At 73.4% G+C, this 57,671-nt stretch carries 43 protein-coding genes and 2 pseudogenes (1 of these 45 running past the window's edge); 25 read left to right on the top strand and 20 right to left on the bottom strand.

Annotation, left to right across the window (positions count from 1 at the left end; translation table 11 throughout):
- The 3 genes from WN71_RS34580 to WN71_RS42090 all read left to right on the top strand — a co-directional run.
- Positions 1-379, top strand: partial view of an RICIN domain-containing protein gene (locus WN71_RS34580; protein ID WP_046589196.1) — the 3' portion only. The gene continues 1,031 nt to the left of window position 1, outside the view; only the last 379 of its 1,410 coding nucleotides appear in the window; its start codon lies beyond the left edge, outside the window; the stop codon is at positions 377-379.
- A 148-nt stretch (positions 380-527) separates the two neighbouring features.
- A complete protein-coding gene (locus WN71_RS34575) occupies positions 528-2,255 on the top strand; it encodes a DUF2264 domain-containing protein (protein ID WP_046589194.1) in 1,728 nt (575 codons plus the stop codon).
- On the top strand, positions 2,252-2,620 hold the full coding sequence (locus WN71_RS42090; RefSeq protein WP_046589192.1) for a VOC family protein: 369 nt from the start codon (positions 2,252-2,254) through the stop codon (positions 2,618-2,620). The genes WN71_RS34575 and WN71_RS42090 overlap by 4 nt, the downstream gene beginning before the upstream one ends.
- A 65-nt stretch (positions 2,621-2,685) precedes the next feature.
- On the opposite strand, the gene WN71_RS34565 is transcribed toward WN71_RS42090, so the two are convergent.
- Positions 2,686-3,252, bottom strand: coding sequence for a TetR-like C-terminal domain-containing protein (locus WN71_RS34565; protein ID WP_046589190.1), 567 nt, complete (start codon positions 3,250-3,252; stop codon positions 2,686-2,688).
- A 113-nt stretch (positions 3,253-3,365) separates the two neighbouring features.
- On the opposite strand from WN71_RS34565, the gene WN71_RS34560 reads away from it, so the two are divergent.
- From WN71_RS34560 to WN71_RS34550, 3 genes are all read left to right on the top strand, one after another.
- Positions 3,366-4,679, top strand: a complete 1,314-nt coding sequence (locus WN71_RS34560; protein WP_046589188.1) for a YhgE/Pip domain-containing protein — start codon at positions 3,366-3,368, stop codon at positions 4,677-4,679.
- Positions 4,680-4,740: 61 nt separating this feature from the next.
- Positions 4,741-5,406: an ArsR/SmtB family transcription factor gene (locus WN71_RS34555; RefSeq protein WP_046589187.1), complete on the top strand. Its 666-nt coding sequence runs from the start codon at positions 4,741-4,743 to the stop codon at positions 5,404-5,406.
- Complete coding sequence (locus WN71_RS34550) at positions 5,403-6,749, top strand: MFS transporter (protein WP_079178346.1); 1,347 nt, start codon at positions 5,403-5,405, stop codon at positions 6,747-6,749. Before WN71_RS34555 ends, WN71_RS34550 begins: the two co-directional genes overlap by 4 nt.
- 31 nt (positions 6,750-6,780) lie before the next feature.
- On the opposite strand, the gene WN71_RS34545 is transcribed toward WN71_RS34550, so the two are convergent.
- The 6 genes from WN71_RS34545 to WN71_RS34520 form a co-directional block, all read right to left on the bottom strand.
- Complete coding sequence (locus tag WN71_RS34545) at positions 6,781-9,681, bottom strand: glycoside hydrolase family 2 TIM barrel-domain containing protein (protein WP_046589185.1); 2,901 nt, start codon at positions 9,679-9,681, stop codon at positions 6,781-6,783.
- A 53-nt stretch (positions 9,682-9,734) separates the two neighbouring features.
- Positions 9,735-10,607 carry a carbohydrate ABC transporter permease gene (locus WN71_RS34540; protein WP_046589183.1) on the bottom strand — a complete coding sequence of 291 codons (873 nt, stop codon included), beginning with the start codon at positions 10,605-10,607 and terminating at the stop codon, positions 9,735-9,737.
- Entirely contained in the window at positions 10,604-11,566 is a 963-nt protein-coding gene (locus tag WN71_RS34535; protein ID WP_046589181.1) for a carbohydrate ABC transporter permease, read from the bottom strand. Before WN71_RS34535 ends, WN71_RS34540 begins: the two co-directional genes overlap by 4 nt.
- Before the next feature lie 16 nt (positions 11,567-11,582).
- Entirely contained in the window at positions 11,583-12,842 is a 1,260-nt protein-coding gene (locus tag WN71_RS34530) for an ABC transporter substrate-binding protein (protein ID WP_046589179.1), read from the bottom strand.
- Between the two features lie 248 nt (positions 12,843-13,090).
- Positions 13,091-14,254 (bottom strand): ROK family transcriptional regulator, encoded by a 1,164-nt coding sequence (locus WN71_RS34525; RefSeq protein ID WP_240529871.1) that lies wholly within the window; start codon positions 14,252-14,254, stop codon positions 13,091-13,093.
- Between the two features lie 183 nt (positions 14,255-14,437).
- Complete coding sequence (locus WN71_RS34520) at positions 14,438-15,688, bottom strand: D-arabinono-1,4-lactone oxidase (protein ID WP_046589177.1); 1,251 nt, start codon at positions 15,686-15,688, stop codon at positions 14,438-14,440.
- Positions 15,689-15,809: 121 nt separating this feature from the next.
- Here WN71_RS34520 and WN71_RS34515 point away from each other — a divergent pair, with 121 nt between their 5' ends.
- From WN71_RS34515 to WN71_RS34500, 4 genes and pseudogenes are all read left to right on the top strand, one after another.
- Positions 15,810-16,817, top strand: coding sequence for a hydroxyacid dehydrogenase (locus WN71_RS34515; RefSeq protein ID WP_046589228.1), 1,008 nt, complete (start codon positions 15,810-15,812; stop codon positions 16,815-16,817).
- A gap of 371 nt (positions 16,818-17,188) precedes the next feature.
- Positions 17,189-17,852: pseudogene (locus WN71_RS40445) on the top strand (pyridoxamine 5'-phosphate oxidase family protein).
- A gap of 58 nt (positions 17,853-17,910) precedes the next feature.
- The gene (locus tag WN71_RS34505) at positions 17,911-19,236 is read left to right on the top strand and encodes a radical SAM protein (RefSeq protein ID WP_046589172.1); all 1,326 of its coding nucleotides are present in this window, start codon (positions 17,911-17,913) and stop codon (positions 19,234-19,236) included.
- Positions 19,237-19,505: 269 nt separating this feature from the next.
- Positions 19,506-21,005 carry a cellulose-binding domain-containing protein gene (locus WN71_RS34500; RefSeq protein WP_046589170.1) on the top strand — a complete coding sequence of 500 codons (1,500 nt, stop codon included), beginning with the start codon at positions 19,506-19,508 and terminating at the stop codon, positions 21,003-21,005.
- Positions 21,006-21,097: 92 nt separating this feature from the next.
- On the opposite strand, the gene WN71_RS34495 is transcribed toward WN71_RS34500, so the two are convergent.
- From WN71_RS34495 to WN71_RS34485, 3 genes are read right to left on the bottom strand one after another with little or no spacing between them, the layout of a single operon-like run.
- On the bottom strand, positions 21,098-22,117 hold the full coding sequence (locus WN71_RS34495) for an ABC transporter substrate-binding protein (RefSeq protein WP_240529870.1): 1,020 nt from the start codon (positions 22,115-22,117) through the stop codon (positions 21,098-21,100).
- The gene (locus tag WN71_RS34490; protein WP_046589166.1) at positions 22,114-23,178 is read right to left on the bottom strand and encodes an ABC transporter permease; all 1,065 of its coding nucleotides are present in this window, start codon (positions 23,176-23,178) and stop codon (positions 22,114-22,116) included. Before WN71_RS34490 ends, WN71_RS34495 begins: the two co-directional genes overlap by 4 nt.
- Positions 23,175-23,996, bottom strand: coding sequence for an ATP-binding cassette domain-containing protein (locus WN71_RS34485; RefSeq protein WP_046589163.1), 822 nt, complete (start codon positions 23,994-23,996; stop codon positions 23,175-23,177). Before WN71_RS34485 ends, WN71_RS34490 begins: the two co-directional genes overlap by 4 nt.
- Before the next feature lie 141 nt (positions 23,997-24,137).
- Here WN71_RS34485 and WN71_RS34480 point away from each other — a divergent pair, with 141 nt between their 5' ends.
- On the top strand, positions 24,138-25,151 hold the full coding sequence (locus WN71_RS34480; RefSeq protein WP_046589225.1) for a LacI family DNA-binding transcriptional regulator: 1,014 nt from the start codon (positions 24,138-24,140) through the stop codon (positions 25,149-25,151).
- A gap of 243 nt (positions 25,152-25,394) precedes the next feature.
- Here WN71_RS34480 and WN71_RS34475 read toward each other — a convergent pair whose 3' ends face one another.
- From WN71_RS34475 to WN71_RS34465, 3 genes are all read right to left on the bottom strand, one after another.
- Positions 25,395-27,218, bottom strand: a complete 1,824-nt coding sequence (locus WN71_RS34475; RefSeq protein WP_046589161.1) for a DEAD/DEAH box helicase — start codon at positions 27,216-27,218, stop codon at positions 25,395-25,397.
- 87 nt (positions 27,219-27,305) lie between these two features.
- Entirely contained in the window at positions 27,306-27,509 is a 204-nt protein-coding gene (locus tag WN71_RS34470; RefSeq protein WP_016578941.1) for a cold-shock protein, read from the bottom strand.
- A gap of 180 nt (positions 27,510-27,689) precedes the next feature.
- Positions 27,690-29,024 (bottom strand): acyltransferase family protein, encoded by a 1,335-nt coding sequence (locus WN71_RS34465; RefSeq protein ID WP_079178349.1) that lies wholly within the window; start codon positions 29,022-29,024, stop codon positions 27,690-27,692.
- A 387-nt stretch (positions 29,025-29,411) separates the two neighbouring features.
- Between WN71_RS34465 and rsgA the strand changes: the two genes are divergently transcribed.
- The 3 genes from rsgA to WN71_RS34450 all read left to right on the top strand — a co-directional run bounded on the left by rsgA (position 29,412) and on the right by WN71_RS34450 (position 32,985).
- Positions 29,412-30,503 (top strand): ribosome small subunit-dependent GTPase A, encoded by a 1,092-nt coding sequence (gene rsgA, locus WN71_RS34460; protein ID WP_046589155.1) that lies wholly within the window; start codon positions 29,412-29,414, stop codon positions 30,501-30,503.
- Between the two features lie 334 nt (positions 30,504-30,837).
- Positions 30,838-32,307: a DNA-3-methyladenine glycosylase 2 family protein gene (locus tag WN71_RS34455; RefSeq protein WP_206300224.1), complete on the top strand. Its 1,470-nt coding sequence runs from the start codon at positions 30,838-30,840 to the stop codon at positions 32,305-32,307.
- Positions 32,308-32,346: 39 nt separating this feature from the next.
- Positions 32,347-32,985 (top strand): LysE family translocator, encoded by a 639-nt coding sequence (locus WN71_RS34450; protein WP_046592756.1) that lies wholly within the window; start codon positions 32,347-32,349, stop codon positions 32,983-32,985.
- A gap of 210 nt (positions 32,986-33,195) precedes the next feature.
- On the opposite strand, the gene WN71_RS34445 is transcribed toward WN71_RS34450, so the two are convergent.
- Entirely contained in the window at positions 33,196-33,567 is a 372-nt protein-coding gene (locus WN71_RS34445) for a PPOX class F420-dependent oxidoreductase (protein WP_046592755.1), read from the bottom strand.
- 300 nt (positions 33,568-33,867) lie between these two features.
- Between WN71_RS34445 and WN71_RS34440 the strand changes: the two are divergent.
- Positions 33,868-35,007 (top strand): annotated as a pseudogene (locus WN71_RS34440) (SGNH/GDSL hydrolase family protein); the annotation flags it as partial.
- A gap of 224 nt (positions 35,008-35,231) precedes the next feature.
- Here the strand turns inward: WN71_RS34440 and WN71_RS40440 are convergent.
- Both WN71_RS40440 and WN71_RS34435 read right to left on the bottom strand, forming a co-directional pair.
- A complete protein-coding gene (locus tag WN71_RS40440; protein ID WP_079178344.1) occupies positions 35,232-35,714 on the bottom strand; it encodes a DUF456 domain-containing protein in 483 nt (160 codons plus the stop codon).
- A 228-nt stretch (positions 35,715-35,942) separates the two neighbouring features.
- On the bottom strand, positions 35,943-36,932 hold the full coding sequence (locus WN71_RS34435) for a helix-turn-helix transcriptional regulator (protein ID WP_046592753.1): 990 nt from the start codon (positions 36,930-36,932) through the stop codon (positions 35,943-35,945).
- A gap of 2,408 nt (positions 36,933-39,340) precedes the next feature.
- Here WN71_RS34435 and WN71_RS34430 point away from each other — a divergent pair.
- From WN71_RS34430 to WN71_RS34420, 3 genes are all read left to right on the top strand, one after another.
- The gene (locus WN71_RS34430; protein WP_052743251.1) at positions 39,341-40,345 is read left to right on the top strand and encodes a protein phosphatase 2C domain-containing protein; all 1,005 of its coding nucleotides are present in this window, start codon (positions 39,341-39,343) and stop codon (positions 40,343-40,345) included.
- A gap of 54 nt (positions 40,346-40,399) precedes the next feature.
- Entirely contained in the window at positions 40,400-42,142 is a 1,743-nt protein-coding gene (locus tag WN71_RS34425) for a pyruvate dehydrogenase (RefSeq protein WP_046592752.1), read from the top strand.
- Positions 42,143-42,375: 233 nt separating this feature from the next.
- Complete coding sequence (locus tag WN71_RS34420) at positions 42,376-42,852, top strand: ATP-binding protein (RefSeq protein ID WP_046592757.1); 477 nt, start codon at positions 42,376-42,378, stop codon at positions 42,850-42,852.
- A 95-nt stretch (positions 42,853-42,947) separates the two neighbouring features.
- Here the strand turns inward: WN71_RS34420 and WN71_RS34415 are convergent, their stop codons facing one another.
- The gene (locus WN71_RS34415; protein WP_046592861.1) at positions 42,948-43,979 is read right to left on the bottom strand and encodes a DUF2637 domain-containing protein; all 1,032 of its coding nucleotides are present in this window, start codon (positions 43,977-43,979) and stop codon (positions 42,948-42,950) included.
- 629 nt (positions 43,980-44,608) lie between these two features.
- Here WN71_RS34415 and WN71_RS34410 point away from each other — a divergent pair.
- Entirely contained in the window at positions 44,609-45,538 is a 930-nt protein-coding gene (locus WN71_RS34410; protein WP_046592860.1) for a GntR family transcriptional regulator, read from the top strand.
- A gap of 230 nt (positions 45,539-45,768) precedes the next feature.
- Here the strand turns inward: WN71_RS34410 and WN71_RS34405 are convergent, their stop codons facing one another.
- Both WN71_RS34405 and WN71_RS34400 read right to left on the bottom strand, forming a co-directional pair.
- Complete coding sequence (locus tag WN71_RS34405) at positions 45,769-46,551, bottom strand: hypothetical protein (RefSeq protein ID WP_079178347.1); 783 nt, start codon at positions 46,549-46,551, stop codon at positions 45,769-45,771.
- Positions 46,552-46,756: 205 nt separating this feature from the next.
- A complete protein-coding gene (locus tag WN71_RS34400; protein WP_046592739.1) occupies positions 46,757-48,430 on the bottom strand; it encodes a PucR family transcriptional regulator in 1,674 nt (557 codons plus the stop codon).
- A gap of 388 nt (positions 48,431-48,818) precedes the next feature.
- Between WN71_RS34400 and WN71_RS34395 the strand changes: the two genes are divergently transcribed.
- The 5 genes from WN71_RS34395 (at position 48,819) to WN71_RS34375 (ending at position 55,610) form a co-directional block, all read left to right on the top strand.
- Positions 48,819-49,709 carry an FAD binding domain-containing protein gene (locus WN71_RS34395; protein WP_046592738.1) on the top strand — a complete coding sequence of 297 codons (891 nt, stop codon included), beginning with the start codon at positions 48,819-48,821 and terminating at the stop codon, positions 49,707-49,709.
- The gene (locus WN71_RS34390; protein WP_046592737.1) at positions 49,709-50,269 is read left to right on the top strand and encodes a (2Fe-2S)-binding protein; all 561 of its coding nucleotides are present in this window, start codon (positions 49,709-49,711) and stop codon (positions 50,267-50,269) included. Before WN71_RS34395 ends, WN71_RS34390 begins: the two co-directional genes overlap by 1 nt.
- 1 nt (position 50,270) lies before the next feature.
- Positions 50,271-52,721 carry a xanthine dehydrogenase family protein molybdopterin-binding subunit gene (locus WN71_RS34385; RefSeq protein ID WP_240529869.1) on the top strand — a complete coding sequence of 817 codons (2,451 nt, stop codon included), beginning with the start codon at positions 50,271-50,273 and terminating at the stop codon, positions 52,719-52,721.
- A 228-nt stretch (positions 52,722-52,949) separates the two neighbouring features.
- Complete coding sequence (locus WN71_RS34380; RefSeq protein WP_046592735.1) at positions 52,950-54,407, top strand: NCS2 family permease; 1,458 nt, start codon at positions 52,950-52,952, stop codon at positions 54,405-54,407.
- 51 nt (positions 54,408-54,458) lie between these two features.
- The gene (locus WN71_RS34375; RefSeq protein ID WP_046592734.1) at positions 54,459-55,610 is read left to right on the top strand and encodes an XdhC family protein; all 1,152 of its coding nucleotides are present in this window, start codon (positions 54,459-54,461) and stop codon (positions 55,608-55,610) included.
- Between the two features lie 45 nt (positions 55,611-55,655).
- Here the strand turns inward: WN71_RS34375 and WN71_RS34370 are convergent, their stop codons facing one another.
- The gene (locus WN71_RS34370) at positions 55,656-56,096 is read right to left on the bottom strand and encodes an SRPBCC family protein (RefSeq protein WP_046592733.1); all 441 of its coding nucleotides are present in this window, start codon (positions 56,094-56,096) and stop codon (positions 55,656-55,658) included.
- Between the two features lie 248 nt (positions 56,097-56,344).
- Between WN71_RS34370 and WN71_RS34365 the strand changes: the two genes are divergently transcribed.
- Positions 56,345-57,367 carry a DUF2278 family protein gene (locus tag WN71_RS34365; RefSeq protein ID WP_046592732.1) on the top strand — a complete coding sequence of 341 codons (1,023 nt, stop codon included), beginning with the start codon at positions 56,345-56,347 and terminating at the stop codon, positions 57,365-57,367.
- The last annotated feature ends 304 nt before the right edge of the window (positions 57,368-57,671 follow it).

Here is a 57,671-nt window from a genome sequence, read left to right as displayed (position 1 = left end):
CGCGCGCAACAGTTCGAAGTGCGCCGACGTGCCGAACCAGTCGCTCTGGGAGGGCGTCGCGATCAGTCAGTACACCTGCAACGGCGGCGGCAACCAGAAGTGGTGGTTCAAGGACCTCGGCTCCGGATACGCCGAACTGATGGGCCGTGGAAGCTCGTTGTGCCTGCAGGAGAACGCCACGAACGTCACCCAGGAGGACTGCACCGGGGCCACCACCCAGCAGTGGTCGGTCACCACCTCCGGGTCCTACGTGACCGTCAAGTCCCGGGCGAGCGGCAAGTGCCTGGACGTCTCCGGCGCGTCCACCGCCAACTCCGCGGCCATCATCACCTACACCTGCAGCGGCGCCACCAACCAGCAGTGGACCCGCGGCACCTGAGCCCGTCTCCACCCCCACCGCCCGACCGCCCGCCGACTGCCTCTGGCGCACGGGTGCGGGAAGCAGGTGGGATAGGACCCTGGGGCGTCCCGACCGGAACCGGGGCGCCCCAGGCCCCGCCGGACGGACGGAAGGACCCGACCACCCGATGCACCTGCCGCCCGACGACCGCACCCTGAGCCCGTTCACCGGCTTCACCCGCGCCCACTGGGAGGCCGCGGCCGACGCCCTGCTCGCCGCGGTGGCGCCGTACGCCACCCCCGACCAGGCCCTCTACCATCTGCCCGGCGGCCGCCCGAGCCGCTCGGGGCGGCTGTCCGACGGGCTCGAGGGCTACGCGCGCACCCTGCTCCTCGCGGCCTTCCGCCGCGACGAGGACGTCCTCGCCCGCTACGCCGACGGCCTCGCCGCCGGGACCGCGGGCGTATGGCCGCGCGTCGAGGACCGCGGCCAGCCGCTCGTCGAGGCCGCCTCCGTCGCCCTCGCCCTGCGGCTGACCCGTCCGCTGCTGTGGGACCGGCTCGACGACGCCGTACGGCAGCGCGCCGCGGCCTGGCTCGCCGACGCCCTGACCGCCGAACCCTGGCCCTGCAACTGGGAGTTGTTCCCGGTGACGGTCGGCGGCTTCCTCGCCGAGGCCGGCCACGAGCCCGACGCCGCCCGCGCCGCCGTCGACCGGGGCCTGGAACGGATCGAGAAGTGGTACCTCGGCGGCGGCTGGTACACCGACGGCGACGGGCGCAAGTTCGACTACTACAACGGCTGGGCCCTGCACCTCTACCCGGTGCTGCACGCCTGGCTCGACGGCGACGCGCCCCTGCTCGACCGCTACGCCGGCCGCCTGGAGGCCCATCTCGCCGACTACGCAAGGCTGTTCGGCGGCGACGGCGCCCCGCTGCACCAGGGCCGTTCGCTGACGTACCGGTTCGCGACCGCGGCCCCGCTCTTTCTCGGCGCGCTGACCGGGCGCACCCCGCTGGCCCCGGGCGAGACCCGCCGGCTCGCGTCCGGCGCGCTCCGCTACTTCCTGGACCGGGGCGCCACCGACGAGCACGGCGTGCTCACCCTCGGCTGGCACGGCCCCGACGAGACGGTCCTCCAGGAGTATTCGGGCCCCGGCTCCCCGTACTGGGCGAGCAAGGGCTTCCTCGGCCTGCTGCTCCCGGCTGACCACCCGGTGTGGACGGCGCCGGAGGAGGCCGGACCGAGCGGGCGCGAGGACGCGGTCACCGCGATCTCGCAGCCCAACTGGCTGCTCCAGTCGACCCGTTCGGACGGGCTCGTCCGGCTGCACAACCACGGCAGCGAGGACGTCCGCTACGACCCCCACTACACCCGGCTCGCCTACTCCACCGCGACCCGGCCCACGCCGTCGTACGACAACAGCGTCTTCGTCGGCGGCGACCCGGGCCGCACCGGCATCGAGCCGCTCGGCACCGGGGACGGCTGGGCGGCGTCCCGGCACACGGCGGGCGGGGGCGCCCGGGTGACCAGCGTGGTGCTGGCGCACGGCGCGGTGGAGGTGCGTACGCACGTGGTGTCCCGCGCCGCACCCGGCACGGAGGTGCGGGTGACCGGATGGTCGGCGGACGGCGAGGGCCTGCGGGCCGAACTCCTGCCCGTGCTGGGCCTGTCCGACGCCCTCACCGGCACGACGGGCGAAGGCGACACCCTGTTCGTCGTGCTGGCCCGGCTCACCGCCGACCCGGACCCCGCGCCCCTGGCCGCCTCGGTGACCGTACAGCCCCACGGGAACGGCGAGTTGACCGTCCGGTTCGCCGGCGGACCGGCCCTGCGGGTGCACCCGGGCGACGGGACCGTGCGGAACAACTCCGTTGCCCCGCCCCGGGCCGCCGAAGCAGAATCCCCGGCATGACCTCAGCCATCCGTCACATCACCGTGGACTGCGCCGACGCCTACACGCTCGGCAGCTTCTGGTCCCAGGCCCTTGGACAGCCCCTGCACGAGGACGACCGGCCCGGCGATCCGGAGGCGCTGATCGCCGGCGCCGGGCTGCTCTTCGTCACCGTGCCGGAGGCCAAGTCGGCCAAGAACCGGCTCCATCTCGACCTTCAGCCGCAGGACCGCACCCGGGACGCGGAGGTCGAACGGCTGCTCGCGCTCGGCGCCGCCCTGGTCGACGACCGCCGCAAGCCGGACGGCACGGGCTGGGCCGTGCTCGCCGACCCGGAGGGCAACGAGTTCTGCGTCGAACGCTCCGCGGCCGAACGGGCCGCCTGACCGGGCGAACGGCTCGACCGGGCGAACCGCCCGACCGGGTGGCCCACCGGCGACCCGGGGCCGTGTCACCGCGGCCAGTGCTCCAGCGCCACATGCAGCGCGTCGACCGCCTTGTCCCAGGACGCCTGCACCTCGCGGGGCGCGCCGAAGCCGCCGGCCGCCTCCAGGGCGCAGTACCCGTGGAAGGCGCTGCGCAACAGGCGTACGGCGTCCGTGAGATCGGGTTCCTCCAGGCCGTACGCACGCAACATGCCGTAGGTGATCTCGGCGGTGCGGCGCAGGGCGGGGGAGTCGGCGACCAGGGCCTGGTCGACGCGGATCTGCGTGGCCGCGTACCGGCCCGGCCGCTCCAGCGCGTACCGCCGGTAGGCGCCCGCGAACGCGACGAGCGCGTCCTTCCCGGCCCGCCCCGCCACCGCCGCCGCGATCCGGTCGATCAGCTCGCCGCCCGCGAGCAGCGCGACCCGCGTGCGCAGGTCCTGAAGGCCCCGCACATGCGAGTACAGGCTCGCGTCCTTCACGCCGAAGCGGCGGGCCAGCGCGGACAGGGTGACGTTCTCGAAGCCGGACTCGTCGGCGAGATCGGCGGCGGCCGCGACGACGAGCTCGGTCGTGAGGCCGGCGCGGGCCATGACCAGTCCCTTTCCTCGAGGGTCGGAGCATCGGAAGCCGCCCCAGCATATGAGGCGGCGGCCCGGCGTGTTTGTGCACCGTCCGGCCCCGGGTCCGGCGTCAGACTGCCCCCATGGACGACCACCTGCCCGCCGAGGACGACGCCGCATCCGGCGGCCCCGGCACCGACCGACCCCGCAGCCCGGCCGGAGCCCGTGCGGCCGCGCTGCTGCGCCGCCCCCGGCTGTGGCTGATGCCGACCGTCCTGACCGGCCTGCTCGCGCTGCTGCTCTCCCTGCTCTACATGGGCGGCATCGTCCACCCCGACGAGGACCTGCACCACCTGCCCATCGCCCTGGTGAACGGCGACCGGAGCGCCCCGCTGCCCGGCGCCCGGACGAATCTGGGCACCCAGATCACCCGGGCGGTGGTCACCTCCGGCGGCGGTACGGCCGACTGGCGCACCCTGACCCGCGCCGAGGCCCAGGACCAGCTGGACAGCGGCAGGGTGTACGGCGCCCTCGTCGTCCCGCCGCGCTTCACCGACTCCGTGGCCGCGCTGACCACGACCGGCGCGACCACGCGGCCCACGCTCACCGTGCTCACCAACCCCGGCAAGGGCAGCCTGGGTTCGTCGCTCGCCTCGAAGATCACCACGGCGGCCGCGCAGCAGGCGTCGGCGACCATCGGAAAGCAGCTGACCGCGCACACGGCCGCGGACGCGACGACCCGGCTGCTCCTCGCGGACCCGGTCGACGTCGTCACCGCCGTCGGGCACCCCATCGGCCGGCACAGCGGGCTCGGCCTGTCCGCCTTCTACTACACCCTGCTGCTCGTGCTGACCGGGTTCATCGGCGGCAACATCATCCACACCGGCGTGGACGGCGCCCTCGGCTACGCCGACATCGAGCTCGGCCCCTGGCACACCCGCCGCCCCACGGTCCCGGTGGACCGCACCCAGACCCTGCTGCTGAAGATGCTGATGACGGCGGGCATCACCGTCCTCACCGTCTCCCTGGTCATGGCGGCCACCGTCGGCATCCTCGGCATGGACGCCTCCCATCTGCCGCTGCTGTGGATCTACTCCTACTGCGCCGCCCTCGCCGTGGGCCTCGGCGTGCAGGCCATCAACGCCGCGTTCGGCGGCATCGGCCAGCTGGTCTCCATGTTCGTCTTCATCGTCCTCGGCCTGCCCTCCTCGGGCGCGACCGTCCCGCTCCAGGCCGTCCCCGGCTTCTACCGCTTCCTCTCCGTCTTCGAACCGATGCGCCAGCTCAGCGACGGGGTCCGCGCGATCCTCTACTTCTCCGCGCGAGCCGACGCCGGACTCGCCCGAGCCTGGCTGATGATCGCCATCGGCACGCTCCTGGCCCTGGTCTTCGGTTTCGCGATGACGGCGTACTACGACCGCAGGGGCCACAAACGCCTTACACCACAGGCTTCCTGACGGGTCGCCGGGCAGACGTGAGACTTGACTCTCACGAATTCCGAGAGAACACTCTCACGTCATGGACTCCGGTCAGGGAAATCGATACGGCGACATAGAGATAACCGACCCGAGGGCGATGCGGGCCCTCGCCCATCCGGTGCGGCTCGCGATCCTCGAACGCCTGCAACGGTACGGACCGGCCACCGCCACCCGGCTCTCCCCGCATGTCGGCGCCACGCCCTCGGTGACCAGCTGGCACCTGCGCCATCTGGCGGGCTTCGGCCTGGTCCGTGACGCGCGGGGCGGCTCCGACCGGCGCGAGCGGCGCTGGGCCGCGGTGGCACGCGGGTTCCGGTTCGAGGTTCCCGAGGACACGGAGGGGCGGTCGGCGGCCCGGGTGCTGTCCGGCGAACTCTTCGCCCGCAGCGCCGAGTTGCCGCTGCGCTGGCTGACCGAGACCGAACCGGGCCTGGAGCCGGAGTGGACCCGGCGCGCGGGCGGGGCCAACACGCGGATTGTCGTCACCTCCGACGAACTGGCCGCGCTCCAGGACGAGATGGAGGAACTGGTCGCGCGGTACGTCACCCGTGACGCGGCCGACCGGCCCACCGGCAGCAGGGGTGTACGCCTGCTCCTGTACGCCCTGCCGGAGGCTCCGGAAGGGCCGGAAGGCCCGGACGATCTGGAGGGCTCGGAAGCGGCGGCCGGCCCGCGGGGCGCGGACGGTGGAGCGGGGCCGGCGTGAGCGCTCCGGACGCCGTCGACGCCGTTGCCCCACGGCCCGGCCCGCTCTGGCGCGACGGGCGCTTCGCGCGCTTCTGGGCCGGGCAGACCGTCTCCCAGTTCGGCGACCGGATCTCCGAACTCGCCCTGCCCCTGGTCGCGGTGGGCACCCTGCACGCGGGCGCCGCCCAGGTGTCCCGGCTCACCGCGCTGGCCTGGGCGCCCAGCCTGCTGGGGCTGGTCCTGGGCGCCTGGGTCGACCGGAGCCCGAGCAAGCGCCGGCTCATGGTCGCCGCCGACCTGCTCAGCGCGTGCACCCTGCTCAGCCTGCCGGTGGCCGCCCTGTGCGGCGCGGTCACCCTCGGCCAGCTCTACGTCATGGCCCTGCTGACCGGCACGGCGGGCGTGGTCTTCGGCACGGCCTGTTCCTCCTACTTCGTGCGCCTCGTCCCGCCGTCGGCCTACGTCGACGCCAACAGCAAGCTCAGCGCCGGCCGTTCGGCGTCCTTCGTGGCCGGTCCCGCGATCGGCGGCTGGCTCGTCCAGGTGCTGACCGCGCCCGTGGCGGTGCTCGCCGACGCGCTGTCGTTCCTCGCCTCGGCGTTCCTGGTCGGGCGCACCCGGGTGATCGAACCGGCGCCGGAGGCCGCGGGCCCCTCCCTGCTGCGGCGTGCCCGGGAGGGGCTGGTCCTCGTCGTGCGCGATCCGGTGCTGCGGGCGTGCCTCGGCTGCACGACGACGGTCAACTTCTTCACGCTCCTCGCCGGCAACGGCCTGCTGGTGCTGTTCGCCACCCGGACGCTCGGCCTCACACCCGGCGTGATCGGGCTGGCCCTGGGCGGCGGCGCGGTCGGCGGACTGTGCGGCGCCCTGGCCGCGCCCGCGATCGCCCGGCTGATCGGAGTGGGCCGCAGCGGCGCGGTGGGGGCCGTGCTGTTCCCGGCGCCCCTCGCCCTGATCTGCGCGGCCACGGGCCCGCTCGGGGCGCGGGCCGGGATGCTGGGCGCTGTCGAGTTCCTGTCCGCGTTCGGCGTGATGCTGCTCGACGTCAACCTCAACTCCGTGATCGCCTCGGCCGTCCCGGACGCCCTGCGCAGCCGCGTCACCGGCGCCTACGTCACGGTCAACTACGGCATACGCCCCCTGGGCGCGCTGACCGGCGGCGCCCTCGCGGGGACGCTCGGCCTGCGCGGGGTGTTCACCGTGGCGGCGGTCGGCGGCGCCCTGTCCGTGCTGTGGCTGCTGCCCTCCCCGGTCCCCGGCCTGCGCACGGCGGCGCAGGCCGCACCGCCGTCGGCCGTGCCCGCGCAGGGGCGGCCGGACGGCGGCGGTGTCGCGGAGCCGGGGGCCGTGCGGGCGCCGTAGCGCGACCCGGACCCGTCGGCTCAGGACGGCGTCAGGTCGTGGACCTCACGGACTTCACGGATGCCGTGGACTGCGTGAAGACGAAGGAGAACTCGGCCGGTTCGGCGTGCAGGTGGTGGGCGGGCAGCGGGCCGGGGCCGCAGGACTGGGTGCCGATGCCCATCTGGGCGTGGTCGAGGTTGACCCAGACCGTGTCGCCCGGGACGAGGTCGGTGAGATGGGCGGCCGCGTCGAGCTGTTCCGTGGTCCAGCGGCGGGCCGTGAGGCAGAAGGCCGGGTCGCCCTCGATCCGCAGGCCGCCGATCTCCGCCCAGCGGACGTCGGCGCGGGCGCCGTTCTCCTGGGGGCGGACGTAGGGGGTCTGGAGGGCGTCGACCGTCGACTCCCAGCGGGCCAGCAGCGCCGCCGCCCGGGTGTCCGGGTACGCCTCGCCGGGGCCGCCGCCGTACCAGGTCACCCGGTGCGCCGGTCCGGGCAGGCCGAGGCGGACACCCAGCCGGGGCAGCGGCAGGCGCCAGTCGCCCTCGGGGGTCACCGCGACGGTCAGCCGCAGCCGGGTGCCGTCGGAGGTCCAGCGGTACACCGTGCGCAGACCCAGGTCCGAGGCGGCGGGCGCCACCCGGGTACGGACCGTCAGCGCGTCGGCGCCGACCTCCACCGCGTCCAGGCGATGGTGCATCCGGTGCAGGCCCAGGGTGCGCCACAGCAGGCCGTGGCGCGGTTCGCGCTGCCAGCCGGCGCCGTTGTCGTTGTCGGTGGGGGCGCGCCACACGTCCAGGCGCAGGTCGCGCACCTCGACGCCGCCGATCGAGGTCGGCGCCCCAGTGCGGGCGTCGAAGGCGGCGGGGCCGAGTGTGAGGGTGCCGGGGCCGCGGACCGGGGCCGTCGTGGGGTGGACGGGGGCAGGCACCGGCCGTGTCCCGGCCCGCAGTTGGCCCCAGGCGACCACATGGCCGCGCGGCGCCCAGGCGGTGTCCCTGGCGAGCAGCGCGCGGACGATCCAGTGGGTCTCGGCTCCGGCAGGCACCGCGCCGGGGGGCTCCGGCAGTTCGACCTCCGCGCTCTCGCCGGGAGAGAGCGACGGCGGTACGGGCAGCGTGCCTGTCGCCAGTGTCTCGCCGTCCGCCTGGTAGGCCCACTCGAAGGCGAGGGCGGACAGGTCGGCGAAGTCGTGGCGGTTGGTGACGCGGACCGTGCCGTCCGCGGGGTCGCCGGCGATCCGGACCGGTTCGATCACCTTCGCGTACTCGACGAGGCCGGGGGAGGGGGTGCGGTCGGGGAAGAGCAGTCCGTCGCAGACGAAGTTGGCGTCGTGCAGCTCCTCGCCGAAGTCGCCGCCGTACGCGTAGCCGAAACGCTCGTCCTTGATGCCGTGGTCGATCCACTCCCAGACGAACCCGCCCTGGAGGCGCTCGTGCGACTCGAACAGCTCCTGGTACTCGCTGAGTCCGCCGGGACCGTTGCCCATCGCGTGGGCGTATTCGCACTGGATGAAGGGGAGTTCGCGCCGGCGCTGCGGCCCGCCGTCGAGGCCGAGGCCGATCCGCTCGACCTCCTCGTGGTAGGCGTACATCCGCGAATGGACGTCGGTGTCACGGCAGTTCGCGTCGCCCTCGTAGTGCACGAGCCGGGAGGGGTCGCGGCCGTGGATCCATTCGGCCATGGCGGTCAGGCCGCGGCCGGTGCCGGCCTCGTTGCCGAGCGACCACAGCACGACCGAGGGGTGGTTCTTGTCGCGTTCGACCATGCGGGCCGCGCGGTCGAGCAGGGCCGGGGTCCAGCGGTCGTCGTCGACGGGGTTGTCCCGCCAGTTCTGTTCGGTGAAGCCGTGGGTCTCCAGGTCGCATTCGTCGATCACCCACAGGCCGTACTCGTCGCACAGGTCGAGGAAGGCCGGGTGCGGCGGATAGTGGGAGGTGCGTACGGCGTTGATGTTGTGCCGCTTCATCAGCAGCACGTCCGCCCGCATGGTGTCCGGGTCGAGCGCGCGGCCCCGCTCCGGGTGCCACTCGTGCCGGTTGACGCCCTTGAACAGGATCGGGCGGCCGTTGACCTTGATCAGCCCGTCCGCGAGGGTCACCGTGCGAAAGCCGATCCGCAGCGGGACCCGTTCGCCCTCGGTGGCGAGGACGCCGTCGTACAGCCGCGGCGTCTCCGCCGTCCACGGCGTGACCGGCACGGTCACCGGCTCGCCGGTGGCGACATCGATGTCCAGTGCGGGCACCGACACCCGCCCGTCGACGTCGGAGTCGACGCGCAGGGTGCCCTTGCCGGTGAGGTGGTCGTAGGCGGCGTGCACGAAGAAGTCGGCGACGCAGCCCGGCGGCCGGTGCAGCAGCGTGACGTCGCGGAAGATGCCGGGCAGCCACCACTGGTCCTGGTCCTCCAGGTACGACCCCGCCGACCACTGGTGGACGCGGACGGCGAGGACGTTGCCGCGCGGCCGCAGCAGATGCCCGACGGCGAACTCGTGCGGCAGCCGGGACCCCTTGAACTCGCCGATGTCCGTGCCGTTCAGCCAGACGCGGGCGCAGCTCTCGACGCCGTCGAACCGCAGCACCGCGCCGCCGTCCTCCGGCCAGCCGGACGGCAGGTCGAAGACGTGCAGATGGTCGCCGGTCGGGTTCTCGGTGGGCACGTGCGGCGGGTCCACCGGGAAGGGGTAGAGGTGGTTGGTGTAGATCGGCGTGCCGTGGCCCTGGAGGACCCAGTGCCCGGGGACCTCGATCTCGGCCCACTCCCCGGCGTCGAACCCGGGCGCGGCGAACGACTCGTCCTCGGTGTCGGCGGCGGGTGACAGCCGGAAGCGCCAACGGCCGTTCAGTGAGCGGGACATGGCGTCCGACACGGCGTACCGGGTGCGGGCGGGCAGCGCGCCGCTGCCCGGCGAGACGTCGGTCACGTAGTCGGCTGCGGTGGTGCGCAAAGACATCGGTCTCCTAGTTCAGCCCTTGATGTCGTTGGTCGTCGTCGGTTGTTGCGGGTTCAGCCCTTGATGCCGGTCTGTGCCACACCCTGCACCAGCCAGCGCTGGAGAAACAGGAACACGAGGACCAGCGGCAGGATCGAGAGGGCGGTGGCCATGAAGATCAGGTGGTAGTTGACGGTCTGGTTGGTGAGATACGACGACAACGCGACCTGGACGGTCCACGCGCTCGGGTCCTGGCCGATGACCAGGGGCCACAGGAAGGCGTTCCAGCCGCTGATGAAGGTGATGGTGGCCATCGCCGCGAAGAAGTTCAGCGAGTTGGGCACGACGACCCGCCAGTACGCGCTCCAGTACGTGAGCCCGTCCACGCGCGCCGCCTCCTCCAGCTCCTTGGGGAACCCGAGGAAGTACTGCCGGAAGAGGAAGCACGTGAAACCGCTGAACAGGCCCGGGACGATCAGGCCCCGGTAGGTGTCCACCCAGCCCAGCGAGGACACCAGCACGAAGCCGGGCACGAAGGTGACGGCCGTGGGGACCATCAGCGTGACCAGGACGGCGTAGAACACCTTGTTCGCGTGCCGGTAGGGGATGCGGGCGAGGCCGTAGCCGGCGAGCGAGCACACCAGCAGTGTCCCGACGGTGGACAGGACCGCCACGATCGCGGAGTTGACCAGCGAACGGCCGAAGTCGACGGTGAGATCGTGGAACGGCTCGGTGACGTTGGACAGGCGGATGTGGGAGGGCCACCACTTCCAGTCCTCGCCGGTGATCTCCTGGTCCTGCATCAGGGCGTTGCGGACGATCAGGTAGAACGGCAGCAGGAAGAGCAGCGCGGCGACGGCGACCGCGAGGTACAGTCCGGCGCCGCCCAGCGGGCCGCCGTGCCGCACCCGGCGGGAGCGGTCGGACGAGGGTGTCGTGGCGGTCACCTGGCCTCCTCCGCGCGTCCGAATCCGAGGATCCTGCCCTGGAAGAGGGTGACCACGCAGATCAGCAGCGTCAGGATGACCGCGCCCGCGCTGCCCTGGCCGTAGTCCTGGCTCTCGCCGAGGGCCACCTTGTACAGCTCGACCAGCGGCGGCTGGCCCCAGGTCGCCTTGCCCATCAGGTTGTAGAACTCGTCGAACGCCTGGTAGGCGGCGATGAGCAGCAGCAGGATCACCGCGGTGGAGGTGGCGCGCAGTTGCGGCAGCGTGATGTACCGGAAGGTCTGGAATCCGGGCCGCGCGCCGTCGATCGCGGCGGCCTCGTACAGCTCCGCCGGGATGTTCTGGAGCGCCGCGAGGAACAGGATCATGTAGAAACCGGCCTGGAGCCACAGCCGCAGTGTCACCAGCACCAGCCAGTACCAGGGCGGGTCGGGGTCGGCCAGCCAGGCGACGTTGTCGAAGCCGAACCAGCCGATGACGGTGTTGGCGAGGCCGAAGCGGACCCCGTTGAAGATCGACATCTTCCAGATCAGCGAGGCGGCGACATAGCTGCACGCGGTCGGCAGGAAGAACACGGAACGGAAGAAGGCCCGCAGGAAGCGCAGCCGGTGCACCATCAGCGCGAGGCCGAGGGAGAGTCCCCAGGTGATGGGCACGATGAAGGCGGCGAAGACCGTGAACGTCACCAGCGAGTCGGTGAAGTTCGGGTTCTCCAGGACCGTGCGGTAGTTGTCCAGGCCGATGAACGTGCTCGGGGTGACGGTGAACCGGGCGTCGAAGAAGCTGAGCCAGACGCTCCAGCCGATCGGCACGAAGACGAAGACGATCAGGCCGATCAGGAAGGGCCCGGTGAACAGCCAGAAGTTCAGGGCGTTCCGGGTCCCGAGGCTGCGGCGCCGGGAGGTGTGGGCCGCCTGGGGCGCGGGGCGGGCGGGGCCGCGTGTCGTGGTGGTCGCCATGGCGTGCTCGGCCGGCCTATCCCTGGAGCTTCTTCAGCTCGCGGTTCACTTTCTTGTCGCACGCGTCGAGCGCGGCCTCCGGCGAGCCGTTCTTGCGCACGCTGTTGGCGAGGACGTCGTTGAAGGCGGTGATCATCGCCTGCGTCCAGTGGATGTTGTCGAAGTGCCCGTAGGTGTTGAACAGCTGCACGCCCTGCTCGGGCAGTTCCGACTTGAGCTTGGTGGCGGACTGCGCGATCGAGGCGCGGGGCGGGATGTGGAAGCCGTACGACGTCGCCCAGTCCTCCTGGTACTTCTTCTGGTCGATCCACAGCCACTTGACGTACTCCTTGGCCGCGTCGACGTTCTTGCCCTTGGCGTTGACGAACATCGACCAGCCGCCGTTGTAGACCGACAGCCGGCCGGCGGAGCCGATCTTCGGGAACGGGAAGATGCCGAGGTCGTCGCCGAGCGCCTTCTGCATGACGGGCATGGACCACATGCCGCCCCACTGGATGGCGCACAGACCCTGGTCGAGCGCGGAGGGGTCCCAGTAGTCGGCGGGCGCGTCGAGCAGCAGATGCCCGCTGGTGAAGAGCGAACGCAGCGTCCTCAGACCGGATATGACACCGTCGGTGTGGTACGCGATCTGGTTCGAGGAGTCGAGCGTGTCGGCGCCCGCGGACCAGATCAGCGGGTACTGCACCGCCGTGATGTCGTTGCCGAGGAACAGGCCCTTGACCTTGCCGGTGGTCAGCTTGGCGGCCGCCTCGACGAGTTCGTCCAGCGTCTGCGGGACCCCGACGCCCGCCTTCTCCAGCAGCGACTTGCGGTAGTAGAAGAACTGCGGGTCGTCGATCATCCGGATCCCGTAGATCTTGCCGTCCACGGTGTGCGAGGTGATGTCCGCCTGGTTGAAGTCGTCCTTGACCGGGGCGATCAGCTCGGTGAGATCCGCGACCTGGCCGCTGGTGACCAGCTGGAGCTGCGGGTGGAACTCGAACACGTCGGGCGCCTGCTTGGTCAGCAGCGCCGAGAACAGCTTGGTCTCGAAGTTGTTGCCGGTGATCCACTGCGTGCGCACCGAGGCCTTGTCGTACGCCGCGGCGTACCGCTTGATGGCCTGTTCGGTGCCCGCCTCGCCGTACGCGTGGAAGTACTGCACGAGCGAGGAGCCAGAACCGCCGCCGCCTCGGCCGTTGTTGCCGCCGCAGGCGGCGAGGGCGCCGGCGGTGGCGAGGCCCGCGCCGGCGCGGAGGAGTGATCGGCGGTCCCAGGTGCTGCTCATTGCCGACATGGCGACGTCCTTGTCTCGAGTACGGCTGCGGCGATGGACGGTCGGTACCGGGTGACTCGCGTTCCTGTGCGGTCGGGAAGTTAACCTTCCGCTAAGGCTTCGGCAAGGGGTTGGACGAAGCGGGATCCGAAGTCCTGCCGGTCGTCCGGGATGTCGAACGAACCGTTCGCACTCGGGACGCGGAAAACGGTGAGGGCCGCCGGGTCAGGGGGGTGGCTCCGGCGGCCCTCGGCTTCGGGACGGGTCGGTCAGCGCCTGCCCGGCCGGTGGTGCACCGCCTGCAGGGCCCCTTCCAGCGCGAAGGTCGCGGCGCCCAGGCAGACCGGGTCCGTGGGCACCGGCGACAGCACGATCTCGGTGGCGGCGTGCGGCCGGCGCAGCGCGTGCCGGGCCACGGCCTCGCGCACCTCGGCGAGCAGCGGCTCACCGAGGGCGGCCGCGACCCAGCTGCTGAGCACGACCACCTCGGGGTTGAGCAGATTGACCAGGTCGGCGATGCCCGCGCCGAGGTAACGGGCCGTGTCGCAGACGACCTTGACCGCCACCGGGTCGCCCTCCGTGGCCGCGCGGGCCAGCGCCGCGATGGTCGCGGTCTGGTCCTCGGGGTGCAGCAGCGGGCTGCGCGGGCTCAACTCCCGCAGGTTCTGCATGATTCCGGGCGCGCCGACATAGGTCTCCACGCAGCCGTGGTTGCCGCAGTGGCACAGCCGCCCGTCGAGCACGAGCGTGGTGTGCCCCCACTCGCCCGCGCTGTTGCTCACCCCGCGGTGCAGGCCGCCGCCGAGCACGAGTCCGGCGCCCACCCCGGTGCCGAGGTTGACCACCACGGCATCCCCGCGTCCGCGCGCCGCCCCGAACCACAACTCGGCTACCGCGCAGGCCCGCAGCGGGTTGTCCAGGTACAGCGGATAGCCGATCCGCTCGGCCAGCAGGCCGAGCAGCGGCACGTCGTGCCAGTCCCAGTTCGGCGCGTACTGGGCCACGCCGGAGTCCCGGTCCACCTGGCCCGGCACGCTGACCCCGACCCCGAGCACGCGCGCGCTCTCCAGGCCGGCCCGGGCGACCACCGCGTCGACGGCGGCGGCGACCTGCGCGACCACCTGCTCGGGGCGGTTCTCGCCGGGGCGCATGTCCTCGGCGGCGCGGGCCAGCACGGTCAGCGCCAGGTCGAACAGCTCGACCCGGACATAGGTCTCCGCGATGTCGACGCCGATCAGGGCGCCGCCCTCCGCGTGCACCGCGACCAGCCCGCGCGGGCGGCCGCCCGCCGAGTCCTCGAAGCCGACCTCGGTGATCAGCCGCAGATCGAGCAGTTCGGCGACGAGGGTGGCGACGGTGGCCAGGCTCAGCCCGGTGGCCGCCGCCAACTCCTGGCGCGAGGTGGGGGATTCGGCGATGATCTGGCGCAGCACCTCGTAGCGGTTCGCGGTGCGGATGTCACGTGACGTACGCGAAGTGCGCGACGTGCGTGCCGCGCGGGACGTACGTGATGTGCGTGACGTACGCGAGGTGCCTGATGTGTCCTTCACCGAGCCTGCCCCCATCCCTCCGCCGCGGCGCCAGGCTATGTTCGGCGCCGCGCGTTCGACAAGGGGTTAGGAAAGGGGGTCGACGAAGTCCGCGAGGAACGCGTTGGTGAACGTGCCCGCCGGGTCCAGCCGTTCCCTGAGCGCCCCGAAGTCACCCAACCGCGGGTACCGTTCCCGCAGTTCCGCGCCCGGCACCGTGAACACCTTGCCCCAGTGCGGGCGCGCGCCGAAGGGATCGAGCGCCGCCTCCAGCCGGCGCACCACCGGCAGCACCGCCGCGGTGTCCTCGATCCACGTGAAGTGCAGCGCCACCGAGTCCCGCCCGTACGCCGGGCTCAGCCACTGCTCGTCGGCGGCGATCGTGCGCACCTCGCACGTCTGGAGCACCGGCGCCACGGTCTGCCGGATCTCGTCCACGGCGTGCAGCGCGGCCAGGGCGGAGCCCCGCGGCAGCAGATACTCCGACTGGAGCTCCGCCCCGCTGCTCGGCGTGAACTCCGCGCGGAAGTGCGGCAGTCGCTCGTGCCACGGCCCCGCCACCCCTAGCTGTTCCGTGCAGTTGACCGCGGGCATCCCCGGCACCGGATGCAGCGGCTCGGTCGCCGGCCGGGCCCAGGGGAAGTCGGACAGCGGCTCGTCGGTGCGCCGCTTGCGCCACACCTGGCGAAAGCCGGGCCGCCGCCAGTCGGTGAACAGGCTGACGCTGTACGCCGACCCGGCCACCGCCTCGAAGTCCAGCCCCTCCAGCGGGAGTTCCTCGTACACGTACTGCTCGACCAGGTAGTCGGGTTCGAGGTCGAGGGTGAGCGCGGTGACCACACCGAGCGCGCCCAGCGAGGTGACCGCGCCCCCGAACGCGTCGTCCCCGCGGGCCAGAGTCATCTGAGCGCCGTCCGCCGTGACCAGCTCCACCGCGCGCACCGCCGACGCGAGCGAGCCGTTGCCCACCCCCGAGCCGTGCGTGCCCGTCGCCACCGAACCGGCCACCGAGATGTGCGGCAGGGAGGCCATGTTGGCCAGCGCGAGACCGTGTCCGTGCACCGTGCGGGCCAGCTCGGCGTACCGCACGCCGCCCGAGACCCGTACCGTACGGGCCGTCGTGTCGACGTCGATCACCGGCGGCAGGTCCGCGACCGAGAGCAGGACGCCCGCCGGGCCCGGGTCGGCGATCTCGTTGAACGAGTGCCCGCTGCCGAGCACCCGCACCTTCGCGCTGCCCGCGACCAGGTCGCGCAGCGCGTCGAGCGACCGCGGCCGGTGCAGCTCCTTCGCGCCGAAGGTGATGTTCCCGGCCCAGTTGCCGACCCTCTCGGTCATGCGTGTCGTCCTCTCGCAGCGCGCGGGTCCATTGACCCCCTCGTTCACCGCTGCCTACCGTAGGCAACGTCCGTAGCGAACGGTCGCTGCCCGTGCGCCACCGAACCGGAGGATGACGTCCTTGACCGAGCGTCCGCAGGCGTTGTTCGCGCTGGCCGCCGAGAACATCCCCCAGATCTTCCCGCCGGACGTGCTCGCGCGACTGCGCCGGGCGGTGGACATCGATCCCGCGCTGGTCGCGCACGACTTCCGCGCCCCGCATCTCGCGGAGGCGCTCGCCCGCACCGAGATCCTGATCACCGGCTGGGGCTGCCCGCCGCTGGACGACGCGGTGCTCGACGCGGCGCCCCGGCTGCGGGCGGTGCTGCACGCCGCCGGATCGGTGAAGGGGTTCACCACGCCGGAGGTGTGGCGGCGCGGCATCGCCGTCTCCTCGGCCGCCGAGGCCAACGCCGTGCCCGTCGCCGAGTACACGCTCGCGATGATCCTGCTCACCGGCAAGGACCTGTTCGCCTTCCGCGACCTGCTGCGGGTGCGCCGGTCCTTCCCCTACGGCACCGTCGTCCCCGGCATCGGCAACCACGGCCGGCGCGTCGGCGTGATCGGCGCCTCGCGCATCGGCCGCCGGGTGATCGACCTGCTGCGCCCGCACGAGCTGCGGGTGAGCCTGGCGGACCCGTACGTCGACGAGGCCCGCGCCGCCGCGCTCGGCGTACGGCTGCGGCCGCTGGACGATCTGCTGCGGGAGTCCGACGTGGTCACCGTGCACGCGCCCGCCACCCCGGAGACCCGGCACCTCCTCGGCCGCCGCGAACTCGCGCTGATGCCGGACGGCGCGGTGCTGATCAACACGGCGCGGGGTTCGCTCGTCGACCACGACGCGCTGGTGGAGGAGTTGCGCACCGGCCGGCTGAGCGCGGTGCTCGACGTCACCGACCCCGAGCCGCTGCCCGCGGACTCGCCGCTGCTCGACATGCCGAACGCCTTCGTCACCCCGCATCTCGCGGGGTCCCAGGGCAACGAGGTCGCGCGGCTGGGGGAGGCGGTGGCGGCGGAGGCGGAACGGCTGGCCGCCGGTGGGGAGCTGCTGCACGGGGTTGATCCGGCGTCGCTGGAACGGGTCGCCTAGGCGGCGGGGCCCGGCGGCCCGGGCGTGCTCGTCCCCGCGGGCCGGTGGGGCCTTTTGCGCAGTTCCCCGCGCCCCTGATGGCGTGCGTTCTTCCCTGCGGGTGCGTGGGGGCTGTTCGCGCAGTTCCCCGCGCCCCTGAAGGGGCACGTGCTTGGCTGCGGGTGCGTGGGGGCTGTTCGCGCAGTTCCCCGCGCCCCTGAAAGGGAACGTGCTTGTCTGCGGGTGGGTGGGGCGTTTCGCGCCGTTCCCCGCGCCCCTGTCGGGGCGCATGGTTCTCTGTTTGCTGCGGATTTCGTCGTAGGTGCAGAGCTTCAAGGGCTTGATCGCCATCTCTGTGGCCGTGGACGATCGATATCGGTAGATTGACGGTCATGGCATCCGAGCGGCTTCCCGTCACCGAGCTCACCCGGCATCGGCGTCTGCGCGAGCAGGGCAGTCTTGAGCGGGCCGACCTCGACGCCGTGCTGGACGCCGGGTTCGTCTGCCACCTGGGGGTGGTGGTCGAGGGGCGTCCGCTCGTCGTCCCCACCGTCTACGGCCGCGACGAGCGGTGGCTGTACGTCCACGGGTCGGTCGCCAGCCGCAGCCTCGCGGGCGGCGTGCCCGTCTGCGTGACCGTCACCCATGTCGACGGGCTCGTGCTCGCCCGGTCCGTCTTCGAGCACGGGGTGAACTACCGCAGCGCGATGATCCACGCGGACGCCCGACCGGTCACCGACCCCGACGAGAAGCTCGAAGGGCTGCGCCTGCTCAGCGAGCAGGCCGCGCCCGGCCAGTGGGGGGTACGCCCGGCGCCCCAGCCGCCGGGAACTCGCCGCCACCACCCTGCTCGCGCTCTCCCTGGAGGAGGCGTCCGTCAAGATCCGCACCGGCCCGCCCGACGACGGCGACGGACCCGACGCCGCGCTGGGTCTGTGGGCCGGGACGCTGCCGCTGACCTCGGTCTGGGGCGCCCCGGTGGCCGACCCGGCACTCCCGGCGGAAGCCCCCGTACCAGAACACATCGCCCGCCGGGAGGGGACCCGGCAGCACTGACGCCCGCGTGGGGGCATACCGTGAGGAGTCGTACGCCTAGCCAGGAGGAGATGACGGGATGGGCAGCCGCACCGCGCTGGTCGAGGATCTGATGGAACGGTTCCCGCACGTGCCGCGGGAAGCCGTCTTCAAGGAGGACCTGCTGCGAGGAGGCGTCGCCTTCGACGCGTCCGCCCTCAGCGACAACGAGAGCGGCGAGGTCAAGCCGAAGTCGTACTTCATCTTCTCGTTCGACCACGGCACCCTGCCGGAGCTCGGCGAGGCCGCCCTGCGCCGGCCCCCGGAGGAGATCATCCTCACCGGCGGGCCCTACGACCTGCGGCGCACGGTCGTCTCCGTGCGGGTGAACCCCACCTCGCCCTACCGGGTCGCCGCCGACGACGAGGGAGTCCTCGGGCTCTACCTCGACGGAAAGCGGATCGCCGACGTCGGCGTTCCGCCGATGCCGGAGTACTACCGGCACACCCTCTCCAACGGCAAGTCCGTGATGGAGGTGGCCCCGACCATCCAGTGGGGCTACCTGATCTACCTCACGGTCTTCCGCGTCTGCCAGTACTTCGGCGCCAAGGAGGAGTGCCAGTACTGCGACATCAACCACAACTGGCGCCAGCACAAGGCCGCCGGACGCCCCTACACCGGGGTGAAGGACGTCGAGGAGGTGCTGGAGGCGCTCGAGATCATCGACCGCTACGACACCGCCAAGGCGTCCACCGCCTACACCCTCACCGGCGGCGCCATCACCAAGACCGTCGCCGGCCGCGACGAGGCCGACTTCTACGGCCACTACGCCAAGGCCATCGAGGAGCGCTTCCCCGGCCGCTGGATCGGCAAGGTCGTCGCGCAGGCGCTGCCCCGGGACGACGTGCAGCGGTTCAAGGACTACGGCGTGCAGATCTACCACCCCAACTACGAGGTGTGGGACCGCCGTCTGTTCGAGCTGTACTGCCCCGGCAAGGAGCGCTACGTCGGCCGCGACGAATGGCACAAGCGCATCCTCGACTCGGCGGAGATCTTCGGCGCGCGCAACGTGATCCCCAACTTCGTGGCGGGCGTGGAGATGGCGGAGCCGTTCGGCTTCACCACCGTCGACGAGGCCATCGCCTCCACCACCGAGGGCCTGCGCTTCTTCATGTCGCACGGCATCACGCCCCGCTTCACCACCTGGTGCCCCGAGCCGACGACCCCGCTCGGCAAGGCCAACCCGCAGGGCGCGCCGCTGGAGTACCACATCCGGCTCCTGGAGGCCTACCGCGCGACGATGGACGACTTCGGCCTGTCCTCCCCGCCCGGCTACGGCGAGCCCGGACCCGGCCGCGCGGTCTTCTCCGTCAGCTCCTTCATGGACAGCCTTCCGGCGGTGGACGAGGCGCCCGCCGAGGTGTGAACGGACGGGCAAAGACGAGGGCGTACCTGGGGAGGTGCGTCCTCGCGCCCGGCTGTGAAAGTGTGAACGCGACGGATTTTCGGGGACGTTGAGTCGCCGCGCCGTCGCGATCCGTACAAGGGGCAGGGGGCGTGGCCGCCCGCATCTATATGAAAGAGCGGCTTGTCAGTTGTGTCCGCGGCGTGAAAGGCTCTGGCCCCGCGTCGAGGTTCCCCCCAACTCCATTGCCGATATGGTGAGTTGACCTCGCTTGTGGATGCAGGAGACCCATGGCTGACCTGCCGACCCCCCAGGACGCCACCGAGGCAGAGCTGTTCACCGAGTACTGGGACGCGGTCCTCTCCTATGCCGACCTCGCCACGGCCGGCACCGCGGCCGCCAACCAGCTGGCCACGGAGGCGTTCACGCTCGGGATGCGCGAGGCCCGTGCGGCCGGTTCCGCACCCTCGGGCGGCCCCGGACGCCGCGCCCCGCGGCTGCCGATGATCCCGCTGCTGCTGACCGCGGTCCGCAGCACCGCCGCCGCCTGGGAGCGGGACGGCCGGGGCCACCGCCTCGACCCCGACCTCAGGCTGTGGCTCAACTCCGAGAAGGCGGAGCGCTATACGGGCCCGCCGCTGCAGCGCCCCATCGCGCTGCGCGGCCTGCGCGACCTCCAGGAGGCGGACGCGGCGCTGCTGTGGCTCGCCGAGGTGGAGGCGCTGCCGCTGTCCGAGGTGGCCCCGCGCCTCGGGCTCGACCCGCAGAGCGCCGTACAGGAACTCGACCAGGTGCGCGGCCTGTTCCGGGACCGCTGCCACCGCAACCATCTCGACACCCCGATGGACGCCCAGTGCCGCAGCTACGCGCGCCTGCTGGACGCCGTCACCCGCTCCTCCGCCGCCGACGCCCCGGTGGACCTCTCCCGGCACCTCGCCACCTGCGTGCAGTGCGCCGAGGCCGCCGCCTGCCTGCGGCTGCACGGCGGCGCGCTGCCCGGTGCCCTCGCGTCCGGCGTCATCGGCTGGGGCGGACACGCCTATCTGGAGCGCCGCCGCCGCGCCGCCGAGGTGCGCCGCGGCGCCCGTCCCGGCGGGCGGGGCGCCCTGCCGGGGGAGCCGAAGGACGGCGCCGCGCGGACCCGCGTCGTGCGCAACTCCCTGCTCGTCGCGGCCGTCGTGCTGTCCGGACTGGCGCTGGCGGTGTCGATGATGCCGTACGGCGACTCCGCGAAGGACGCCGCCGTCAGCGACATCGACCACCGGCCCATCGCCGACCCCGGCGCCTCCGCGACCTCCGCCGCGCCGGTGACCGCGGAGTCGGCCTCCCGGGTTCCCGACGGCGGCCGGGCCACCCCCTCGCCGACCACGACGGCGACCGCCGGCGCCCACAAGAACCCCGACCCCGAGCCGCAGGGCACCTCGTCCGCCACCGCGAGCGGCGACACCGGTCCCACCCCCGAGCAGAGCGAACCGGCGACCTGTACCGTCGACTACCACCTCGACAGCCAGTGGAGCACCGGCTTCCAGGTCACCATGAAGGTCACCACCACGCGCGCCCTCAGCGACTGGCGCGTGGGCTGGTCCTTCCGCGACGGCCAGCAGGTCGGCCAGATGTGGGACGCGACCGTCGCCCAGAGCGGCGCCCGTGTCACCGCCACCGCCGCCGACTACAACAAGTCGGTCGCCGCGGGCGGCACGCTGGCCTTCGGCTTCCTCGGCACCTGGCAGGGCGGCAACTCCACACCCACCGCCTTCACCCTCAACGGACGTTCCTGCACCACGGGTTGAGCACCCGAGGACGTACCCGCACGACCGCCGTCCGGCCCCGCCCCTCGCGAAGAGAAGCGGGGCCGGACGGCGTCAGGGACACAACCCCCGGGTCAGCAGCCCGACTTGTAGAAGTACTTGCTGACGGACGGGTCGTTCATGTTCGCCTTGGTGATGGCGACCATGTTCGTGCCGATCGACTTCTGCACGGACTTGCCCTCGAACGCGGCCGCGAGCTGGTCCACCGCCTCCCGGCCGATCGCCCCCGGGTCCTGTGCGACGAGCACCTGGAGCGTGCCCGCCTTCAGTGAGGCGATCTCGTCCGGCTCGGCGTCGAACGCGGCGACCTTCACCTTGCCCTCCTTGCCCGCCTGCTTCAGACCCGTCGCGATGCCCTGGCCCGTGTTGGTGTTGCCCGCGAAGACACCGCCGAGGTCCGGGTGGGCCGCCAGCGTCGACTGGATCTGCGAGGCCGCCGTGGCCGGCAGGTCGTTGTCGTAGAGCGTCTTCAACATCGTGATCTTCGGGTACTTGGCCATCTCCTCGGTGAAGCCCTTGATCCGCGCGTCCGTCGTGGACACACCGGGCTTGACGCTGATGACGATGGCCGAGCCCTTCTCGCCCATCAGCTTGGCCAGCGCGTCCGCGGCCACCCGGCCGCCCTTCTCGTTGTCGGACGAGATCCGCGTGATGCCGACGGAGGAGTCGCTGACCGTGGTGTCCACCAGCGCCACCTTGGTCCCGGCGGACTGGATCTGCCTGAGCGAGGGGGTGAGCGCGCTGGTGTCGACCGGCGAGATCAGCAGCCCGTCGGGCCGCGACGCCGCGACCGAGTCCAGCAGCGGGCGCTGCACCGACACGTCCCACTGCGCCGAGCCGTCCGCCTGGAAGTCCATTCCCTTGGCCTTGGCCTCGGTCTGCGCGGCGCACGTCATCGTGATGTAGAACGGGTCGCTCTTCACACCGGTGATCAGCCGGACCTTCTTGTGCGCCGCGCCGCCCGACGAACCCGAACCGCCGCCGCTGGACGAACTGCACGCGGCCGCTCCGGTCAGGGCCAGTACGGCGCCCACGGCGACCAGCAGCCTGCGCTTGCTGCTCATGCTCCACATAAGGGTGACCTCCTTGGTCATGCGCGCTCCCGGGTCTTCCTGCGCATCTGGTCGATGTAGACGGCCGCGACCAGCACGACGCCCACCGCGACGTCCTGCCAGTACTGCTGGACGCCGATGACGATGAGTCCGGTGGTGAGGACCGCGGGGATGAACACGCCGATCACCGTGCCCAGCACCGATCCGCGCCCGCCGAACAGACTGGTGCCGCCGAGCACCACCGCCGTGATCACCTTCAGGTTGTCGGTCGAGTGACCGGCGATCGAGGTCGTGCCGTACGAGGAGAGCCACATCACCGCGCCGAGCCCGGCGAGCAGGCCCATCAGCCCGTACACCTTGATCAGATGCCGTCCCACCGGGATGCCCGCGCGGCGCACGGCGGTGGGGTTGGAGCCGATGGCGAGGGTGTGGCTGCCGAACCGCGTGCCGCCGAGCACCGCGCCGAACGCCGCGGTGACCACGGCGGCCAGGATCACCAGCCAGGGGATGCCGAGCAGCTTGCCGAAGCCGAGGCTGTTCTGCAGATGGGCGGCGGCGGCGCCCGCCGGGTCCTGCCCGCCGGTGGCGAGTTCGGCGATGCCGAGCGCCGCGCCCAGCCCGCCGAGCGTGACGATCAGCGGCGGCACCTTGCCGGTCGCCACCACCGCGCCCTGGAGGGCGCCCCAGCCGGTGCCCACCGCCAGGGCGATCAGCACGCACACCGCGACCGTGCCCCAGCCGGCCTCCGGGCCGCCGTGGTGGATGTTGTACTCGCCCGCCGCCACCGCGGACAGCACCAGCACCGAGCCGATCGACAGGTCGATGCCCGCGGTGATGATCACGAACGTCATGCCGACGCCGAGCACCAGATAGATGGCCGCGTTGACGGCGATCTGCGTGAGGTCGTACGTCGTGAAGAACTTGCCGGGCGCCGCGATCGTGAAGAACGCGACCAGCGCCACCAGGATCACGAACGTCCACACCTCGCTGACGCCCGCCGCCCGGCGCAGCACCTCGGCCGCCCGCTGCCGTCCGTCCGCACCCGCCAAGGGCGCTTCGGGCAGCTTCGAACTCTCGCGCAGCTCCTGGCTGTCGGCGCTCATCGCCCCTCCTCCGCTTCCGTGACGGCCGGGCCGGTCCGGGCCGTGTCGTGCTGCGGGGGGCCGTCCAGCGATCCGGTCATCGCGCCGACGAGCTCCTCGATCGTGGTGTCGGCCGCGGTGAACGAGGCGACCCGGCGGCCGAGGCGCAGCACCTCCACCCGGTCCGCGACCGAGAGCACCTCGGGCATGTTGTGGCTGATCAGCACCACGCAGATGCCGCGGTCGGCGACCCGGCGGACGGTCTCCAGGACCCGGGAGCGCTGGACGACGCCCAGGGCCGCGGTCGGCTCGTCCATGAAGATGACCTTGTTGGCGAACGCCACCGCGCGGGCCACCGCGACGGACTGGCGCTGACCGCCCGACAACGTTGTCACGGGAGCCGTCACGTCCTTCAGCTCGACGCCGAGCTCCGCGAAGGCCCGGACCGCCTCCCGCCGCATCGCCGGCCGGTCCAGCACGCCCAGCCGGCCCCACACGCCGCCGCGCAGCATCTCCCGGCCGAGATAGAGATTGGCCGCCGCGTCGAGGTCCGGCGCGAGCGACAGGTCCTGGTAGACGGTCTCCACGCCGTGCCGCTGCGCGTCCATCGGCCCGCTGAAGCGCACCGGCACCCCCTCCAGACGCACCTCGCCGCCGTCGGGGGCGAGCACACCGGACAGGACGTTCACCAGAGTCGACTTTCCGGCACCGTTGTCGCCGATCAGCGCGACGACCTCACCGGGACAGGCCGTGAAATCGGCGCCTTGGAGCGCCTGTACGTGGCCGAAACGCTTGACCACGCCGTGTGCCGCCAGAAGTGGTTCCCTTGCAGAGGCCATGTTGTGCCTTCTGATTGGTATCGTTAACAGCCCGTCGATTCTGGGAGTCCCATGAGTGGGCGTCAAGGGTTCAGTCAAGGGTTCAGTCTTTATCGGTGAGTTGCGACCTGTGGAGGACGCGGCGTGGCCGGCCGGCCCACGATGAGGGACGTAGCCGCGGCGGCGGGCGTCAGCGCGATGACGGTCTCCAGGGTCGTCAACGGCGAGGCGGGAGTGGCTCCCGGGACCGCCGCCCGGGTGGAGGCCGCGGTTCGCCGCCTGGGTTACCAACGTGACGACGTGGCACGGCAGTTACGGCGCGCCGGTCAACTCAGCCAGATCATCGGGTTGTTGGTCGACGACGTCGCCGAACCCTTCATGGCCGCGGTCGCCTCGGCCGCCGAGGACGCGGCCCGGCAGCGCGGCAGCGTGCTGCTCATCGGCTCCAGCCATGACGACCCGGGCCGGGAGCGCGAGGTCATCGCGGCCTTCACCGCGCGCCGCGTCGACGGGCTGATCCTGGTGCCGGTCGCGGGCAGCCACCGCTTTCTGCGGCCCGCCCAGGCGCGCGGCACCAAGGTGGTCTGCGTGGACCGGGCCGCCCCCGGCCTGGACACGGACACGGTGGTCGTGGACAACTTCGGCGCGGTACGGGACGCCGTACGGCATCTGCACGCGCACGGGCACCGGCGGATCGGCTACCTCGGCGGCCGGCCGGAGCTGTGGACGTGCGGCGAGCGGCACCGCGGGTACCGGGCGGCGCTGTCGGCGGCGGGCGTCGCGGACGAGCCCGCGCTGGTCCGGCTCGGCCTGCGGACCGGCCCCGAGGCGGCCGACGCCGTCACCCGGCTGCTCGCCGCGCCCGATCCGCCGACGGCGGTGGTCGCGGGCAACGAGGTCCTCGCGTCGGGGGCGTTGTCGGCGCTGCCGTCCGGGGTCGCCTTCGTCGGCTTCGACGACCTCGCGCTGCCGGCCCGGCCGCGGCCGCCGGTCACGGTCATCGCGCAGGATCCGGCCGCCCTCGCGGCGGGCGCGGCCCGACTGCTGTTCGCCCGCATCCACGGGGACACGTCACCGCCGCGGACGGTCGTGCTGCCCACGCGGCTGATACCGCGCGGGTCGGGAGAGATCCCCGGACCCCACGGGGGTGGGGGAGCCGAGCCCGCGTCGGAGTGAACGGTGCGTGCGGGACCGCTTCGGCCGCGAGCCGGTGGGGGTGGTTCGCGCAGTTCCCCGCGCCCCTGACGGGGCGCACCGACCGTGCCCTCGAGGGGCGCGGGGAACTGCTCGACCGGCCACGACGGACCCGCACGACGCAGGTCCGCGGAGCGACGGCCGCCCTGCCGGAATCTGCCGTGCGCCGGCGCGTCGACACCGGCCACGCAGCGTCCGGTGACGGCCGCTTCGGCCGGGTGCGCCTCAGTTCGCCGGGGTGCGGCGGCCGGAGCCGCGGCCCGCGGTGCCGGTCGCGCCGCCCGTGGGCCCCGCGGCCGGGGTGCGGCGGCGGGATCGGCCGGCGTCCTTGGCAGCGCTGGCGCCGGTGGTCGTACCGGACGCGGACCGGCGCTCGGAGCCGCGGCCGTTGCCCGCGGCGGACGCCGTACGGCGCTCCGAAGTACGGCCGCTCGCGCCGCCGTTGCCGCCGGAGGCACCCGAACGGCGCTCGCCGCCGCGGCCGTTCGAGTTGCCGCTGCCCTCCGCGGTCCCGGTGGGCGCCGAACGGCGCCTGGTACCACGCTCGTTCGCACCGGCCGCGGTGGCCGTGCTCCCGGCCGTACCCGTCCGGCGCGCGGTGCCGCGACCGCCCGTCGCGGTGGCCGCGCCCGTGGCCGCCGCGCCGCCGCGACCGCGACCGGACGACCGACGGCCGCCGCGCTCGCCGTCGGACTTGCGGGCCGTACGGGCCGCCTTCACCGGCTCCGCCTGCGGCACCTCGATGACGACGGGCACGCCGGACGGCTCGCGGGCGCCGGTGATGGTGGCCAGCTCCGCGTCGCTCGACGTGATCCGGGCCGTGCGCGGGCGGATGCCGGCGTCCGACATCAGCCGGGTCACGTCCCGCTTCTGGTCGGGCAGGACCAGGGTGACCACGCTGCCGGAGCCGCCGGCGCGGGCCGTGCGGCCGCCTCGGTGGAGGTAGTCCTTGTGGTCGGTGGGCGGATCGACGTTCACGACCAGGTCGAGGTCGTCGATGTGTATGCCACGGGCCGCGACGTTCGTCGCCACCAGCGCGGTGACCTGCCCGGTCTTGAACTGCTCCAGCGTGCGGTTGCGCTGCGGCTGGGAGCGGCCGCCGTGCAGGGCCGCCGCGCGGACGCCGGAGGCCAGCAGCCGCTTGGCGAGCCGGTCGGCGGACCGCTTGGTGTCGAGGAAGAGGATGACCCGGCCGTCACGGGCCGCGATACGCGTGGTGACGGCCTTCTTGTCGGTCTCGTCCTGGAGGTGGAGCAGGTGGTGCTCCATCGTGGTGACCGCGCCCGCCGACGGGTCCACGGAGTGCACCACCGGGTCGGTCAGGAACCGCTGCACCAGCTTGTCGATGTTGCTGTCCAGGGTGGCCGAGAAGAGCAGCCGCTGGCCGTCGGGCCGTACCTGCTGGATCAGCTTGGTGATCTGCGGCAGGAAGCCCATGTCGGTCATCTGGTCGGCTTCGTCCAGCACCGTGATGCGTACGTCGCCGAGCTCGCAGTCGCCGCGCTCCACGAGGTCGTTGAGGCGGCCGGGGCTCGCCACGACGACCTCGGCGCCGCGCCGCAGGGTGGCGGCCTGCTTGGTGATCGACAGCCCGCCGACCACGGTGGCCAGCCGGAGGTTGACCGCCGTCGCGTACGGGGTCAGCGCGTCCGTGACCTGCTGGGCGAGCTCACGGGTGGGCACCAGCACGAGCGCGAGGGGCGCCCGGGGCGCCGCGCGCAGCCCGGCCGTGCGGGCCAGCAGCGCGAGGCCGAACGCGAGGGTCTTGCCGGAACCGGTGCGGCCGCGCCCGAGCAGGTCGCGGCCCGCCAGCGAGTTGGGCAGCGTGGCGGCCTGGATCGGGAAAGGGGTGGTGACGCCCTGCGCGGTGAGGGTCTTGAGCAGCGCCGCGGGCATGTCCAGAGCGGCGAAGTCCTCGACGGCGGGGAGCGCGGGAGTGGTGTTTTCCGGGAGCCGGAACTCACGCGGCGACGCCCCGGACGACCGGGACGCGGAGGGGGCCGAGGAGGACGAGGTACGCCTGGTCGACTTCTGGGGCCTGCGGGCCATACTGCTTGTCTGCCTTCCTGGAACAGCACAAACCGGGGTCCGCACCATTGCGATACGGACCCCGGTGAGTGGATGAGCGTCCGGCGATCAGGCGGGGACGATGTTCTCCGCCTGCGGGCCCTTCTGGCCCTGCGTGACGTCGAAGGAGACCCGCTGGCCCTCCTGGAGCTCACGGAAGCCCTGGGACTGGATGTTCGAGTAGTGGGCGAACACGTCCGGGCCGCCGCCGTCCTGCTGGATGAAGCCGAAACCCTTTTCGGCGTTGAACCACTTCACGGTTCCCTGAGCCATGACCTTCTCCTGTCTGTAGGCAGAGGCCCCATCCGGAGAAGCCGGAAAAACGAATAATGCGCCTGCAGGAGAAACATTTCCCGTCAGGCGCACATAGGTTCATGGGTACCACAACTGCAACATTGGTAGCTTAACACAGCTCTGCGCGCCGATGCGTGAATCATCCCGGAGCACCGCCTCTCACCTGGTATTTTCCGTGACCTGGGCATCCGATGGGGACTCCCTGGGTGGTACGGTCCGGGCGCCCGTCGGCCGGCGGGTGAGCATCACCAGCGCCGTGCCCAGCGCCAGGCCCGCCGCGGCCTGCACGGGGAACCGGCCGTCCGGAGCGAAGCCCCGCTCGGCCAGGCGGCTCAGCGCGGCGACGTCCAGGGCCAGGCCGAGCCACAGCGGCCCGGCGCGGTGCAGGCCGGGCGGTGGGGCGGTCCGCCCGTACAGCGCGGCCAGCCCGCGCTCCAGCGGCCGTAGCGCGAGAACGACGCAGGCCAGGACGGCGCCGAGGAGCAGCAGCCACGGCACGCGCAGCGCCCACCACGCGCCCGACCCGACCGCCGGCTCGGGCGCGAGGCCGGTGAGGTAGAACGCGGCGGCGACGGCCAGGACCGGCAGCATGTGCCACAGGTAGAGCGTCATGCTGGCCGCGCCCAGCGGGCGCACCGCGCGCCACACCCGCTCGCGCTCCAGCAGCCGCCGCACCGGCCGCGCGGCGAGCAGGCACAGCCCGCACTGGGCGACCACCCACGCGAGCATCGCGGCCGACGGCGGATCGGTGTTGCTCGGCGACTGCCCGGTCACCAGGATCAGGCTGACGGGGAACGGCCCGAGCGCGACCAGCGCGGCGAAGGCCAGCCCGCCGCCCGCCGCCATCGCGTACGGCACCCGCCGGCGGCCGGTCAGCAGCCCGTCCCGCCAGCAGAAACCCAACTGGTAGCCGACGCCCCAGACGAGCACGTGGTCGAGGAGTCCGACGTACGGCGTGTGGGCCCCCACCGCCAGCGCGTCGGCGGCCACGGCGACCGCCGCCATCGCGGCCGGGACGCGCAGGCCCCAGCGCCGGTGCGCCGCGTGCAGCGCCGGCGTCAGGGCGCTGAGCAGCAGATACACCGGGAGGAACCAGAACTGCATCCCCATCGCCCAGCCCGCCAGCGCGAGCGTGTCCGCGTCCACGCCGGCCGCCGCGCAGACGCCCACGGTGAGCAGCACGGCGGCGCTGTAGGCGCCCGCGGGAAGCAGCAGGCGCAGCGCCCGTCGGCCCAGCCAGCCGGCCGCCGTACCGCCCGTGGCCCGGGCACGCGCCCACGAGCCGCCCGCGGCGTGGCCTCCGGCCAGGAAGAACAGCGGCATGATCTGGAACCCGAGGGTCAGCCACTGGGTCCACGGCACGACGGCCAGCAGCTCCGGGGCGGTGATCCGGCCGTCCGGCTCCCGGACCAGGGCGGTGATCACCCAGTGCCCGAGCACCACCAGCAGGATCGACCACGCGCGCAGGAAGTCGACGTAGCGGTCTCGGCTCATGGTGGTCATGTTCGCGCCGGGCGGCCGCGTCGGGGGCGAGTAGTCCGGGCCGCAACCATTCCGTGCCCCACACGTGAGCCGACGCCGGCCGCGCATCCCCTGTCGCGGAAACCCGGTCCGCGGAAACCCGTGTCACGGAAACCCGTGACAGGAAAAGCGGTGGCACCTCGCTCGGGTGCCGTTCTAAGGTGAGGCCGTCCGCTCGGGGAGAGCCCGAGCGACCTAGTGCATGCCTGGGAGGTGTGACCGATGGCTGTCTTTGCGATGAGCGTTGCCCGCATTCAGGAACACATCAAGTCCACCCCCGTGGCCATCGGCTGACGAACCGTCACTGATTCGCGCCCTGTTCGGGCGCGCACGCCGGGCCACCCTTGTGAAGGGTCTCCCTTGACTTCCACCTCTGTTTTCACCGCGCTCGCTCCCTACGGCTGGGACGAGGCATGGGCGGACTCGTTCGCCCCCTTCGCCGCGGACGGGCTGCTGCCCGGCCGGGTGATCCGGGTCGACCGCGGCCAGTGCGACGTGGTCACCGCGGGCGGCGTCGTCCGGGCCGACACCGCGTTCGTGACCCCGCACGACCCGATGCGGGTCGTGTGCACCGGCGACTGGGTCGCCGTCGAGCCCGGCGGCAACCCGCGCTACGTACGGTCGTATCTGCCGCGCCGTACCGCGTTCGTGCGCTCCACCTCCTCCAAGCGGTCCGAGGGGCAGGTCCTCGCCGCCAACGTCGACCACGCGATCGTCGCGGTGTCGCTCGCCGTCGAGCTCGACCTGGGCCGGATCGAGCGCTTCCTGGCGCTGGCCTGGGAGTCCGGCGCGCAGCCGGTGGTCGTGCTGACCAAGGCCGACCTGGTGCCGGACGCGACCGGCCTGTCCTACCTCGTCCAGGACGTGGAGACGGCGGCGCCCGGCGTTCCCGTGCTCACCGTCAGCGCGCTGCACGGCGACGGGCTGGACGTGCTGCGCGCGATCGTCGGCGACGGCACGTCGGTGCTGCTCGGCCAGTCGGGCGCGGGCAAGTCCACGCTCGCGAACGCGCTGACCGGCGAGGAGGTGATGGAGGTGCAGGCCACGCGGGACATGGACGGCAAGGGCCGGCACACGACCACCACGCGCAACCTCCTCGCGCTGCCCGGCGGCGGCGTCCTGATCGACACGCCGGGGCTGCGCGGTGTCGGGCTCTGGGACGCGGAGTCCGGGGTCGGCCAGGTCTTCGCGGAGATCGAGGAACTGGCCGCCGACTGCCGCTTCCACGACTGCGCGCACGAGGCGGAGCCGGGGTGCGCGGTACTGGCGGCCCTCGACGCCGGCACGCTGCCGGAACGCCGCCTGGACAGCTACCGCAAGCTGATGCGCGAGAACCAGTGGATCGTCGCCAAGACCGACGCGCGGCTCCGCTCGGAGATCCGCAAGGACTGGAAGCGGCGGGGGGCGGAGGGGAAGGCGGCGATGGAGGCCAAACGGGGGCACTGGCGCTAGCCTCGGCCACCGGGTGAGCCCCCACGGGGCCGCGGGCGGGATGCGGCGAGGTGTCCTCGTACGGGTCCGTCGTGGCTGGTCGCGCAGTTCCCCGCGCCCCTTGGGGGCGCCCGTCTGGTCGCGTCCCTGTAGGGGCGCGGGGAACTGCGCGCTCGGGCCCCACGGGGCCGCGGGCGGGATGCGGCGGTGTGTCCCCGTACGGGTGCGTCGTGGCCGGTCGCGCAGTTCCCCGCGCCCCTGGGGGGTGTGGCTGAGCCCGCCAAGGTGAGGAGGGACGGCGCCGTCCGAATTCCGCCAGACCGAGCGGAGCGCCACCGTCGACACTGGAGGGGTGATGGACGACGACAGCAGGTACGAGGCCGTGCGGAGTCGGGACGGGCGCTTCGACGGGGAGTTCTTCTTCGGGGTCGAGACGACCGGGATCTACTGCCGGCCCAGTTGCCCGGCCGTCACCCCCAAGCGGGCCAACGTACGGTTCTTCGCCACGGCCGCCGCCGCGCAGCGGGCCGGCTTCCGGGCCTGCCGCCGGTGCCGGCCCGACGCCGTGCCCGGCTCCGCCGGATGGAACGTCCGCGCCGACGTCGTAGGGAAGGCCATGCGCCTCATCGGCGACGGCGTCGTCGACCGCGAGGGCGTCGCCGGGCTCGCCGCCCGCCTCGGCTACAGCGCCCGCCAGGTGCAGCGGCAGCTCACCGCCGAGCTGGGCGCCGGCCCCGTCGCGCTGGCCCGCACGCAGCGGGCGCACACCGCCCGGGTCCTGCTCCAGACCACCGGACTGCCGGTCACCGAGATCGCCTTCGCGTCCGGCTTCGCCAGCGTGCGGCAGTTCAACGACACCATCCGGGCCGTCTACGCCGCCACCCCCACCCAGGTCCGCGCCGCCGCCCCGAACCGCCGCGACGCCGCCCCCGCCACCGAGATCCCGCTCCGGCTCGCCCACCGCGGCCCGTATCTCTCCGGACCCGTCTTCGATCTGCTGGCCGCCGAGGCCGTGACCGCCGTGGAGGAGACGACCGGCGCGCCCGGCCGCCGCACCTACCGGCGGACCCTGCGGCTGCCCTACGGCACCGGGGTCGTCGCCGTCGGCGAACGGCCCGGCGGACCGGGCGGGCACAGCGTCCACCCCGGCGGCTGGCTGGAGGCGCGGCTGCGGCTGACCGACCCGCGCGACCTGACCACCGCCGTGCAGCGCCTGCGCCGCCTCTTCGACCTCGACGCCGACCCCTATGCCGTCGACGAGCGCCTCGGCGCCGGCCCGCCGTTCGCCCCGCTCGTCGCCGCGCGTCCCGGACTGCGCTCGCCCGGCGCGGCCGACCCCGAGGAGGCCGCCGTACGCGCGCTGGTCGGCCGGGCCGAGGCCGAACGGCTGGTGCGGGCCTACGGCAAGACGCTCGACGCCCCCTCCGGCACGCTGACCCACCTCTTCCCCGAGCCGGCCGTCCTCGCCGCCGCCGAACCCGGCGGGCCGCTCGGCGCGCTCAGCGCCGCCCTGGCCGACGGCACCGTACGGCTGGACCCCGGCGCCGACCGGGACGAGGCGGAACGGGCGCTGCGGGCCCTGCCCGGTCTGACCCCCGCCGTCGTGGCCGAGATCCGCACCCGCGCCCTCGGCGACCCCGACGTGGCCCCGCCGGGCACCCACCTGCCCGACGAGTGCCGCCCCTGGCGCTCCTACGCCGTACGGCACCTGCGGGCGGCGGCGCACGACGCGGCGACGCACCGGACGGCTCCCGGGCCGGCGGCGCACGGCACGGACCCCGACGCGCCGGTCGTGCACGAGGCCGTGGCCGCCCGCACGCGATAACCGGTTTTCAAGCGGGCGCCTTCCGTGTTTCCGTAGGCCATGCTCTCCACGGACCGTCTGCTCGCCTTCGCGGCGATGTCGCTGCTGCTGATCGTGATACCCGGGCCCAGCGTCCTCTTCGTGATCGGCCGCGCCCTCGCGCAGGGCCGCCGCGCCGCGCTCACCACCGTCGCCGGCAACACCCTCGGCGCCTACGTCCTCGTCGTCGGCGTGGCCTTCGGCGTCGGGTCCGTCGTCGAGCGCTCGGTGCTCGTCTTCACCGCCCTCAAGCTCGCGGGCGCCGCCTACCTCGTGTACCTCGGCGTCAAGGCGATCCGCGGGCGGCGCTCCCTGCGGGCCGTCTTCGCCGCCGAACCGGTGACGCACGGCGGACTGCGCACGCTCGGCGAGGGGTTCGTGGTCGGGGTGACCAACCCCAAGACGATCGTCTTCTTCGCCGCCGTGCTGCCGCAGTTCGTCGACCGCGACAGCGGGCACGTCGCCGCGCAGATGCTGCTGCTCGGCCTGGTCTTCAACGCCATCGCGCTGGTCTCGGACGGCGTGTGGGGGGTCGTCGCGGCCACGGCCCGGGACTGGTTCGCCGGTTCCCCGCGCCGGCTCGCCGCCGTCGGCGGTGTGGGCGGGCTCGCGATGATCGGCCTCGGGGTCACGGTCGCGGCCACCGGCCGCAAGGACTGACGGGCCGCGGCCACCGGCCACAAGGACTGACGGGCCGCGGTCGGTCACCCGCCCACGCGGCCCCCTGCCCACCCGCTCACGCGGCCGCCTGCCCACCCGCTCACGCGGCCGCCTGCCCACTCGCTCACGCGGCCGCCTGCCCACTCGCTCACGCGGCCCCCTGCCCACCCGCTCACGCGGCCGCCTGCCCACCCGCTCACGCGTTCGCGCTCACTCCGCGTCGAGCCCCCAGCTGATCACCCGGCGCGGGTGCACGCGGATCACCTCCTCGCTCATGTGCGGACCCAACTCGTGCGGGCCGGTGAGGAGTTCGGCCTCGCCCCGGATGTCCACGCCGCGCACCCGCCACGGGCGCACGCTCACGACGTCGTCGACGACCAGCGCGACCTTCGGGTTCGCGACGAGGTTGCGCCACTTCTTGCTGGCGCCCATGGAGTAGCCGCCGATCAGGATGGTGCCGTCGTCCTGCGGGAAGAAGCCGACGGGGTTGGCCTGCGGCTGCCCCGACGGGTCGACGGTGGCCAGCCGCCCCAGCCGCTGCGACTTCAGATACGCCAGCTCGGCCTCGGTGAAAGCGCTCATACCCGCAGCCAAGCACCGCACCCCGCCGCGCACATCGGCATCTCGGCCTAGGACTTCCCGCGGCGCCGTGGGTCTTCGGCCCTAGGGCGAGCCACTCCGGACCCGCCGCGGGTCTTCGGCCGTGGGGCGAGCCGTTCCGGATCCGCCGTGGTCTTCGGCCCTGGGGCGAGCCGATCCGGACGGCAGGCCCTACGCCGTCCGGGGCCGACCAGGGCGCGCGCACGTGCCGTTGCGCCCCGGCCGCACCGGGCCGTGGCACGGTCGCCTCCTCGGCGCCGGGCACCGGAGAGGCGGGTTCACATGGGCGGTCGCGCACGGTTCCTCGGGGCCCTGCTGGTCCTGCCGCTGCTGGTCTTCACCGGGCCGACGGCCCGGGCCCACGAGGGCGGCGGGGCGGGGGAGTGGACCGGCACCTGGGAGACCGCCCCCTCCGGAACCGCCGCCGCGCGGCCCGGTGCCGCGATCCGCAATGTCGTCCGGCTCAGCGTCGGCGGCACGGCCGTCCGCGTGCGGCTCAGCAACCGCTTCGGCACCACCCCGCTGACCCTCGCCGGGGTCACCGTCGCCCTCCAGGACCCGGCCCGTCCGCACAGCCCGGCCGCCGCGCCCGGCTCGCAGCGCGCCGCGGCCTTCAAGGGCGCCCGCTCCGTCGTCGTACCGCCGGGAAAGGACCTGTACACCGACCCGATCCCGCTGGCCGTCCCCGGCGGCGCCGACCTCCTCGTCACCGTCCGCACCCCCGCCGGCCCCGGGTCCGGCCCCGCGGCGACCATCCACCGCGACGCCCTGACCACCACGTTCATCGCCCCGGACGGCGCCCCGGCCGCCGCGGACGGGACCGGCGCGGCCTACACGGCCGCCGCCCGCTCCTGGTACTACGTCAGCGGCGTCGACGTCCGCTTGGCGGGCGGGCCCGGCAGCGTCGTCGCGTTCGGCGACTCCCTCACCGACGGCGTCGGCTCGACCTTCGGCGCCGACCACCGCTGGCCCGACCGGCTCGCCGCCCTCACCCGCGCCCTGCCCGCGTCCCAGCGGCCCGGCGTGCTCAACGCGGGCATCTCCGGCAACCGGCTGCTGCACGACGGTGTCGGACCGAGCGCGCCCGAACGGCTGGACGCCGACGCGCTGTCCCGCGCCGGGGTGCGCACCCTCGTCGTGTTCGAGGGCGTCAACGACATCAAGGGCAGCCCCGAGGCCGCCGACCCCGCCGCGTACGCGCGGGCCTACCGCACGCTCGTGGCCCGCGCCCACGCCCGGGGCATCCGGGTCGTCGGCGCGACCCTCACCCCGTTCGGCGGCCACCCGGCCTACACCGCCGCCCGCGAGGCCGTACGGCAGCAGGTCAACGCGCTGATCCGCGGGGGCCGGATCTTCGACACGGTCGTGGACTTCGACGCCGTCGTACGCGATCCGAAGCGGCCGTCACGGATCCTGCCCGGGTACGACCCCGGAGACCATCTGCACTTCGACGACGCGGGGATGCTGGCCCTGGCCCGCGCGGCCTGTCCGGCCGTGGTCGGCGGGCAGTCCGCGGCCGCTCGGCCCCACGGCACCGCGGCTCGGCCCCACGGCACCACGTCTCAGCCCCACGGCACCACGTCTCAACCCCACGGCACCACGTCTCAGCCCCGGAGCACCGCGCCTCAGCCCCACAGCACCACGTCTCAGCCCCACAGCACCGCGCCCAGCCACGCGCCGGTGATCAGCAGGCAGGTGAACAGCTCCGTCAGCACGCTCCAGCCGCCCGCGCGCATCGCGGTGCGGAGCGCCGCCATCGCGTCGCCGTGGCGGCCGAGCCGGAGCCGTTCCGAGAGGTAGATGCCGCCGAGGAAGCCCGGGATCGCACCTACGACCGGCACCAGGAAGAAGCCCAGGAACGCGCCCGTTCCCGCGTACACCGCCATTCGGACGGTGGCGCCGCTCTCGCGCAGCCGCCGGGGCGGCAGCGCCCAGCGCACCACCTGGGAGACGAACAGCACGACCGTCGCACCCACCAGCACACCCCAGGCGACCGGCTGCGGGTCGTCCAGCGCCCACCACAGGACGGCGGCCCACACCAGCCACGACCCGGGCACGCCGGGCACCAGTACTCCGCACAGGCCGAGCAGGAGCACGACTGCGACCAGCAGGAGTTCCCACACTCCCATCTGCCCAGAGTGCAGGAGGCGGGAAGAGACCGCAGATCAGGACGGCGGCGGCGGGACCCTTCGCGGCCGCGTCCCCGCGCGCTCACGGGGCGGCGCTCAGGGGGCGGGCCGCGTCACCCACCCACTCTCACGGGGGCGGGCCGCGTCACCCACCCACTCTCACGGGGGCGGGCCGCGGCACCCACCGCGCGCTCACGGGGGCGGCTCGCGGCACCCACCCGCCCACGCTCACCGCGGCGGCTCGCGCGTCACCCAGCCGCGCTCGCACGCCTGCCAGCCCAGCTGGAGGCGGGTCGTGACGCCGGTCAGTCCCATCAGCCGCTTCACCCGCCGCTGCACGGTCCGCAGCCCCAGGTCGAGCTGCTTGGCGACGCTCGCGTCGGTCATCCCGGCGAGCAGCAGCGACAGCACCTCCAGATCGGTGCGGTCGGGGCCGTCCGGGTGGTCCTCGGTCACTCCGGACGCACCCAGCCGCAGCGGCAGCGCCTCCCGCCACACCGACTCGAACAGGCCGCACAGCAGCTCCAGCAGCCCGCTGGCGTGCACCACCAGCGCGGCCGGCTCGGCGCTGCGCGCGCTCAGCGGGACCATCGCCAGCGACCGGTCGGCCACCACCAGCTTCGTCGGCACGGTCTCCGCGATCCGCACCTCCTCGTCCCGGCCCAGCGCCGCGGTCAGCTCCGCGATGCCGTCGGGCAGGTCGAGGACCGCGCGCTCCACCACCACCCGGTAGCGCACCCCGCGGCGCGCCGCCTGCTCCTCTGCCTCGTTCTCGGCGCCGGTGACCGCGACCGGCCGGCCCGTGACGAGCGCGGCGACCTCCTCGGTCGCGCCCAGCTGCAGCTGGAGGAAGCGCTGGGTGACCGCCGCCGCTCCGCTCACCACCTCGACCAGGTCGTGCACCGCGGGCTCGGCCGCCGCCGCCCGGTACTCCGCGGCCAGCAGCGCCGCCGCGAGCTCCGCCTGCTCCAGCTCGTGCCGCTGCTGGGTGAGCAGCGCGCCCAGCGCGACACCCGGCGGGGCCGCGACCCAGCGCCCCGGGCGGGCGGGGGACTGTGCGGCGAGACCGCGCTCCTCCAGCCGGCGCAGCGCGTGCTCGGTGTCCTGCTCGCCGAGGCAGAGCCGGCGCGCCAGATCCGGTACCTCGGCCGCGCCCAGCGTCACCAGCGTCCGGTACGCCGACTCGTGGGACTCGTCCAGCCCGACGGCTCGCAACATGGGGTGCGGCCCTCCTGAAGTGATCGCTCGGCGGCGGGCGCTCCACGCGTGCGCTCGGCCGCGGTGGGGGTGCGGTGGCCGACGGCGGGGTGTCGTGGCCCCGCGTGGCGGAAAACGGCCACGGCGCAAACCCGCCTCCGTACATCATCGCCGTATCGCCCGCCCCTCTGCCAGGGTGGCGCCACGACCGCTTCGACCAGCCAGAAGACCGGCAGACGCGACCGCTTCGCCGCGGCCGCGCACGCGCTCCCGGCCTTCGGAGGCACGCGATCCGGTCGGACGGACGTGACTCGGCCCGTGACGTGAAGCGGCCCTCTGGGCCGGGACCGGGTCACCGGATGTCGCCGGGCGGTTCTCCCGTGGGGGGTGGGGCCGCCCGGCGACCCTCTTGCCCGGGCGACTCGTGCGGGCCCCTGATGCGCTGGGCCCCTCATGCGCTGAGCCCTTGACGCGCTGGACCCTTGATGCGCAAGGGAGTTCGACGGCCGTCCGACACGCCGCGCATTGACGCGCCCACCGGCGCATTTTCGTGTTGCCCCGTTTTCATCCGCCCCGTGCGGTGGACAATTAGGGGCATGAGCCAGCAGGGGGGAAGGCCCACCCGTCCGGAGGACGACTGGTGGCGGCAGCTGTACGACGACTCCACGGAGGACACGGGTCCCACGGCCGCGGCCGACTCCGTCGACGACCGCTTCGCGTCGGCCACGGACACGCTGGCGGAGACCGGGCCACCCACGCCGGGCACCCCGCCGCGGCCCGGCGTGGGACGGGACGGTGTCGACCGCGCCGACGCGCGGTGGGACACGACCGGCGGCTCCGGCGCGGGGTGGGACACGACCGGCCGCTCGGGCGCGGGGTGGGACACGACCGGCAGTTCCGGCCAGGGACGGGACACGACCGGCCGCTCCGGCCCGGCATGGGACACCACCGGCAGTTCCGGCCCGGAGGTCCCGACGCAGCGCGGACCGGGGTCCTTGCCGGGGGGAGGGTCCTCGGCCCCCTCCTCGGGCGAGGGCGCCCCGTGGGAACCCGGTCCGGACGGGACCGCCGCGAGCGCGGGGCTCCCGCCCGACGACGGCTCCGGGGGCGCGCCCCGGCCGCCGGCGACACCGGGCGGGCCGGACACCGGCCCGGCGTCCGGTCGTGGGTCCTGGGACGCCTTCCGTCCGGAGCCCGCCGCGGGGGCGGATGCCGCGTCCGAGCCGGGCTGGGGCACCCCGCCGACCGACGCGCCGCCGGCCGCCGGCCCCGCGGCCCCGCGCCACTTCTGGGAGACGCCGCCGTCCGAGCCCGCCCCCGGCACCGGCACCACTCCCTGGGATCCGCCGCAGCCCGCGTCCCCGCCGGGAACGCCCGGTTCCGCCGCCTGGGATCCTCCGGAGTCGGCGTCCCTGCCGGGGACATCCGGCTCCGGCTCCGCCGCCTGGGAGCCCCCGCAGCCCGCGTCCCCACTGGCAACACCCGGTTCCGCGGCCGACGCCGACCGCTGGGAGCGGCCGCAGCCGACGTCCGGCTCGGGCCCCGCCTCCGGGCAGCGCCCCCAGAGTCCGCATCCCGTATCCGCCCCCGGGGCTGCGCCTTGGGAACCCCCGCATCCCCCACAGCCCCCGCAGACTCCGCCCCCCGGCCCGCCGCCCTTCCCGCCCGGTGGGGCCGGGCAGGCCGGGGGGGCCGCCGAGGTCCCGCCCGCGGAGGGCGGCCGTAGCTCCGGTGAGGGCTCCGGCGGGAGCCCCGAGCCTGGGGCCGGTGCCGCGTACGCCGTATCCCGGGACCCGTCTACCGTCCCCCGGGACCCGTCCGCCGTATCCCTGGACACGTCCGCGGTCCCGCCCCGCCCCGCCGAGCCCCCCGAGGCGGCGGAACCGGGGGCAGGAGCCGGGACCGGGCAGGTGCCGGCGCCCGCCGCCACGACCACCGGCTCTGGGCTCTTCGGCCCCATCCCGCCGCTGACCGACGACCTCGATCCGGAGGACCTCGATCCGGAGAACCGGGATCGGGAGAACCGGGATCGGGACGACCGGGATCGGGACGACCGGGATCGGCAGGGCCCGGAATCCTCGGCGTCCGGCGACCCCCGCTCCAGTGGTGCTCCGGCTCCGTCCCTGCCCATCGTCCCCGCGACGACGTACCCCGTCCGGGTCCGCCGCCACGCGGCCCCCGGCTCACCTGACCCGAGTCCCGGTCCGCGTGCCCTCGGCTCATCCGACCCGAGGCCCGGCCCGCAGGCCCCCGGTCCCGCCCCCGCCTGGGGCCGTCACGCCGCCCCGGGCCCGCGGCCCGGCGACGGCACCGGCGTCGAGTCCCTCCCCGGCCCGGACCTCCCCGGCCCGGACCTTCCCGGCCCGGACCCCGACGGCCCCGCCGGCAGCCCACCGGGGACGCCCTCCGCGACCCGTCCGGACCTCCCCGTGCCGGCCGGCCCCGCCGTCCTGCCCGTCGAGCTCCCCGCGGTCCCCGACCACGTGGGCTCCGGGCCGCCCACCTACGACGCCGAGCCCACCGCGCTGCCGCTGGCCGAGCCGGACGGGCTCGGGGATCTGATCGCCGACACCGTGCTCGACGGCGCCCGCTACGGCGCCTGCACCCTGCGGGCCGTCTCCGTGCGCGGGGACTCCGCCCGCTACCGCGGCGAGCCGCGCCGCGACTCGCTGCTCACCGCCCGCTTCGGGACCGGCGAACAGGCGCTGCTGCTGGTCGCGATGGCGACCGGGGCCCGCGCCACGCCGGGCGCGCACCGCGCCGCGGCCGAACTGTGCCGGTGGATCGGCCGGGCCGTGGGCCAGAGCCACGACCGGCTGGTGGCGGACATCGGGGCGGCCCGGCGCGGCGAGCTGAAGTCGGGCCTGCACCGGCTCACCGACCGCAGCCTCGGCCGGCTGCGGGCCAGCGCGGCCGAGCAGGGCGTCGACCCGGAGGAGTACGCGGCGACCCTGCGCTGCCTGCTGCTGCCCGCCGACCCCGCCTGCCGCACCCGCGTGTTCTTCGGCGTCGGCGACGGCGGCCTGTTCCGGCTGCGGGACGGCCAGTGGCAGGACATCGAGCCGCGGGTCGCCGACGCCACCGGCGACGCGGTCGTCGGCTTCGGCTCGCTGCCCGCCGAGACCCCGGAGGGCGACCGGCTCACCATGGACCTCGGCATCCCGACCCCGCCGAGCCCGTACGAACCGGCGCCCGAGCCGCCCCGGGAACCCTTCCGCTTCCGCGCCTCGGTGGCCCGTCCGGGTGATGTGCTGCTGATGTGCAGCGGGGGTCTCGCCGACCCGTTGCGGGGCGAGCCCGAGCTGGCCGCCCACCTGGCCGGGCGGTGGTCGGGCTCCGCACCGCCCGGCCTCGCGGCGTTCCTCGGCGACACGGGCGTACGGGTCAAGGGGTACGCGGACGATCGCACGGCGGCGGCCGTCTGGGAGGCGTGAGAGCGGGCACTGTGGATGGATGGACCCAGGGAACGGAATGGGGTGCATGGATCCATGGCCAAGCAGAACGTCGCCGAGCAGTTCGTCGACATCCTCGCCCGCGCGGGAGTCAAGCGTCTCTACGGCGTGGTCGGGGACAGTCTCAACCCGGTCGTGGACGCCGTCCGCCGCAACGCCGCCATCGACTGGATCCATGTCCGCCACGAGGAGACCGCCGCGTTCGCCGCGGGCGCGGAGGCCCAGATCACCGGGCGGCTCGCCGCCTGCGCGGGCTCCTGCGGGCCGGGCAACCTGCACCTGATCAACGGGCTGTACGACGCCCACCGCTCGATGGCCCCGGTGCTCGCGCTCGCCTCCCACATCCCCTCCGGCGAGATCGGCCTCGGCTACTTCCAGGAGACCCACCCCGACCAGCTGTTCCGCGAGTGCAGCCACTACAGCGAACTCGTCTCCAACCCGAAGCAGATGCCGCGGCTGCTGCACACCGCGATCCAGCACGCGGTCGGCCGGGGCGGGGTCAGCGTGGTCTCGCTGCCCGGCGACATCGCTGACCAGCCCGCCCCGGAGCGGACCGCCGCGACCGCGCTCGTCACCTCGCGGCCCACGGTCCGCCCGGGTGACGAGGAGATCGACCGCCTGGTGCGGATGATCGACGCCGCCGACAAGGTCACCCTGTTCTGCGGCAGCGGCACGGCGGGCGCGCACGCCGAGGTCATGGAGTTCGCCGGGAAGATCAAGTCGCCGGTCGGACACGCCTTGCGTGGAAAAGAGTGGATCCAGTACGACAATCCGTACGACGTCGGGATGAGCGGTCTGCTCGGCTACGGCGCCGCCTACGAGGCCACCCACGAGTGCGACCTGCTGATCCTGCTCGGGACCGACTTCCCCTACAACGCGTTCCTGCCCGACGACGTCAGGATCGTGCAGATCGACGTGCGGCCCGAGCACCTCGGCCGCCGCTCCCGCCTCGACCTCGCCGTGTGGGGCGACGTGCGCGAGACCCTGCGGTGTGTGATCCCGCGGGTGTGGGCGAAGGAGGACCGCAGCTTCCTGGACCGGATGCTGAAGAAGCACTCCGACGCCCTGGAGGGCGTGGTCAAGGCGTACACCCGCAAGGTGGAGAAGCACGTGCCGATCCACCCCGAGTACGTCGCCTCCGTCCTCGACGAACTGGCCGACGACGACGCGGTGTTCACGGTGGACACCGGGATGTGCAACGTCTGGGCGGCCCGCTACATCTCGCCCAACGGCCGCCGCCGGGTGATCGGTTCGTTCTCCCACGGCTCCATGGCCAACGCGCTGCCCATGGCGATCGGCGCGCAGTTCACCGACCGACGCCGCCAGGTGGTGTCGATGTCGGGCGACGGCGGATTCACCATGCTGATGGGCGACTTCCTCACCCTCGTCCAGTACGACCTCCCGGTGAAGGTCGTCCTGTTCAACAACTCCTCGCTCAGCATGGTCGAGTTGGAGATGCTGGTCGCGGGGCTGCCGTCGTACGGCACCACGAACAAGAACCCCGACTTCTCCGCCGTCGCCCGCGCCTGCGGGGCGTACGGGGTGCGCGTGGAGAAGCCCAAGCAGCTCGCGGGCGCGCTGAAGGACGCCTTCCGGCACAAGGGGCCCGCCCTCGTCGACATCGTCACCGACCCCAACGCGCTGTCCATCCCGCCGAAGATCAGCGCCGAGATGGTCACCGGGTTCGCGCTGTCCGCCTCGAAGATGGTGCTGGACGGCGGCGTCGGACGGATGGTGCAGATGGCCCGCTCGAACCTGCGCAACGTGCCCCGGCCGTAGGGCCCATCGCTCCACAGGGCCCGTCGTCCGGTCCGGCACCGTCGTATTCCGGCCAGTTTCGCGGGGGAACGCAGCGGCCGCCTCACTGCCGGGGAGTGCGATCGTCGCTCAACCATGGCCGAACACCCGGGGGTTGAGCATTCGGCATGACTGGTGCGTCGAACGGCAGGGCATGGATCCCGTGAACGTGTTCGACCAGGAGGGGCAACGGCACCAGCATGCAGGCGGGGGTCATGACGAGGCAAGCGCGAGGGGGCGGCCCCGGGACCATCGGGGCCTCCTCGTCGAAGACGGTGGAGGACGACGCCGAGGGCGCCCCGGAGGGCGCGCCGGCGCCGCAGCTCAGACGCAGACTCGGGCGCGCGGACCTGCGCTCGGTCGCCGAGGCGCGCAAGGCGCTGCGTGAACTCTTACGCCACTGGGGGAAACCGGAGCGAACAGATATAGCGGAGCTGCTCACCAGCGAGCTCGTGACCAACGCGCTCGTCCACACCGACCAGGACGCCGTACTGACGGCCACCGTGGGACCGCACGGACTGCGCGTGGAGGTACGGGACTTCGTGGCCCGCAGACCGAGGCTGCACGTACCGGACGCCGACGACGGTACGCACGGCCGGGGCCTGGTCCTCGTGCAGTCCCTGGCGGACTCCTGGGGGGTGCGGGCGCACGGGGTGGGGAAGGTGGTGTGGTTCGAACTGGGCGCCGCCTGAGCACGACACGCATCAAGAACGGGGCGGGGGCGCGACCTTGGAAGGTCGCGCCCCCGCCCCGATGTCCGGCGGTCGGCCACAGGGCCGCCCGGCGGTCAGCCGAACTGCTGCTCCAGGTCCTTGAGCTTACGCTCGAGGGAGTCGAGTCGCGGCAAGGCCATTGTGTCGTCCTCCGTAGTGAGGTCGACCTTCATGGAGTCCGAGCCGTGACGCACGGGCTGGAGCGAGGGCCGGGCGCGGACGGGCAGTTCCGCCGCGGATATGGCGGGCTCCGCTGAGGCGCGCTCGTCCATGCGCTCCAGGGCCGCCTGCTCCACCTGGGTGCCACGGCCGATGAAGCCGCGGTGACCCCGGCTCAGCGCCTTGAGCTGGGCCCGCTCGACGCGCTGCTGCTCGCGGCGGCGCAGCCGGGCCTGCTCCTTCTCGCGCTTGTCCTCGCGCACTTCCTCGACCGCCTCGTCCAGGCTGCGGACGTTCTCCAGGAGCATCAGCGACCAGGCGCCGTAGGTCTCCCGGGGAGCGCGCATCCAGCGCACCATGCGGATCTGCGGCAGCGGACGCGGCACCAGGCCCTGCTCGCGCAGCGCGGCCCGGCGGGTCTGCTTCAGCGCGCGGTCGAACAGCACCGCGGCGCTCAGGGACATGCCGGCGAAGAACTGCGGCGCACCCGCGTGGTCGCCGCCGCGGGGCGCGTGCACCCAGTTGAACCAGGCCGAGGCGGCCGCGAAGGTCCACACGAGTATGCGGGAGCCGAGGGCCGCGTCACCGTGGCTGGCCTCGCGCACCGCGAGCACGGAACAGAACATCGCGGCGCCGTCCAGGCCGAACGGCACCAGGTACTCCCAGCCGTCGGTCAGGCCGAGGTTCTGCTGCCCGAAGCCGACCAGGCCATGGAAGGAGAGTGCGGCGGCGACCGCCGCACAGCAGAACAGGAGCACATAGGACGCCGTTGCGTACATGGCCTCCTTGCGCCTGCGCCGCTCCTCGCTGCGCTCCCAGGAGTCCTCGGCCTTCGCGTGCTCCCCGGACCGCTTGCTGCGCGCGAGCACCGCCACCGCCGCCAGCATGCCCAGGAGCAGTACGGCGCCCGGAAGCAGCCAGTTCAGCGATATGTCGGTCAGTCTCATCTGGGGTCCCTTGCATTGGGATAGGGCGTAACGCCCGCCATAGTGGCCCACTCTGTCCGGCCCTCAGGGGGTTTCGGGGCAAGAGGCCGCCAAGGTGGTGCAAGGGAGTGCCCAGGGCGGCGTTCTGCTCGAACTGCCGCGTGAGGGGCGGGAGTTGAGTTCGAATAAGACTACCCGTACGCGTGGTTCCACGGAATATTCCTGCGAAGGGTGAGGAAGTTGTGAATTCCCTGTAACCGACGGGGCGTCCCACTCGCCGGTGATCTTACGGGACGAGTGGGGGCGACCTTCGCTGAGGGGGCGTCAAGTGCCCGAACCGTAGCCATCCCGTGCTCTTCCCGTGCGATCGGGGGGCGCCGCGCGGGGGCCGGGGGTGTCCGCTTCCACGGGCGGTGGATCATGGAGCGGGAGGGGCGTGACCGGATCGGTTCGATCGGGTCTTCGGGTCGTGCGCACGTATGTGCGAGCCTTCTGATCGACGGCCTGATTTATGATCCTTTATAGGTAAGGCTTGCCTTATTCTGCGGGTGGGGGATGTGAACTGGTGGCATATGCGCCTATGGTGCTTGACGGATGAGTAACAACCCGTCGTAATGACCCCAAGCGCAGACAAGCCCGGAGGAGGACCCGTGAACCGCAACGCGCAGGGCTCCGCCGAGTCGGGGGTCGCGGACTTCCGCGCCCCCCTTCCCTCCGGCGCACCCCGGGTGCCCGCGCAGCCGCGCGCCGCGGACGTGGCCCGGGAGCGCGAGCCGGCCCCGGCCCGCGGAAGCGGGCAGACGCCGGTCCGCGGGGGCGAGCGGACGCCGGTTCCCGGGGGTGAGCAGACGCCGGTCCGCGGTGACGGACAGGCCTCGCGCGGCGGGCATCCGCACGACGCCGCCCGGGGCGAGCACACGCACGCCGAGACGCCGGTCCCGCACCCCCGGGTCGTCGTGCAGCGCTCCTCCGTGCGCGGCCAGATCCTCGACGCGCTGCGCACCGCGCTGGTCTCGGGCGAACTCGCCCCGGGCGAGGTCTACTCCGCCCCCGTGCTGGGCGACCGCTTCGGCGTCTCCGCGACCCCCGTGCGGGAGGCGATGCAGCAGCTCGCGATCGAGGGCGCCGTGGAGGTCGTACCGAACCGGGGCTTCCGGGTGATCGAGCGCGGCGCGCGGGAACTGTCCGAGCTCGCCGAGATCCGTGCCCTGGTCGAGGTGCCGGTGGTGCTGCGACTGGCCCGCACCGTCCCCGCCGAACGCTGGGAACGGCTGCGCCCGCTCGCCGAGGAGACCCTGCGCGCCGCGTCCTCCGGCTGCCGGGCGACGTACGCCGAGGCCGACCGCGCCTTCCACCGCGCCGTCCTCGCCCTCGCGGGCAACGAGCAGCTGCTGCGGGTCGCCGAGGACCTCCACCGGCGCGCCTCCTGGCCGCTGGTCGGCGGTCCGGTGCGGCACGGCCGGAGCGATCTGCGGACCGACGCGGCGGAGCACACGGCGCTGCTGGACGCCCTCACGGGCCACGACCTGGACACGGTCCGCGCCGTACTCGGCCGCCACTTCGGCCCGACCGCGGCCTGACCGTCCCCGGCCGCCGGGGGTCGCTTCCCCGGCCGCCCCACCCACCCCGGCCCCCGCCCCCGAAGCCCCCTGACGTGCAAGACCCGTACGGGGGCTTCGCCGACCGAAGTCCCCGTACGGGCCGTCCCATGTCGCGCTGAGGTGTCTGCCCCTGACGCGGACGCGCCAGCCTCGCACAGAAACCTCTCAGTTGGCTCTGAGTCGCCGCTCAGTCGGCCGTGCGCCCCGTCTCACGCCGTGGCCGCCCCTGGCGCGGGCATCGCCAACTGCCGTGCCAGCCACGTCGGTACGCCCCCGAGCAGGCGGAACAGCCGGCGCGCCTCCTCGCGCAGCCGGGACGCCTCGGGCTCGCTCTCCGCGTCCGCGAGCGACGCCAGCGCCGGTGCCGTACCGACCAGATAGCCGAGCTCCTCGCGGATCCGCAGGGACTCCGTGAATCCGTGCCGCGCCTCCGCCAACTCGCCGTCTCGCAGGGCGAGTCCGGCGAGATGGCGCCAGGTGAAGGAGAGCAGCAGCGGGTCCGGGTGCGCGGAGGCGCCCGCGTGGGCACGGCGGTAGGCGGCCTTCGCGGCCTGCGGGGAGCGGGCCAGGTTCTCGGCGAGCAGCCCGCGCCGGAAGTCCAGCAAGGCCCGTCCGGGCGAGGCGGGGTGGATCAGCGCCGCCGCCCGGCCGAGCGCGGCGCGCGCCTCGTCGGCCCGGTCGCGCACCCCGTGCAGGGTCGCGGAGTAGGCGAGTTGGCCGCGTTCGCAGGCCGCGGCGCCGCGCTCCTCGTCGGTGTGGGCCATCGCCTCCGCCGTACGCAGCGCGTCCTCGGCGTCCGCCCAGCCCTGCTCGGTGTACAGACACCGTTCGACCAGCAGCGAGGCCCGTTGCAGGGACGTGTGCGCGCCGTCCGGTACGAGCAGGGCGGCCGCGTCGGCCCAACAGGCCCGTGAGCGCAGCCGCCACACCGCGGTCTGGAGAGGATCGTCGTCGGCGGTCGTTCCATTACCAGACATGGCGGAATGCGCCACGTTGCCCTCCCCGAGCACGCCATCGAGCCTTGAGTGGTGGCGGCATTCCAGCACCAATGGCGGCGCGGGGCCAAGGGGGTGGGTGAAAGTTTTCACAAAGTCGTGGGACGCGGGCGGCCTCCAGGGGCCCCGACCGGGGGTCCCGGAGGCCGTCCGCGAGCGCCCGGCCGGAGCCCCGAGGACCCCAACTCCCGTGCCGTGAGGGTCAGCTCATGCGCAGCGCGAGGAAGAAGTCGAGCTTGTCCTCCAGGCGCGACAGATCACGGCTCGTCAACTGCTCGATTCTGCCGACCCGGTAGCGCAGCGTGTTGACGTGCAGGTGCAGCCGGGTGGCGCAGCGCGTCCAGGACCCGTCGCATTCGAGGAACGCCTCCAGCGTCGGTATCAGCTCCGCGCGGTGCCGCTGGTCGTACTCGCGCAGCGGGTCGAGGAGGCGGGCCGTGAAGGCGCGCCGTACGTCGTCGGGCACGAACGGCAGCAGCAGCACGTGCGAGGCCAGCTCCTGGTGGCCGGCCGCGCAGACCCGCCCGGAGCGCGCCGCGGCCACCCGCCGGGCGTGCCGCGCCTCCTCCAGCGCCCCGCGCAGCCCCTCCGCGGAGTGCACGGCGGCGCTCACCCCGAGGGTGATCCGCCCGTCGTCGTCCAGCCCGGCCGTCAGCGGCTCCCGTACGACCGCCAGCAGCGCGTCGGCGACCAGTCCGGCCTCCGAGCCGTCGTGCTCCGCCGACACCGCCGGGAGCGGGACGAGCGCGACGGCCTCGTCGCCGGTGTGCGCGACGGCGATCCGGTCGGACGGCTCGGGCCCGGTGCTCAGCGGGTCGACCAGCATCTCCTCCAGCAGCGCCTGCGCGACCGGCCCGGCCTCCAGGTCGGAGTCCGCCCACTCCACCCGCGCGACCACGACCTGCCAGTGCGGGGCCGCGCCCAGGCCGGGCAGCAGCACCGGCGCCGCGACCCGCAGCCGCGCCGCGATCTCGGCGGGCGCCGCGCCCGTCTGGACCAGTTCGAGGACCTCCTGCGCGAGCCGCCGCCGCACGGTGCGCGCGGCCTCCCTGCGGTCCCGCTCGACGGCGATCAGCTGGGTCACCCCGTGCAGCAGGTCGAGCCGCTCCTCGGGCCAGTCCCCGGCGTCCGCGTCCACGGCCAGCAGCCAGTCCGACAGCACGGTCTCCCGCACGTCCCGCCCGCCGTGCGCGCCGCGCGCCCCGCCGCGTACGGCGAAGAGGCTGTACGTCGTCGTACCGAGCGTGACCCGGTGCGGTCCGCGCCGGCCGCCACGGGTGGCGGCCAGGTGGGCGGCGGCGAGCTGGGCGGCGACCTCCGCCGACAGCGTGCCCGCCGCGGACTTCGGGCCGGCGATCAGCCGGCCGGTCGCGGAGAGCACCCAGGCGCGCAGGTCGAGGTCGGAGCCGAGCAGGTCGAGGACGACGTCCGGGCCGCCGCCGGCCGGGCCCGAGGTCATCATCCGCCGGTGCCGGTCGACCACCGCCGCGAGGTCGCCCGCGCGCTCCCCGGAGACCTGCCGTACGACATGCTCGGTGATCGTCGCGAAGGCCACCGACTCGTGCACCGCGAACAGCGGCAGCCGGTGCCGGGCGCACGCGGTGACCAGGTCGTCGGGGATGTCGCCGAGCTCCGCCTCGCCCGCCGCGAGCGCGGCCACCCCGGCCTGGGTCAGGATCCGTACGAACGGCTCGGAGTCCTCGGCGTCCCGCCGCCAGGCCAGCCCGGTGAGCACCAGCTCGCCGCCGGACAGATACCGGCTGGGGTCCCGCAGGTCGGTGGTCATGACGCCGCGGACGGTACGGTCCAGTTCGTCCGCGCCGCCGAGCAGCCGCAGGCCCAGCGCGTCGGTGTCCAGCAGTGCGCGCAGCCGCATGTCGTCGCCGCCGTTCTTTGTCTCGAAATCCACGAGGTGCCGTGGCAGGGGGTGTCGTCCGTGCAAACAGGTGTGGTCGGTGCGGGCCCGGGGAACCGGGCCCTTGGGGCCGCCGCCTGGGCGGGCACGGGCCGCACTCTTCGGTGGCCAGGTGTTTCCCACGTTTCCACAGGAAAACCGAGAGGTTACTGAGGGCCTCCGTTCATACGAATCTACAAGATGCACCGCCTGGCCAGCCAACTCCTTCATGGTTTCGGTGACTGACCCCACTGGAGCACAGCGCGGTGTACTGACCTCACTCCGCGTGAACAGGACATGAACGAGCCGGCCCCGCCGCACACGAACTGGCTCGAACCTTTCGATCTCCAGACGAAGAAGAGAGCCGGTCATGGACTTCCTTCGCCCCGCCAGCTGGGAGGAGGCGCTCGCCGCCAAGGCGGCGCATCCCACCGCCGTGCCGATCGCGGGCGGCACCGACGTGATGGTCGAGATCAACTTCGACCACCGGCGGCCCGACCACCTGCTGGACCTGGGCCGGGTCGCGGAGCTCGGCGAGTGGGAGGTGGGCGAGGAGAGCGTACGCCTCGGCGCCTCCGTGCCGTACTCCCGGATCATGGAGCACCTGCGCGCCGAACTGCCCGGCCTCGCCCTCGCCTCGCACACCGTCGCCTCCCCGCAGATCCGCAACCGCGGCGGCGTCGGCGGCAACCTCGGCACCGCCTCCCCGGCCGGCGACGCCCACCCGGCGCTGCTCGCCGCGGGCGCCGAGGTGGAGGCCGTGTCCGTGCGCGGCACCCGCCTCATCCCGATCGACGACTTCTACACGGGCGTCAAGCGCAACGCCCTCGCCCCGGACGAGCTGATCCGCGCGGTGCACGTGCAGAAGGCCGACGGGCCGCAGCAGTACTCCAAGGTCGGCACCCGCAACGCCATGGTGATCGCGGTGTGCGCCTTCGGCCTCGCGCTGCACCCCGAGACCCGCACCGTGCGCACCGGCATCGGCTCCGCGGCGCCCACCCCGATCCGCGCCCGGATCGCCGAGGAGTTCCTCAACTCCGCCTTGGAGGAAGGGGGGTTCTGGGACAACGGCAAGATCGTCACCCCGTCGGTGGCCAAGCAGTTCGCCGACCTGTGCGCCGCCGCCTGCAACCCCATCGACGACGTGCGCGGCACCGCGAGCTACCGCAGGCACGCGGTCGGCGTGATGGCCCGCCGGACGCTGACCTGGACCTGGGAGTCGTACCGCGGCGCCCGCCACACCACCGAGGGAGCTGCGTGATGCGCGTCAACTTCACCGTCAACGGACGCCCGCAGGAGGCGGACGACGTGTGGGAGGGCGAGTCCCTGCTCTACGTGCTCCGCGAGCGCCTCGGTCTGCCCGGCTCCAAGAACGCCTGCGAGCAAGGGGAGTGCGGCTCCTGCACGGTCCGCCTGGACGGCGTGCCGGTCTGCTCCTGCCTCGTCGCGGCGGGCCAGGCCGAGGGCCGCGAGGTCGTCACCGTCGAGGGCCTCGCGGACTACGCCCGGCAGCGCTCCTGGGGCGCCGCGCCCGGCGCCCCGCTCGACTCCCCTTCCGGTGAGGGCACCGACTCCCTCACCGGCGAGGGTGCCGAACTCGCGCCCATCCAGCAGGCGTTCATCGACGCCGGTGCCGTCCAGTGCGGATTCTGCACGCCCGGCCTGCTGGTCGCGGCCGACGAGATGCTGGAGCACAACCCCGACCCGAGCGACGCGGACATCCGCGAGGCGCTGTCGGGCAACCTGTGCCGCTGCACGGGCTACGAGAAGATCATGGACGCGGTCCGCCTCGCGGCCGCCCGCCAGTCCGAGGGGGTCTGACATGGAATCCGTACGGCCCCCCAAGTCCCCCGGCTTCCAAGGGACTTCACCCGTCCTCGCGCGGGGCGGCGCCCCGAACGGCGTGCCCACCAAGGTCACCCAGGGTTCGCAGACCAAGGGCGGCATCGGCGAGTCCACGCTCCGCCCCGACGGCACCCTCAAGGTCACCGGCGAGTTCGCGTACTCCTCGGACCTGTGGCACGAGGACATGCTGTGGGGCCAGATCCTGCGCTCCCCGGTCGCCCACGCGGAGATCGTCTCCATCGACACCTCCGAGGCCCTCGCGCTGCCGGGCGTCTACGCCGTCATGACCTACGACGACCTGCCGACCGACGTGAAGCACTACGGCCTGGAGATCCAGGACACCCCCGTGCTCGCCCACGGCAAGGTGCGCCACCACGGCGAGCCGGTCGCGATCGTCGCCGCCGACCACCCCGAGACCGCCCGCCGCGCCGCCGCGAAGATCAAGGTCGACTACCGCGAACTCCCCGTCGTCACCGACGAGAAGTCCGCCACCGCGCCGGACGCGATCCTCGTCCACGAGAACCGCGACGACCACCACATCGGGCACGTCTCGCACCCCAACATCGTGCACCGCCAGCCCATCGTGCGCGGCGACGCCGACGCGGCGGCCGCCCGCGCCGACGTGATCGTCAAGGGCGAGTACTACTTCGGCATGCAGGACCAGGCCTTCCTCGGCCCCGAGTCCGGACTCGCGGTGCCCGAGGAGGACGGCGGCGTCCACCTCTACATCGCCACCCAGTGGCTCCACTCCGACCTGCGCCAGATCGCCCCCGTCCTCGGCCTGCCCGAGAAGAAGGTGCGCATGACGCTGGCCGGCGTCGGCGGCGCGTTCGGCGGCCGCGAGGACCTGTCCATGCAGATCCACGCCTGCCTGCTCGCGCTGCGCACCGGCAAGCCCGTGAAGATCGTCTACAACCGTTTCGAGTCCTTCTTCGGCCACGTCCACCGCCACCCGGCCCGCCTGTACTACGAACACGGGGCCACCCGCGACGGCAAGCTGACCCATGTCCGCTGCCGGATCGTGCTCGACGGCGGCGCCTACGCCTCCGCCTCCCCGGCCGTCGTCGGCAACGCCTCCTCGCTCGGCATCGGCCCCTACGTCGTCGACGACGTCGAGATCGAGGCCATCGCCCTCTACACCAACAACCCGCCCTGCGGCGCGATGCGCGGCTTCGGCGCGGTCCAGGCGTGCTTCGCCTACGAGGCCCAGATGGACAAGGTGGCAGGGGAACTCGGCCTGGACCCGGTGGAGTTCCGCCGCCGCAACGCCATGGAGCAGGGCACGATCATGCCGACCGGGCAGCCCGTCGACTCGCCCGCCCCGGTCGCCGAACTCCTGCGCCGCGTCAAGGCGATGCCGCTGCCGCCCGAGCGCCAGTGGGAGAGCAGCGAGGGCGCGGACGTACGGCAGCTGCCCGGCGGTCTGTCCAACACCACCCACGGCGAAGGCGTCGTGCGCGGCGTCGGCTACGCCGTCGGCATCAAGAACGTCGGTTTCTCGGAGGGGTTCGACGACTACTCCACCGCCAAGGTCCGCATGGAGGTCGTCGCGGGGCAGCCCGTCGCCACCGTGCACACCGCGATGGCGGAGGTCGGCCAGGGCGGCGTCACCGTCCACGCGCAGATCGCCCGCACCGAGCTGGGTGTCACCCAGGTGACCATCCACCCCGCCGACACCCAGGTGGGCAGCGCCGGTTCGACCTCGGCCTCGCGGCAGACGTACGTCACCGGCGGCGCCGTGAAGAACGCCTGCGAGCTGGTCCGCGAGAAGGTCCTCGCCCTCGGCCGGCGGCAGTTCGGCTCCTACCATCCGGCCTGGGCCACCGCGGAACTCCTGCTGGAGGGCGGCAAGGTGGTCACCGACGGCGGCGAGGTCCTCGCCGACCTGGTGGACGTCCTCGGCGACGAGGCCGTGGAGATCGAGGCGGAGTGGCGCCACCGCGCCACCGAGCCCTTCGACCTGCGCACCGGCCAGGGCAACGGGCACGTGCAGTACAGCTTCGCCGCGCACCGGGCCGTCGTCGAGGTGGACACCGAACTGGGCCTGGTCAAGGTCGTCGAACTGGCCTGCGCGCAGGACGTCGGCAAGGCGCTCAACCCGCTGTCCGTCGTCGGCCAGATCCAGGGCGGCACCACCCAGGGACTGGGCATCGCCGTGATGGAGGAGATCATCGTCGACCCGGTGACGGCGAAGGTCAGGAACCCCTCCTTCACCGACTACCTGATCCCCACGATCCTCGACACGCCGACCATCCCGGTCGACGTGCTCGAACTCGCCGACGACCACGCGCCGTACGGGCTGCGCGGCATCGGCGAGGCCCCCACCCTGTCGTCGACCCCGGCCGTCCTCGCGGCGATCCGGAACGCGACGGGCCTGGAGCTCAACCGCACACCGGTACGCCCGGAACACCTGACGGGCAACGCGTAACGGGCGGCGTGACCACCGCCGTTGCGGGCAATCGTGCCGCAGGGCGGCACGGGTGGGCGCAACGGCACCCCGACGCCGGGCAACATTGCAACCCTCCCGGCGCCGAAACAACAAGCGTGCACTTCCGGGCCGTCCCCCGGGTCATTGCACTTCCCAAATCCCGTACCGCCGAAGGCATCTGCCCGAAGGCGGTCACGGGTGCCCCTGTGAACCTTGGGAGACGGCACCATGACCCAGCAGTCCCTCGAACCCAGGAGCACGGCCGAAGACGCGGGAGAAGGAACCCGCGTCCCCGCCGGACGCTCCTGGCTCGACCGCTACTTCCACATCTCCCCGCGCGGCTCCAGCCTCGCCCGGGAGGTGCGCGGAGGCGTCACCACCTTCATGGCGATGGCGTACATCCTCCTGCTCAACCCGCTGATCCTGTCCGGCAAGGACGTGGCGGGGGACACCCTCGGCCAGCGCGCCGTGATCACCGCGACGGCGTTCGCCGCCGCCCTCACCACGCTCCTGATGGGCTTCGTCGGCCGCGTGCCGCTCGCCCTCGCGGCCGGCCTGTCGGTCTCCGGCGTGATCTCCTCGCAGGTCGCCCCGCAGATGACCTGGCCGCAGGCGATGGGCATGTGCGTGGTCTACGGCGTGGTCATCATGCTGCTGGTCGTCACCGGCCTGCGCGAGATGATCATGAACGCGATCCCGCTCGCCCTCAAGCACGGCATCACCATGGGCATCGGCCTGTTCATCGCCCTCATCGGTTTCTACAAGTCGGGCTTCGTGCACCAGGGCAAGGCCACCCCGCTCGCCCTCGGCCCGGCCGGTGAACTGACGGGCTGGCCGGTGCTGCTGTTCGCCGGAACCCTGCTCCTGATCTTCATGCTCCAGGCCCGCAACGTCCCCGGCGCGATCCTCGTCGGGATCATCAGCGGCACGGTCGTGGCCGCGATCCTGAACGCCGCGGGCGTCATCGACCCGAAGCAGTGGGCGAACGGCGCCCCCGAACTGCACGGCAGCGCCGTCTCGATGCCCGACTTCTCGCTGTTCGGGCACGTCTCCTTCGGCGGCTGGGGCCAGGCCGGCGCGATGACGGTCGGCGTCATCGTGTTCACCCTGGTGCTCGCCGGGTTCTTCGACGCGATGGCCACCATCATCGGCGTCGGCACCGAGGCCGGGCTCGCCGACGACAAGGGCCGGATGCCGGGCCTGTCCAAGGCCCTGTTCATCGACGGCGCGGGCGGCGCGATCGGCGGCGTGGCCGGCGGCTCCGGGCAGACTGTGTTCATCGAGTCCGCGACCGGCGTCGGCGAGGGTGCGCGCACCGGCCTCGCGTCCGTCGTCACCGGGCTGTTCTTCGCGGCCTGCCTCTTCTTCACCCCGCTCACCGCGATCGTGCCGCAGGAGGTGGCCTCCGCCGCCCTCGTCGTCATCGGCGCGATGATGCTGATGAACGCCCGGCACGTGGACTGGGCCGACCGGGCCACCGCGATCCCGGTGTTCCTCACCGTGGTGCTGATGCCCTTCACCTACACCATCACCACCGGCGTGGCCGCGGGCGTGGTGTCGTACGTCGCCATCAAGACCGCCCAGGGCAGGGCGCGGGAGATCGGCGCCTTCATGTGGGTGCTCACCGCGGTCTTCCTCGTCTACTTCGCCCTCCACCCCGTCAGCGCCTGGCTGGGCGTCCACTAGCGACCCCGCAGGCGACCGAACGCCCTCCGCGCCACCCGTAAGGAGACCGAGATGCTGGACATCGCCGACGAGCTGCACCGGTGGACCGGGCAGGGACGCGACTTCGCCGTGGCCACCGTCGTGGCCGTGGGCGGCAGCGCCCCGCGCCGGCCCGGCGCCGCGCTCGCCGTCGACGCCGACGGCACGGCCGTCGGCTCGGTCTCCGGCGGCTGCGTGGAGGGCGCCGTCTACGAGCTGTGCCGGCAGGCGCTGGAGGACGGCGAGACCGTCCTCGAACGCTTCGGCTACAGCGACGACGACGCCTTCGCGGTCGGACTGACCTGCGGTGGCGTCATCGACATCCTCGTCGCGCCGGTGCGGGCCGCCGATCCGGCCCGCCCGGTGGCGGCGTCCGCGCTGGCCGCCTCCGCACGGGGGGAGGCGGCCGCGCTGGCGCGGGTGGTGTCCGGACCGGCCGAGCTGCTGGGGCGGGCGCTGCTCGTCCGCGCGGACGGCTCCACGGAGGGCGGCTTCGGCGCCCACCCGGAGCTGGACCGCACCGTGGCCGCCGAGGCCGCCGCCTTCCTGGACGCCGGGCGCACCGGCACCGTCGAGATCGGAGAGCGGGGCTCACGCTGTGGAGCACCGCTCACGCTGCTGATCGAGTCGTCCGTGCCACCGCCCCGGATGATCGTCTTCGGTGCGATCGACTTCGCCTCCGCCCTCGTCCGCGTCGGCAAGTTCCTCGGCTACCACGTCACCGTCTGCGACGCCCGGCCCGTCTTCGCGACCCGCGCCCGCTTCCCCGAGGCCGACGAGATCGTCGTCGACTGGCCGCACCGCTACCTGGAGCGCGCCCCCGTCGACGCCCGCACCGTGCTCTGCGTCCTGACCCACGACGCGAAGTTCGACGTGCCCCTGCTCCGGCTCGCGCTGCGCCTGCCCGTCGCCTACGTCGGCGCGATGGGCTCGCGCCGCACCCATCTCGACCGCAACCAGCGGCTGCGCGAGGTCGGCGTCACCGAACTCGAACTGGCCCGGCTGCGCTCCCCGATCGGCCTCGACCTGGGCGCCCGCACCCCCGAGGAGACGGCCCTGTCCATCGCCTCGGAGATCGTCGCCACCCGCCGCGGCGGCAGCGGAGTCTCCCTGACCGGCGCCCACACCCCGATCCACCACGACGAGCCGGCCACACCGGCACGGCGGATCGGGTCGGTGGCCTGAGCCGGTGAGCGGGCGCCCCGCCGAAGACGACCCGTCCGGCCGTCATCAGGGCTTGCGCAGCAGTGCGTTGACCGCTCGGCCGTACATCGCCCGGGACGCCGACCCGACCAGTGGGTCGAAGAGGGACGGCAGCGGTCGTACGCCCAGTTCCTCGCGCCAGATCACGCGGCTGCGGCCGCCGGGTCCCGGGTGTACCTCGATCTCGGCCCAACCGGTCATGATCCGGCCCTGTTTGACCAGACGACAGCGGCCGGGGCCGTCGTCCACGGGGGGCTGCCACACGGTCACCTCCATCCGGTCGTCGAAGGCGAGCGGGCCGAGTCCCGTGCGGGCCACGACGATCGTGCCCTCGTGCGTCGGCGGGGGAGTGACCACGAAGACCCGGGTGAGCGGGGCGACATCGCTGTGCCGGGGCCACTCCGTGAGCCGGCGCCACGCCTCGTCGAGAGGCAGCGGCACCGTGCGTTCGAGAAGGAAGTCGACCACGAAACTGATCTTAGGCCGAGCGGCGGGCGGGGCCGCCGGTTCCCGTCCGGCTCACACAGATGGAGCAGCGGCGCGGCCCCGAGGAGACGTACACCGGACGGCCGATTCACCGGGAATGCGTTCCTCCGCGGGTCCCCGGCCACCGGACCGCCCTACGATCCGGCCAACGGCCCGTCGGGACCCGTCGGCGGGCACCGATCCGGCACCGATCCGGGTACCGGGTCCGGTCACGGGGGAAGCGAGTCGTCATGCCGCTCAAGTCCTACGGCGTCCTCATAGCGAAGGCCGTCGGCGTGCGCCGCGAAGGCGCCGCCCAGACACCGCACTTCCAGATCCATCTGATCGACGAGCACGGCACCCACCACCGTGCCGCCGTCAACGTCAAGTCCCAGCAGGCCCCTTCGGACCTGCTCTATGTCGTCGCCGAGGACTTCCGGCACCCGGTCACCGACCGGCTCGCGGGGCTGCCCGGCGGCTGGAACACCCTGCCGCCCGGACCCGGCGGCGGCCGGCTCGACTTCGTACGCGGCAATCTCTTCGACCCGGCGGCACTGCGGTCGCTGCCGCCGGACGCCGCCGGGCCCGACAACGACCTCGCCGACCTGCTCGACCTGCATGTGCGGCGCGCCGTCGCGGACGACTCCGCGCTGCTGTACGTCTTCGGCGAGCGCTGGGGTCCTGAGGCCGCGGTACGCGACAAGATCTTCGGGTTCCTGCCGGGCAACGGCGTGCACGACGTGCACATGAACCAGGGCAACAGCGGCACGTTCGAGGGCGACGACGGGGTGTGGCAGGACGGCGGGCTGCTGATCCGTTTCCCCGGGCCCGACCGCTGGGTCGCCGTCTTCCTGGCCTTCCAGAGCCAGAGCCGGCACACCGACGACGCCACGGGCCACGCGCTCGGCGGCGCGGGCGGCGGTGCGGGTGGCGGGTGGTCCGGCGCGGGTGACCGGCCGGTGCGGATCGCCGCGGCGCTGGCCGACCCGGTCGGGCCGGCGCCCGAGGCGGAGAGCGTCACGCTGATCAACGCCTCGCCGGACGCGGTCGACCTCACCGGCTGGCGGATCGTCGCCGGACCGGGTGACGGCAGCCCGGTGCCGGCGGGTCCGCTCGCCGCCGGTGCCGCCCTGCGGGTCGCGCTCACGGACGGCGCGCGGCTCGGCAACCACGGCGGCGAGATCACGCTGCTCGACGCGGGTGGTCTGAAGGTGGACGGCGTCTCCTACACGGCGCGGGACGCTTCGCGCGAGGGCTGGACGATCACGTTCTGACCGCGCGGGCTCGGCTGCGAGCCGGCGGGGGCTGGTCGCGCAGTTCCCCGCGCCCCTGGGGGTGGTCCGGCGCGTGGTCGGCTGCGGGTCCGTTACGGCTGGTCGCGCAGTTCCTCGCGCCCCTGAGGGGGGCGGGCCGGGCGCGCCGTTCCGCGCGCCCGTGGACGGGGGGTGGTCCGATCGCGTTCGCCGGCGGGTGCGTCGTGGCCGGTCGCGCAGTTCCTCGCGCCCCTGGACGGGGGCTCCGGCAGTCGTGCCCTGCAAGGGGCGCGGGGAACTGCGCGACCAGCCCCCACCGGCCCGC

The sequence above is a fragment of the Streptomyces mangrovisoli genome (genome assembly GCF_000974985.2).
GTDB classification, from domain to species: Bacteria; Actinomycetota; Actinomycetes; order Streptomycetales; family Streptomycetaceae; genus Streptomyces; species Streptomyces mangrovisoli.
This window is presented reverse-complemented; position numbering and strand designations above follow the sequence as displayed.

Bases quoted from the DNA above. Each gene is read 5' to 3' on its own strand.
- WN71_RS40440 (WP_079178344.1), bottom strand. From the start codon at position 35,714: ATGGGAGTGTGGGAACTCCTGCTGGTCGCAGTCGTGCTCCTGCTCGGC.
- WN71_RS34380 (WP_046592735.1), top strand. From the start codon at position 52,950: ATGACCCAGCAGTCCCTCGAACCCAGGAGCACGGCCGAAGACGCGGGA.
- WN71_RS34400 (WP_046592739.1), bottom strand. From the start codon at position 48,430: ATGCGGCTGCGCGCACTGCTGGACACCGACGCGCTGGGCCTGCGGCTG.
- WN71_RS34575 (WP_046589194.1), top strand. From the start codon at position 528: ATGCACCTGCCGCCCGACGACCGCACCCTGAGCCCGTTCACCGGCTTC.
- WN71_RS34560 (WP_046589188.1), top strand. From the start codon at position 3,366: ATGGACGACCACCTGCCCGCCGAGGACGACGCCGCATCCGGCGGCCCC.
- WN71_RS34520 (WP_046589177.1), bottom strand. From the start codon at position 15,688: ATGACCGAGAGGGTCGGCAACTGGGCCGGGAACATCACCTTCGGCGCG.
- WN71_RS34565 (WP_046589190.1), bottom strand. From the start codon at position 3,252: ATGGCCCGCGCCGGCCTCACGACCGAGCTCGTCGTCGCGGCCGCCGCC.
- WN71_RS34450 (WP_046592756.1), top strand. From the start codon at position 32,347: ATGCTCTCCACGGACCGTCTGCTCGCCTTCGCGGCGATGTCGCTGCTG.
- WN71_RS34475 (WP_046589161.1), bottom strand. From the start codon at position 27,218: ATGGCCCGCAGGCCCCAGAAGTCGACCAGGCGTACCTCGTCCTCCTCG.
- WN71_RS34490 (WP_046589166.1), bottom strand. From the start codon at position 23,178: ATGAGCGCCGACAGCCAGGAGCTGCGCGAGAGTTCGAAGCTGCCCGAA.
- WN71_RS34385 (WP_240529869.1), top strand. From the start codon at position 50,271: ATGGAATCCGTACGGCCCCCCAAGTCCCCCGGCTTCCAAGGGACTTCA.
- WN71_RS34545 (WP_046589185.1), bottom strand. From the start codon at position 9,681: ATGTCTTTGCGCACCACCGCAGCCGACTACGTGACCGACGTCTCGCCG.
- WN71_RS42090 (WP_046589192.1), top strand. From the start codon at position 2,252: ATGACCTCAGCCATCCGTCACATCACCGTGGACTGCGCCGACGCCTAC.
- WN71_RS34435 (WP_046592753.1), bottom strand. From the start codon at position 36,932: ATGTTGCGAGCCGTCGGGCTGGACGAGTCCCACGAGTCGGCGTACCGG.
- WN71_RS34470 (WP_016578941.1), bottom strand. From the start codon at position 27,509: ATGGCTCAGGGAACCGTGAAGTGGTTCAACGCCGAAAAGGGTTTCGGC.
- WN71_RS34425 (WP_046592752.1), top strand. From the start codon at position 40,400: ATGGCCAAGCAGAACGTCGCCGAGCAGTTCGTCGACATCCTCGCCCGC.
- WN71_RS34455 (WP_206300224.1), top strand. From the start codon at position 30,838: ATGGACGACGACAGCAGGTACGAGGCCGTGCGGAGTCGGGACGGGCGC.
- WN71_RS34480 (WP_046589225.1), top strand. From the start codon at position 24,138: ATGAGGGACGTAGCCGCGGCGGCGGGCGTCAGCGCGATGACGGTCTCC.
- WN71_RS34375 (WP_046592734.1), top strand. From the start codon at position 54,459: ATGCTGGACATCGCCGACGAGCTGCACCGGTGGACCGGGCAGGGACGC.
- WN71_RS34420 (WP_046592757.1), top strand. From the start codon at position 42,376: ATGACGAGGCAAGCGCGAGGGGGCGGCCCCGGGACCATCGGGGCCTCC.
- WN71_RS34495 (WP_240529870.1), bottom strand. From the start codon at position 22,117: ATGACCAAGGAGGTCACCCTTATGTGGAGCATGAGCAGCAAGCGCAGG.
- WN71_RS34390 (WP_046592737.1), top strand. From the start codon at position 49,709: ATGCGCGTCAACTTCACCGTCAACGGACGCCCGCAGGAGGCGGACGAC.
- WN71_RS34365 (WP_046592732.1), top strand. From the start codon at position 56,345: ATGCCGCTCAAGTCCTACGGCGTCCTCATAGCGAAGGCCGTCGGCGTG.
- WN71_RS34415 (WP_046592861.1), bottom strand. From the start codon at position 43,979: ATGAGACTGACCGACATATCGCTGAACTGGCTGCTTCCGGGCGCCGTA.
- WN71_RS34465 (WP_079178349.1), bottom strand. From the start codon at position 29,024: ATGAGCCGAGACCGCTACGTCGACTTCCTGCGCGCGTGGTCGATCCTG.
- WN71_RS34530 (WP_046589179.1), bottom strand. From the start codon at position 12,842: ATGTCGGCAATGAGCAGCACCTGGGACCGCCGATCACTCCTCCGCGCC.
- WN71_RS34395 (WP_046592738.1), top strand. From the start codon at position 48,819: ATGGACTTCCTTCGCCCCGCCAGCTGGGAGGAGGCGCTCGCCGCCAAG.
- WN71_RS34505 (WP_046589172.1), top strand. From the start codon at position 17,911: ATGGGCAGCCGCACCGCGCTGGTCGAGGATCTGATGGAACGGTTCCCG.
- WN71_RS34485 (WP_046589163.1), bottom strand. From the start codon at position 23,996: ATGGCCTCTGCAAGGGAACCACTTCTGGCGGCACACGGCGTGGTCAAG.
- WN71_RS34535 (WP_046589181.1), bottom strand. From the start codon at position 11,566: ATGGCGACCACCACGACACGCGGCCCCGCCCGCCCCGCGCCCCAGGCG.
- WN71_RS34500 (WP_046589170.1), top strand. From the start codon at position 19,506: ATGGCTGACCTGCCGACCCCCCAGGACGCCACCGAGGCAGAGCTGTTC.
- WN71_RS34555 (WP_046589187.1), top strand. From the start codon at position 4,741: ATGGACTCCGGTCAGGGAAATCGATACGGCGACATAGAGATAACCGAC.
- WN71_RS34445 (WP_046592755.1), bottom strand. From the start codon at position 33,567: ATGAGCGCTTTCACCGAGGCCGAGCTGGCGTATCTGAAGTCGCAGCGG.